Raw genomic sequence first — 48,484 nt, 5'->3', positions numbered from 1 at the left:
TTCTAAGAATAGATTTAATTCTATATATTAGTTCTTGCGTATCATAAGGTTTTGGCATAAAATCATCAGCGCCATAAGAAAAACATGCTATTTTATCTCCAATATAAGATCTTGCTGAAGATATTATGATAGGAATGCTATGTTTTTTACGAATCATCTTACAAACATCAATACCATCAATATCAGGTAAAGATAAATCTAAAATCAATAAGTCATATTTTTTTTCATTTAAAGCTTTAATCCCAAGTTCGGGTCTTAGAAAGTTTGTCACTTTTATATTATATTCATTTAAGTATTCGCCTAAGATTTCAGCTAGTTCAGCATCATCTTCGATCATTAAGATATTTATCAATTATTACTCCTAGTTTACAAATAGTATTATAATATTTATTTGTAAACATAAAGTAACAATTGTTAAACTAGTATTTCTCTATTACCTTTAATATTTGCTTCAGATAAAACTCCAGTTTGTTCTAACTGCTCTACAATGGTAGCTGCTCTGTTATATCCAATTCTAAGTTTTCTTTGAATGTAAGAAATAGATGTTTTTTTATCATTAATACAAACCATTTTTGCTGCTTCGTATAATTCATCTAATTCTCCTAACTCAGCACTTGTAGAAGTATTTGAAGAGTTTTGAGAATTTCTATCCTTGATAAAATTCATATCATATTCAACATCTCTTTGCTCTTTTAAGAAATCAACAACTTTTTCGATTTCATCTTCACTTGACCAAGGTGCGTGAATTCTAACTAATCCAGACATTCCAGGTGGTGTAAATAACATATCCCCACGACCAAGTAAAGACTCAGCTCCCATTGAATCTAAGATAATTTTAGAATCAATTTTCTGACCTACTTTATATGAAAGTCTACTTGGAAGATTCGCTTTAATAAGACCAGTAACTACATCAACAGATGGTCTTTGAGTTGCAACTATTAAGTGAATACCTGAAGCTCTTGCCATTTGAGCAAGTCTTGCAATTGAGTATTCAACATCTTTACCACTTGTCATCATTAAATCAGCTAGCTCATCAATTACAACAACAATATAAGGTAGTGTCTCAAAGCCTTCTTTTTTAGCTTTTTCATTATAGTTTTCAATATTTTTAGTTTTTGTTTGAGACATTAAAGTATAACGTCTCTCCATTTCACCAACCATATTTGCTAAGGCATTAACAGCATCCCCTGCTTTTGTAATAACAGGAGTAAGTAAATGTGGAATATCATTATACATTGAAAACTCAAGCATTTTTGGATCAATCATTACTAATTTTAAATTATCTGGCGAGTTTTTATATAATAGTGAAAGAATCATTGAGTTGATACCAACTGATTTACCTGAACCTGTAGTCCCTGCAATTAGTAAATGAGGAAGTTTTTTAAGGTCTGTAATAAATGCTTTTCCAACAATATCTTTTCCTAAAATCATTGTTAATGGAGATTTAGAATTTTGAAATAAATCACTTTCTAACATCTCTTTTAAATAAATAGTTTGAGTATCTTCATTTGGAACTTCAATACCAACAACATCTTTACCAGGAATTGGAGCTTGGATCCTGATAGTTTGAGCTTTTAAAGCCATTGCTAAATCATCTTGTAAATTTAAAATCTTAGATACTTTAACATTTGGAGCAGGTTTAAATTCAAAAGTAGTAACAACGGGACCTGTATAAGTTCTTACAACATCACCTTCAATTTTAAACATTGAAAGTTTATCTAATAAATCACAAATCTTTTGGTCAATCACAGACTCAGAAACCTTAGATTTTTTCTCTTTTGGTGTTGCTTGGAAAAAGTTTGTATGAGGAAGCTTGAAATCTTTTGGTTTTTCTGTAGCACCTAATTCAATTTCATCAAGAAGTTTTTTATTCTCTTCTAACTCTTCTACAATTATTCCATGTGCTTCATGTTGTGTACTTAAGATTTGTTCTTCAAGTTGATTATTCTCTTCTTTAGAAGTATTTTCTTTTATCTCATCAATAACTTCTAATATCTCAGGTTCATTTATAAAATCTGTTTCAACAGGAGCAACTGGAGTGATAATTGGATTATCTATAGTAATCTCAGCTGTATTACCACTTTCTTTTACTACAACACTCTCTTCTTTTCTTTTCTTTCTTTTACTACTTGTATTTTCTATTCTTTTAATATTAGAGCTTCTATCAAATTTAAACTTATTAACTAATTTTGTAACATCCATTTCTGAATTTTCAAATAAAACTAGAAAAGAGATTACAAAACCAACTAAAACAAAAATATAAAGCCCAGCATTACCAATAAAGGGGCTTAAACTCTCAACAAGTATATTCCCTATTTTTCCACTATATATACCGTTTTCGACAATAAGTGACTGAAATATCAAAGATACAAAAAGGATTAATAACACTACAATAATATTTAAAGTTAAATCTTTACCCTTAATATTTTCCTTGAAATTTATAATATATAAAGGATAAAGGAACATTAAAAGATATACATAAGATAATAAACCAAAGTACTCATTTGAGTTCTTTGCAAATATAAATCCTACTTTTCCAACTACATCTTTTGTACTAAAAAATGTAGCAAATTCAAAATAAACAATAATAAATAAAACAATTAATGATATGATTTTTTTAGCTATAACTTGGCCTTTATTTTAATAGTTTAGCAATTTTACTTTGTAATTTAAGCCATCTTCTATGCTCAATTAAAGGAAAACCTGCCCATGATTTTTTAGCTTCTGTAATACTTTTTGTAACTCCACCACGAGCTGCAATTGTAGTAAAAGGTGCAATTTCTAAATGACCTGCTGTTGCACTTTGCCCACCCATTATTACATAATGATTTAGAATTGTTGAACCAGAAAGCCCAACCTGTCCTGTTAAGATGCATCCCATTCCAAGTTTACAATTATGTCCAATATGTACAAGATTATCTATTCTTACTCCATTTGCAATTTCTGTTGATTTAAAAACAGCTCTATCAATTGCACAATTAGCTCCAATTTCAACATCATCACCAATTTCTACATTACCATTTTGATAAATTTTTATATATTTACCATCTTTTGTATTTGCAAAGCCAAAACCATCAGATCCAATTACAGTTCCTGCATGAATAATACAATCACTACCAATATTACAATCTCTATAAACTACAACATTTGGATGAATTACTGTGTTATTACCAATTTTTACATTATCTCCAATATAAGCACCTGACATAATAGTACAATCAGATCCAATACTTGAACCTTTTCCTATATACACATTTGGCATAACTTTTGTAAATCCACCAATAACAGGTTTTTCACCCTCAATTTCAATTACTTCTGGAGCAAATAATTTTGATAATTTTGCAAGATTTAAATATGGTTCATCACAAATAAGAGCAATAGTATCCTCTGGTACTTCATTTGCAAACTCTTCATTTATTAAAACAGCTGCAGCTTTTGTCTTTTTTAAATCATTAAGGTATTTTTTATTTTCTAAAAATGTAACTTCTGTTTGTGTTGAATCAAGTAAGGTACTTAACCCTGAAATTTCTTTTGTGTTATCACATTCAATATTAATTGATTGTGCAATCTCTTGTAGAGTCATTTTTTATCCTTTTTTTAAGGATAAGATAAGAAAAAGTTTTCTTATCTTTCCATTGCTACAATACCACTTCTTACTACTTCAAGTGGATTGAATTTTTGCATTACTTTAATAAAGTTCATTATTCTTGCACTTGAATCAGTAGCAGAAACAATAATAGCTTCATCAGTAACATTTTGTATTGAACCATGATAAGCACGTGCAATTACATCAATATCTGATAAATTGTTTTCAATAGAAAACTTCATTAAAACTGTATCTTTTTCAACTACATTTCTATGTTCATTTACTCTTAATACAGGAATTAATTTATTTAATTGTTTAACAATTTGATCAATTACTCTTTTATCTCCAGTTGTAACAATAGTCATTCTAGAGTATTTACTCTCTTCCATTGGAGCAACCGTTAATGAATCAATATTATATCCTCTGGCTGAAAATAATCCAACAATTCTTGATAAAACATTATGTTCATTCATAACAACAACAGAAATAACCTGTCTTGTAGTCTCAGTATCATAATAGTGATTAAAATTATTCATTATTCACCTCCTTCTAATAATGTCATTTCATTTAATGCATGGCCATTTGGAACCATTGGTAAAACTTCTTCATTTCTTGCAACAATTACTTCAATCATTGCTACTTTCTTTTGTTCAATTGCATCTTTTACTGCTGCATCAAATTCATCTTTAGTTGTAACTCTATAACCTACTCCACCAAATGATTCAACTAACATTTTAAAATCAGGTTGTGCAGATAAATCAGTTTCTGATAATCTGTTTTCATAGAACATTGTTTGCCATTGTCTAACCATTCCTAAATAGTTATTATTTAAAATAACATTTATTACAGGTAGTTTATACTCAGCACAAGTCATAAGCTCTTGGATATTCATTAAGATTGAACCATCACCTGTAACATTTATAGAAACTTTATCAGTTCCTTGCATTGCGCGAGCAACTCCTAATGCTGCTGGTAAACCAAACCCCATAGTTCCTAAACCACCAGATGTTATCCATTGTCTTGGATGTGAAAATGGATAAAATTGTGCAGACCACATTTGATGTTGTCCAACATCTGTAGAAATAACAGCTTTAGAACCTAATAGTTTTCCAAGTCTTTGAATTGGCCATTGAGGTTTAATAACTTCATTTGAATCGTTATATCTTAATGGCTCTTTTTCTCTATATTCAGTTAATAATTCAACCCAATTAGAAAAGTCATTAAAATCATAATCTTCTAATGATTCAAGCATACCTAATACAGTTTTCTTTAAATCTCCAACAATTGGATAATTTGCATCAACTAATTTACTAATACTTGTAGGGTCAATATCTACATGAATTACTTTAGCTTTTGAAGCAAATTCATCTAATCTTCCAGTTACCCTATCATCAAATCTAGCACCTAGTGAAATTAAAAGGTCCGTTTCATGGGCTGCCATATTAGCTGCAAACTCTCCATGCATACCTAGCATTCCGAAGAACAATGGATTTTCATCACCCATTGCTCCTCTTGCCATTAATGTCTCAACTGCTGGAATATTTAATTTTTTTGCTAAATCTCTTATCTCATAAGCACAATTTGATAAAATTGCTCCACCACCAATATATAGTAACGGTTTTTTAGCTTTACTAAGCTCAACCATTGCTCTTTTTAACTGTTTTTTATTGTAATTAACAGTTGGTTTATATGTAGGTAAATTTATCTCTTTTGGATAAACAAACTCAGCAATTTGAGCTGTAATATCTTTTGGAATATCAACATGAACAGGACCTGGTCTTCCAGTGCTTGCTATATGAAACGCTTCTTTAATAATTCTTGGTAAATCTTCTATACTATTAACTAAATAATTATGCTTTGTACATGGTCTAGAAATTCCTACTGCATCGATTTCTTGAAAACCATCAGTTCCAATAATATGTGTTGGAACTTGTCCAGAAATTACAACTAATGGAATTGAATCCATATATGCATCTGCTAAGCCTGTAACTGCATTTGTAAATCCAGGACCTGAAGTAACAATAGCTACTCCAATTTTACCTGTTGATCTTGCATAACCTTGAGCGGCAATAATAGATGCTTGCTCGTGTCTGTTTAAAATATGTTCAAAATTATTTTGCTTATAAATTTCATCGTAGACGTTCATAATAGCGCCTCCAGGATATCCAAATACTACTTCTACCCCTTCTTGATGTAATGATTCTACAACCATTTTTGCGCCATTCATTTTCATTGTCTTTCTCCGTTTTAAAATAAGCAGATATTCTACAAAAAAAAATATTAATTGTGGGTTAACACTTTAGGTTTAAATATTTCATTTTAGATTAGTTTTAGTTTAATTAACATATAATCATGATAACAACTATTTTAAGGAGTTAATTATGGATGTAAGTAACATAAATAATAATATTAATAACCTTAATCAATCCTCTCAATTACAGATTGACAAGTCTCTACAAAGTAACGAAGTACAAAAAGTCGATAATGAAAATGCGTCCTCTTTATCTATAAATGAATATAATCAAAAAAGAGATGAATTATCTTTAAATGTACAATCTTTAAATAACGGTATTGCAATTAGTAATATTGCAAATAATTCAATAGAAAAACAACAAGAGTTCTTAAATAATATTCAAAAAGAGCTAGAAAATGTTAGTAGTGATGAAAATAAACTTCAAGATAAAAATGACATTAAACAATCAATAAATGAAAACCTTAGAAGTTTTAATGAAGTAGCTTATGAGACTAAATATAAAAATGAAAACTTATTAAGTATAGATCAATATGATGATTTAAAAAGTATTATTATCGATACAGATAATACAAGTTTTTCAATTGAAAAAACAAATACACCAGACTTCGCAAATCAAATTTTTGAAACTATTAATAGTGCAGATTTAAATGATCCAGCACAATTAAGTCAAGCTATATCAAAAGTTGAAACTAGTTCAAATCAACTTCAAAATATTTCAGATACATTTACTGAGTTTGGAAATAAAGTTGAAGAAAGTGCTAGAGAGACTATTAAAGAGCAAGTTGATCTATATAATGATAATAAAGTAAATAAAGATAAAAATTTTGGAAAAGAGTCTGTAGATTTTTCAAAAAACAATATCTCTGCAAACCTTGGATACCTAGCAGCATCGCAAGCTAATATTGTTCAAGCACAAAGTGTAAGGTTATTATCTTAACCTTCACATTTTGTTTCTAAACAATGATTAATAGCAACACCTTCTCTTAACCCATCATCTAAAACTATTGATTCATTTTTTTTTAAAACTTCAAAAATGGCTTGATATATATAAATACCAACTTGTATAAATTCAACTCTACCTTTACCAACAAGTTTAGTGATTTCATTTTTATTACTATTATCAAAAATACTTAAACAATCTTTTAAATCATCTAAATTTACAATTGTTCCATTAACAACTTCTTTATCATAAGAAAAAAAGTCTTGACCTAGTTTAACTGCTGCAATAGTAGTTGGAGTTCCAGCAGTTGCAACAAAAGTATAATCATTAAGATTTAAATCTAAAGAGTCTAAGTATTTTTTAATTTCTAATTTTCTTGAATTTAAATCTTTTTGTAAATCATTATGTTTAAAAAACTTTTGTGTCATTGTAACTATTCCAAAATCAAAACTATGCGATTCATATTTCTCTTTGGTATTTACAATAATCTCAGTAGAACCTCCACCAATATCTAAAAGTATGAATTTAGAAGAGTCAATTTTTTCTCTTTTTAAAGCATATTTTATTGCAAGTAAAGTAAGTCTAGCTTCTTCAATTCCATCAATTATTGTAAACTTAACACCTGTATTTTCTTCAAAGTTTTTTAAAACTTCTTTATTATTACTAGCTTTACGCATTGCTGCTGTTGTAACTGCAACTGCAATACTAGGATCATAATTTATTTCTTTAATTGATTGCTTTAAAGCTTTAATAACTCTTTGTTGAGCTTCTGATGAGATAAGACCCGTATCAATTAAACCATCTGCCATTCCGACTACTTCATGGTAATCGCTTATTATCTTATTATTTAGACAGTCATATTTTAAGACTCTAAAAGAATTAGAGCCTAAATCAATACTTACAACTTCATTATTCATTTGTTAATAAGTCTTATAAATGAGGGATTTTAATTTTAGAGTTTAGTAAATATCCTATAACTATCATTAAACCTAATACAACATTTTCATGTATAAATCCAGTCAAATAAATAAGATATACAAGCCATAATAAAATAGCTCCTAAAGGTGTAGGAATACCCACGAAGTGCTTAGCTACTTCACCTTCTTCGGCATTTATATTAAACTGAATTAATCTTCTTAAACCAGAAATAACATAATAAATAAATGCAAATACAATTAAAGGTGTGTAAAGCATTAACTCTTTTGTATCAATTACTGCAAAATATATAAACATTGTTGGAACTATTACAAAAGATAAGAAATCGGCATAAGAATCTAATTGAATTCCAAATTCAGTAGAAAGTTCATATTTTCTAGCAATTTTTCCATCAATAATATCAAAACCTCCTGCAAGCCATGCAAATAGTGCAGCTGCAAAAAACTCTTGATGAGTTAAAAAATAAATTGCGAAAATTCCTGATGCAATATTGAAAAAAGTTACAATATTAGCTAAGTTAAAATGGTTATACTTATTGAATAAAAAAGACATTATTCTCCTTTGAATATATGGTATTGATTCCTACCATTGTGTTTTGATTTATAAAGACAATCATCTGCTCTTTTATAAAGTTTATTAGCAGATATATATGTATTTGGTCTATACATTATAGCACCTATTGAAATAGTAACAAAGTCTAAAACTTCACTTGTTTTATGCTCAATTTTTAAGTCAACAATTTTTTTATTTATCTCTTTTAAACATGATTCTAAAATATCAATGTCAATATCGAATAATACTACACCAAACTCTTCTCCACCTAATCTAAATACAAATTCATATTTATTATTGAAATATTCTTTTAAAACATTTGCAACTTTTTTAAGTGTTTCATCTCCTAAGTCATGTCCATAAGTATCATTATATTGTTTAAAGAAATCAATATCAAACATTATAAAAGCACATTCCCAATTATTTGCATTTGAAATAAAAGGCATATTATCAAATATTGTATCAAAATATTTTCTGTTATATAGTTTTGTCATTGAATCTGTGATTGAATCAATTTTATACTTAGTATTTAAAACTCTTAACTGATTGTCTTTTTTAACAACTTGATAAATAATATATGCAAGCATAGCAAAAGTTAGTATTAAAAGAAGAAGTATATTAAAAAATAGATAATCTTTCATCTTTTTATACTCTTCTACAAAAAGTTTTCTTTGTTTAAATGCAGTTTTTGTCTCATAATCTATTAAAAATTCTATTTTTTTAACAATATTTTTAAATATATGTAGTTTATTTACTTTAAAAGTCTCTTTTAGTGCTAAATCAACATTATTGATAACATTTCTTTCTTTTTCATTTTTGTAAGAATTATAATAATAATCCCATTCATCTAAAATGATTTTTTCTTCTTTTTTAAAATCGCAAATATATTTCATTGTTCTACAAGAAATTATTGATTTATAATTGTTTTTAATATTGTTTAGTTTTACAATAGGTACAAAGTTACCAAAGTAAAGATTATCAATTTGTGATTTTAGTTTATCAATTTGGGAATTAAATAAAAGGGATGTACCAATTAGTGCAAGAAGAGCAACAAATACTAAAAGTACAAGCTTAAATGTAACTGTCTTAAATAGCTTAAATTTCATTGTAAGATTTTATCTAAAAACTATTTAAATTAGGTTAATTAAGTTGTACTACATAAAGACTTGTTTATTAAATTACAGAAGTAATACTTTTAGCTTCAATTTGTATATCATTTAAAGACATAGTTTTTGTATTAACCATCCATGAACCTCCTAAGCATACTACATTTTTCAGATTTAAATAATCTTGAAAGTCTTTTTGACCAATTCCACCAGTTGGGCAAAACTGTACTTCTTCAAAAATATTAGCATAAGCTTGAAGCATTTTATAGCCTCCTGAATTTCCTGCATGAAAAAACTTTTGAAAGAAAATCCCATCTTCTATTAAGCTTATAATTTCACTTGGAGTTGAAGCTCCTGGTAAATAGTTCATATCTATTCTTTTTGCTTCTTGAATTAAAGAAGATGTAGCTCCTGGACTTACTGCAAAAGTACATCCAATGTTTTGCACTTGTAATAATTGTTCTTTTTTTATAATTGTTCCAGCTCCAACATTTGCCATTGGAAACTCTTTAACAATTGCTTCTATACATGACATTGCATTTGGTGTTCTTAGTGTAATTTCTAAATTTGTTAAACCCTCTTGTATTAATATTTCTGATATTTTTAAACTTTCATTTACATCATTAAATGTTAATACGGGAATTACTGGTGAATTTTTAAATTCATTAATCATTATTATCCTTATTACTTTTGTTGTTAATTTATTTAGTGTGACATAAAAACAGGAATAGTAGTGTTTTCCAATAAATATCTAGTAGCTCCACCAAACATTAGTTCTTTTAAGCCTTTATGTCCATAAGCTCCTGCAACTATCAAATCAAAATTACCTTCTTGTGCTGCATTTAATAAGGCTTGGCCAGGTATTCTTGTAGTTTTAATTATCTCATAACTAGCATTTATATTATGCTCTTTTAAATAAGAAATAAGATTTTCCATAACTCCTAAATCTTTTACATATTCTATAGATGAAATAATATGTACTTTTTTTGCTTGTTTTAATAACTGTATAGATGAAGTAAGAGATCGTGAAGCTTCAGTTGAATTATTCCAACCAATTATTATAGAATCAGTAGAGAATTTTCTTAATACTCTAGGAAACATTAAAACAGGTTTTCCACTTTTTAGTACTGCTGTTTCAAATGTTGCAGTAGTAAGTCCTGAGGGAGGAGCTGCTGCTATTACTAAATCACAAAACTTTGATTCTTGTTCTACTAAATTACTTCTTAATCCCTCTTTTATTTTTAAACTTACTTTTGAAATATCAACTTCTACTTCTTTGGAAACTCTTTCAAAAAGTTTAACAAAGGCTTCATTTTCTTCTTTATATTTTATATCAACTATTTTATCAATATCATTTTTAATATTATCAGGAATTGCAAAACTTCTATAAAAGCTATTACTCTCTTTTAGAATAGACTGTAAAACATCTAACTTAATATTAAATTTTTTTGCAATTAATAATGCACCATATATTCTTTCTTCAAGTTCTTCTCCTCCACCAATTGGAAAAAAAAGTTTTTTATAAGACATTTATAAATCCTTTATTATTATACAATTGCACCTTTATGCATAATCACTTTTGATGCTAATTCTTGACCTTTAAGAATAGAATCTTCAATATTATCACCATTTAATCTTGCTGATAAATAAGCACCATTAAAAGAATCACCTGCTGATGTAGAATCTACAATATTTTCCAAGGCTTTTATTTTTACTATCTTTATCTCATTTTGATAATAATACATAATATCTTCTTTTCCAGCTTTAAGTATTATCTCTTTTACGCCAGCTGTTTTAAGTTTTTCAATAATTTTATTTGAATCGCTCACACCCCATAAATCTTCTTCATCTTCAATAGAGGGAAGAACAATATCACAGTAATTAATAACTTCATTATATATATCTTTTGCTTTTTGAGTATTCGTATATAGTTTTGGTCTATAATTAGTATCAAAAACTATTTTTACTCCAGTTTCTCTGGCTTTTTGAATAGTTTCAAAAAAACTATTTCTTCCTTTTTCATTCATAATAGCTAAAGAGATTGCAGAGAAATAAATCATATCAAAAGAAGATATATCCTCTTTAATTTTTTCTAAAACAGGAGTTGTAAAAAGTTCTTTTGCTGCAGATTCACCTCTCCAATAAGAAAAACTTCTCTCACCATTATCTGTAGTAATTATATAAAGTCCTATAGTTTTATCATCTTTAAAATCTAAATAATTAGTATCTAAATTATGTTCTTTAAAACAAGAGGTCATTTTTTTAGACCATGAGTCTTTACCTAAAACACTTATATATTCAACACTATCTTTAGGTGAACTTCTTTTTAAATAAACAGCACAATTAAAAGTATCTCCTGCAAAAGTCTGTTTATATCCATCACCTTGCATATATAGTTCTGCCATACATTCGCCAACAACTGCTATTTTTGCCATTATTTGCCTTTATTGTTGATGTTCATGTATCATAAGTTGTTCAAAAGCTAATGCAATCCAAGAACTAACTAACATATCAAACCATTGTTCAACTCCACTACAAGCAACTACAATATTCCCATATACAAAAGATCCGTAAAATGGTAAATCCCCTTCTCTTAAAGAGGATGGGTGTTGTGTTTGTGTAACAATATTTGCTTGATTCTCACGCCAAGCTTGTTCGGCTTTACTTCTTGCAAAATCATCAAAAGGTTTTTCCCAAGTAGAGTTTTTAATAGATTCTTCATATAAAATTGCTTCATCAAACTTAGCTTCCCAAGGTTTTAACCTTGGGTCCATAATAACTATGTGAAGCTCTTTTCTATTAGTTTTATTAAATAACTCATTAATAGATGGTTTTACTAATTCAACAGCTTGTTTTGCAACATCTAGATGTTTCATTTTTTTACAGTCTTTGCAAATTCACCTGCAAGATGAGATACCATATCAGGAACATCAAGGTCACCTTTTCCTTGATCTACAGCACTTCCAAGTGTTGCTTTTGTACCAGTAGCAATACCACTAGTTACATTTAAAGCCTCAGTCATACTTACATAATAAGATAAATCTTTATGTGCATTTCCAATAGAAAAACCTAAAGATTTAGAGTTTCCATCTACGGCATTTGCCTTTACAAAATCCATCATCATTGAGTGTAGTGGACCAGCAGACATAATTCCATATAGATCTTCTCTTTTTATACCAGCTAAATCAGCCATTGCAAATGATTCTGACATAGCAGTTGCTAATGTCATTCCAAAGAAGTTATTGATAAGTTTTAAAGTATGTCCTGCACCTAATGCTCCAACATGAAAAACGTTTTCACCAATATCTTCTAAAACAGGTTTAACTCTATCAAAATCTGATTTTTCACCAGCACTCATAATATTTAGTAAGCCATCAAGTGCATGTTTTGGAGTTCTCCCTAAAGGAGCATCCATATAACTTGCACCTTTTTCTTTGATTTTATCTCCAAGCATTTTAGTTGATTCAGGAAGAGATGTACCTAAATCAATAACTAGTGAACCAGCTTTTAATCCTTCTAATAAACCATTTTCATTTAACATAATTGATTCAACTGATTTAGATGTATCAACACAAATAAATATAATATCTGATGCTTGTGCTACTTCACTAGCATTTGTTGCAACTGTTGCACCTCTTGATTCTGCTTTATTAATTCCATCGTTTCTTTTTCTACCTAAAACTGTTAATGTATAATTTAAATCTTGTAATCTATTTACTATTGCTGATCCCATTAATCCTAAACCAATGAAACCAATTTTTGGAAGTTTTGTATTTGACATATTTTTATCCTTTTTTATTTATATTTATTTATATTTTTATAATCTTCTTAAATACTAAGAAGTCTTTTCTTCAATTTCTTTTTCTATACTACGTAATTTTTTAAATTTTCTATAACTAGATACAAGCATAATAAGAGCTAATCCTAAAAATACTGCACTAATTGGTCTCTCAATAAAAATCATAAAATCATCTCGAGATAATAATAAAGAACGACGCATATTTTGTTCAGCCATTGGGCCTAAAATAAGAGCTAATAATATTGGAGAAATTGGAAATTTTGCCTTATCCATAAAATAAGCAATCACACCTACTATAAAAGCTAATCCAACATCAAAAAAACTAAATCTTATTGCATAAGCACCAGTAATACATAATAAAAATATTACAGGAGTTAATATATTTTGATTAATATTAATTAATTTTGAAAATATTCTTGCTCCACCTAAACCAATAATTAGTAATACAACTTGACATAAAATCATACCTGCAAAAATTGGATACACAATATCAATATGATCTCTAAATAATAAAGGTCCAGGTTGAAGCCCATGGATTGTTAAAGCACCCAATAAAACAGCAGTAACTGCATCACCTGGTACTCCTAAAGTTAACATAGGAATCATTGCACCACCAGTAGCACCATTATTTGCAGACTCAGGAGCTGCAATTCCCTCATGTGAACCTTTACCAAATTTTTCTGGTTCTTTAGATGTTCTTTTAGCTTCACCATATGCTACAAAAGCAGCAACATCACTACCAAGTCCAGGAACACTCCCTAGAAAAGAACCTAAACTACCTGATTTAAACATTGTAAAAAGAAGTGGTTTAATTTCACTTATTTTTGGTAAAATTTTGCCAACTTTTGATTTTACTTGAGGAACAATTTCCATATTCTCTACATTTCTAAATACTTGTGCAAAACCAAATAGACCAATTAATACAGGAATAAATGTAATACCACCTAATAAATCTTCATTTTCAAAAGAAAAACGAGGAACTCCTGATAGTGGATCAAAACCAATAGTTGTAAGAAGTAATCCAATTAAAACTACAATTGCACCTCTAAGTAATGATTCTCCAGAAATTGATATAATCATAGTAAGTCCAAAAACAGCTAATGCAAAAAACTCAGGTGGACCAAAACGTAGACCAAATGATGCAATTTCAGGTGCTAAAAATGCCATTATTAAAGCCCCAATAGTTCCACCAATAAATGAAGCAATAGTAGAAATACCTATAGCTTTACCACCTTCTCCTCTTTGAGAAAGTGGATATCCATCAAGTAATGTTGCTGCTGCTGGTGTTCCTGGTGTTCTAATTAAAATACCAGAAATAGAACCACCATAAATACCTCCACTAAATATTCCCATTAATAATAGTAAACCCTCAACAGGAGGTAAACTATATGTAAAAGGAATTAGTAAAGCACAACCCATAGTTGCAGTTAATCCTGGTAGACATCCAACTATAATTCCAGCTGTTACTCCAACTATAATAAATAATAAACTAGAAGGGTTAGAAAAAATTAGTATAAATGCATTCATTAAATAATCAAAGCTCACTATAACCTCCTACAAAATAAGATATCTTTTTTAAATAATTTATAAACCTTTTCAATATAACATCCCCTCTGGTAAAGGAATTTTTAGAAACATACTAAAAATACCGTACACAACGGAAGCAATTGCAAGACTAATAAAAAAAGTCACTAAATTATTTCTTTGACCTAAATATCTCATAGTTACAAATAAAAACATCACTGTTGAAATATAAAATCCTATAACCTGCATAAGGTATAAATATGAAACTGCAATTACTAAAGTAACTGAAGTACGAATAAAACCTTTTTTATTTATTGACTCTAAATTTTTTAAGGCATTTCCCTTTAGTGCTTGAACAATAAGAGCAATTGAGGCTATAAATAACAATGCAGATAATGCTTGAGGAAAGAAGTTAGGACCATAACGGTTAACTCCAATTCCTACATATTGTTCTGCATACGTATAGATGGCAATACTTAATAAACTTAAGAATATACCAACACCAATATCAATCGGTTTACTATACATTTTTTTTATTACTTCTTAAGTAGACCAACAGCATCTAATGTCGGTTTAAGAATATTTTCCATATCACCTAAAAACTTATCAAACCCTTTTGCATCTTCGTATACTAAGTTAAGACCAACTTTTTTTGTAAACTCAACAAACTCAGGATCATCAAACATTTTTTTGAATCCAGCAGCTAAAACTTCTGCACGATCAGCAGGTACATTTTTTGGTAATGCTAATCCACGCCAATCTAAAATTGGTGCACTTTTTGAATACCCCTCTTCTTCTAATGTAGGAACATTAGGGAATAATGGATGTCTTGTACTTGCATCTGTTGCAATAATTTTAACTTGACCAGCTTCTTTTAATTGTTTCATTTCATCAATTCCAGTAGCAGCTAAATCAATATGTCCACCTAATAATGCAGCACGCGTAGGAGCTCCACCATCAAAAGGAATAAAGTTAAACTCTACACCTTGTTTTAAACCTAAAGCAGCAGCAGATAAATGCCAAGCAACACCAGCACCTGTATGTCCAATTGTTACTTTTCCAGGATTTGCTTTAGCTTCTTTAATTACTTCTGCAATAGAAGTTAATTTCGAGCCATCTTTTACACTTAAAGCAGGTGTACTTTGATTTAATAATTGAAGTAATTTAAAATCCTTATAATTAAGACCTGATAAACCCATTAATTTATAAGTACTAAGACCAAAAGTTATCATACCTACAGAATAACCATCTGGTCTTGCACGTTTAGCAGCACTCATACCAACTACACCTTGACCACCAGTTTTATTAATAACGTTTACATTTACACCAATATGCTTTTTAGCATTTTTAACTAAAGCACGAGCAATAGTATCTGTACCACCACCAGCTGACCATGGCACAATTAATGTTATATCTTTTTCAGGGAACGCTGCAAATGCAGATGTTACAGATAAACTTACAGCTAACAACAAACTTTTTACTTTTTTCATTTTCTCTTCCTTAGTTAAATTTTATTTAAATCGTACATTTGAACCATTGAGAACTCAATTGTTCTTTTGTATCAATCAAAATTACGTAGCTCTTTTTTGGTATGACCAAATTAGATTTTCATCTTATAGTACTTTTTTTAAATATTGCTTAATTTTTATACATTTTATTCTAAATAAACATAAAATATAGATATATAATAAAAAGTTTTGATTTTATTTTACAAATTATTCAATTGTTTTTATAGTTTAGTTCTACCAAAATTACTTTTTGTATAATTATGGTATAATTTATAAAATATAAAGGAGCTAATAATTATGAATAAAACTGAGTCAGCCCAAAAAGGAAGGATTTCTGATTATTTAGTAACTCAACTAGAAGCAAAAATATTATCTAACAATATAAAAGATGGAGAAAAATTACCTTCTGAAAGAGAATTAATGAATCAATATGATGTAAGTAGAACAGTTGTTAGAGAAGCAATTGCTACTTTGTCAAGTAAGGGTTTGATTATAACAAAGCCAAGATTTAGACCAATTGCTAGAAAACCAAATATTGATTCAGCATTAGATTCTATTAATGGAATAGTAACTCATCTATTAAGTCAATCTGATGGTGTAAAAAATTTATTTGATACAAGATTAATGATTGAAGCTATGCTTGTAAGAGAAGCTGCTATAAATGCAAATAAAGATGATATTAAAGCATTACGAGAAGCTTTAAAAGCAAACTATCTAGCTATTAATGATTCTGATGAGTTTTATACTACAGATGTGTTGTTTCACTCTATATTATATTCTATTCCTAATAATCCAATCTTTCCCTCAGTACAAAAAGCCTTTGTAAACTGGTTATCAAACCATTGGAAAAAAATGGGAAGACTATCAAAAAGAAATGAACTAAATTATTACGCTCATAAAAAAATATTTGAAGCTATATTAAATAGAGATCCTGATGAAGCAGAAAAAGCATTAAGAGAACACCTTAATACTGGATGGAAAGATATTGAAAAAACATTTAAATAAAATTAATGAACTTTAATTAACACTTAGATATAATCGCGAATATATAGAAAATTAAAATAATAAAAAGGTTTAAAATTTGTTAAATATAAAAGATACTTTTATAGGAAATAATGCGAAAAGTGATATTTTATCAGGACTTGTTGTAGCAGTTGCACTTGTTCCTGAAGCTATTGCATTTTCATTTATCGCACAAGTTAGTCCAATTGTTGGATTATATGCTGCATTTATTCTAGGATTAATTACTGCTTTAATGGGTGGAAAACCTGGAATGATTTCAGGAGCAACTGGTGCTGTTGCTATTGTTTTAGTAGGAGTTAGTTTAGCTTCTAAAGAGATATTGATTGCTCAAGGTTTAAGTGGAGATGCACTGTCTTTTGGAATTGTTCAATATATTACTTTAACAGCTATTGTTGCAGGAATAATTCAAATCTCTATTGGTGCTTTTAAAATGGGTAAATTTATTCGTTTAGTTCCACAACCTGCACTTCATGGATTTGTAAATGGTTTAGCAGTTGTAATTGCAACTAGTCAGTTTAAGTTTTTAGATGGTGCGGGAATGATTATGTATGCAATAATACTTGGAACAATGGCAACTATGTATTTCTTACCAAAGTTTACAGCTGCAGTTCCTGCTGGTCTTGTTGCTATCATTGTATTTACACTTGGTGTTTATATAACAGGTGCAGATACTAAACTTGTAGGTGATTTAGCAAATTTAGCTGAGTTTAAAGGTTTATTACCAAGCTTTCACATTCCAGATGTTATTTTAGATTTTGAAGCTTTAAAATTAGTACTTCCTTATGCCGTAATTGTTGCGCTTGTTGGTGTTATTGAATCACTTTTAACACTTTCTGTTTTAGATGAAATTTCTGGAACAAGAGGAAGTGCAAATCAAGAGTGTATAGCTCAAGGAACTGGAAATATTACTTGTGGTTTATTTGGTGCAATGCCAGGTTGTGCGATGATTGGTCAATCTATTATCAACTATACATCAGGTGGTTTAGGAAGATTATCAGGAGTTGTAGCATCTATTGGTCTTATTTTATTAGTTGCAACACTTACAGATCTTTTAAATATTATTCCAGTTGCTATTTTAGTTGGAATTATGTTTATGGTTTCTATTGGGACTTTTGAATGGAGTTCATTTGCTAGAATTACTAAAATGCCTAAAAGTGATGCTTTTGTACTTCTTACAGTTACATGTATTACAATTGTTGCTGATTTAGCAATTGCTGTAATCTCTGGGGTAATTATATCTGCACTTGTATTTGCTTGGAAACATGCAAAAGTAACAGCAAGAACTCATAGAGAAGATGATGGAACAAAAATATATGACTTTGATGGACCATTATTCTTTGGAAGTGTAACAGCTTTTAATGACAATTTTGACATCAAACATGACCCTGAAAATATAGTATTAGATTTTAAAGATGCTAGAGTTATGGATATATCTGGTGTTGAAGCAGTTGATGCAATTACTAAAAAATATCTAGAAGCTGGAAAAACAGTAAAAATTAGACATTTAAGTGCTGAATGTAAATCTATTATGAAAAATGCTGGACAATTTTGTACTTATGAAGAAGACGATCCAAAATATAAAGTAGCTTATGACTACTAAAAAATAAAGGAAAAAAAATGAATATTGATACATTATTAATATATACAGTTGTTGCTTTTTTCTATATAACTAGTCCTGGTCCTGCTATAGTCTTAGCTATTATAAATGGAATGAGGACAAATATGAAAACTGTTATGATTACATCATTTGCAAATGTATTAGGTTTATTCATTTTATCAAGTGCTTCAATTTTAGGTTTAGGTGTTTTATTTAAAACATCTTCAAACTTATTCTTACTTGTAAAAATAGTGGGTGCTTTTTATTTAATATATTTAGGCTTTAAATTTCTTTTCAATAGAAGTAGTTTTAAAATAGATGATAATTGTCAAAAAGAAGAAAAGAAAAGTAAAAAGAGTTATTTTTTAGAATCTTTTTTTCTTGCTATTACAAATCCAAAACCTATATTATTTTTTACAGCAATCTTCCCTCAGTTTTTAGATATGCAAAATAATATCATACCTCAATTCTTTATTCTAACTGGAATATTTCTATTTATTTCATTCACTTCTCTTTGTCTTTATGCATATTTAGCAAAAAAATCTAAAAAATGGTTAAGTAATAAAAATAGATTAACTTGGTTCAGTAGAATCACTGGTGGAATGTTTATAGGATTAGGAGTAGGAATACTTCAACTAAAAAACTCAAACTAGTATAAATACATTTTATTTACTATTTTTTATTTTTCAGATAGAATAATTAATAAATATCTAGAATAGAGTGAATTATGGAAATAAATAATAATTTTGAAACCATTTCATCTTTAAACCAACAAATCGCTGTAAAAAAAGCAGAACTATCTAGTATTGACAAAAAAGAAGATGAGAAATCATTATTCGAGAAAAATGATAGTGTTAATATTGTTGGGAAAAACTATGATGAAGAAGACTATAAAAGAGTTTTAGACAAATATAAAGAGCTTGATGCTGAAGTTAAAACACACGAACAAGCTCATGCTGCAGGAGCACCTACTACTGCTCCTATTAATTACTCTTATCAAGTTGGACCAGATGGTAATTTATATGCAAATGGTGGTAGTGTTAGATTTGATACTAGTATTCCAGAAAATGAAGCTGCTGCAAGTGTTAAGTTAGATCAACTTCAAGATGCTGCTAGTGCGCCAGGTGAACTTAGTTTTGCAGATAGTCAAATTGCAAGAACTGCAAGTTTAAATAAATTATTACTACAAGGTATTGAAGAAGGAGCTAATTATGGAAATCAATAATAATTTAAATGCAATGCTTTCATCACAAATGCAAATTGCCGATAATGCTAGTAAAATAGCTAATGTTGCAAATGTAGTTGGTGATCCAGCACTTCAAGAAGTAAGTCAAGACTTAATTGATGCAATTACAGGACAAATCCCAGAAGTTATAGCTTACCAAGCAAATGCACAAGGTATACAAACACAAGATGCTGTAAGTGATATATTATTAAATATAAAGGCTTAAATAAATGAGTAAAATAAATGTAGTTTGTCCATCTTGTTTAAAAGTTAATTCTATTCCTAAAAAGGATTCTTATGCAAAAGCAAACTGTGGTTCTTGTAAGAACTCTTTATTAGATACAACTCCAATAGAACTTGATGAGTCAAACTTTGATCATGTAATTGTAAACTCTGATATTCCAGTTATTGTTGATTTTTGGGCACCTTGGTGTGGACCTTGTAAAATGATGGCTCCAATATTTTCAGAAGTTGCTCAAAAATATCCATTAAAAGCTTTATTTGTAAAAGTAAATACCCAAGAACATCAAAACTTAGGTGCAAAATTTAATATTAGATCAATACCAACACTAGTAGTTTATAAAGAGGGAATTGAGAAAAAAAGAGTAAGTGGAGCACTTGACCCACTTAGATTATCAAACTTAGTAAATGAGAATTTATAGAAACAATTAGTTTGTTTCTATAAACTTTTTTAACTCTTCTAATTGTGTTTCATTAAACACTTTAACATCATTTTCTTCTAAAAGTTTAGCTGTTAAGCCTTGTCCATCAACTAAAGTATTAGAGAATGTTCCATCATATATTTTAAGATTTCCACAAGAAGGAGATTTTGATTTTAAAAGTGCAACTTTAATATCATCATTCTTACATGTATCAAGAGCATTTTTAGCTCCGATTAGAAAAGGAATTGTTACATCTTCTTCATTGTTCGTTTCTACTTTAAATGGCTTATTAGCACTTACGATTTCAGCAGGTAGTCTAGGCGTTCCTAAACCTGCTGATACTTCTGGACAGAAAGAATAGATTTCATTATCACAAAGAATATCCATAAAGATTTCTTTTTGTGAAAAAGTAAATGATGCACCCATAGCTATTGATGAATTATTTCCATCATATCTTACATCTTCACCTAAAAGACAAGAAGAGACTAGAACTTTCATCTATAAATCTTCATCTTCTATAATTCTATTTAAATCTTCTTTTTTGAAGAATGTTGCAGGTTGGAAGTTTGAGAATGCTGCTTTCATTGATACAAATATTTGTGGATTATCTGCTTCTAGTTTCGCTAATAATTCTTTTGTTGTTGCTCTTGCATGTGGCATTTTAACATCAAATCTTAAACCAGGACATGCTTCATCACCAATTACATTAATTTCATTCTTATCTGCAAATGCTCTTAATTGTCTCTCTCTACAAAAAATTAAAGGACGAATTACTTCTAAACCATTTTCAGCTTTATAAATAGGTGGCATTGTACGCATTGTTCCATTATAAAAGAAGTTCATAAAAAATGATTCCATTGCATCATCTAAATGATGCCCAAGTGCAACTTTATTATATCCTTGCTCTAGTGCAGCTGTATATAAGTACCCTCTTCTCATTCTTGAAAAAAATGAACAAAATGAAGAGTTCTTTCTAATCTTTTCCCCAGCTAATTCAAAAATTTGTGTATCAATAATCTCATGCTCTATTCCATGCTCTTTACAGTGATCTGCTAGAAACTGAACTTGTTCACCCATTCCATATGTAACAGTAACGGCTTTAAAATCAAAATTATAACGTGCTACTTTTTTCATTCTATTTAAAGTATGTAATAAAGTTAAAGAATCTTTTCCACCAGAAAAGCCTATAAGTACTTTATCACCCTCTTTTATTAACTCATATTCTGCATTAGTCTTACCTACTAATGAAGATATTTTTTTACTTAATTCAATCAATATATAAATCCTATATGAAATTTTTGCAATTATATCTAAATGTTTATCAAATATCTATTTCTAATATTTTGCTATAGTTCAAAACTAAAATGATGTGATACAATTTGCATATCTTCACTTAAATAAAATTTATGAGCATCATATCTTTGAACTAAAGAATCTAATTCAATAGACCTACAATCTTGCTGTTTTGCATAGATTTTAAGAAAATCCAATAAAGCTTTTCCAGCATCAGTAGATTTCACACTTTTATCAGTAACAAAGTCATCAATATATAAATGTTTTCCTAAAGATAATTTTTGTAAAATTGAAAATCCTGCAACACAAATCACTTGTTCATCTTGTAAAACATATGCTAATTTATACCCATTTTTAATTTGTTCTGAAATTATTTTAGATAAATCTTTTTCACTCAAATCTTCTCTAACTTGGTGCATAATCTTATAACAATATTTTAATTCATCTTCTGTTGCGATTTTTATTTTCAAGAAATAGGCCTTTAAATAATATTTTTTAACTAACTTTATTATAATAACAAACCTTTTTTTAATATAGTCATAAAAAAGTGAAAAATAATGATTTTTTTACCAATCTTTTATCTAAATACTATATAATTCGAAATCGAAAAATTTATTATAATAAGAGTTAAAAATGACAAAAGAAGAAGAACAAGAATTCAGAGACAAAGTTATGGAAACAATAATACCTTTAGTAACTAATATGACTGAAGATCAAATAAAACAAATCATGGTATCAGTAGAAAAAGACAACCCTGAATTACCAATAGGTTTTGCAGATATGTTATTTCAGCAAATTATGGTTTATAAATATAATAAAGTAAATAATATCTAATGTATATTAGATTTAGCTCTTAAAATTATACATATAACAAATATGTACAATTATTAATATCCTTTTATAGTTAATATTAGCTATTTCATTTGGATATATCCATATAAAACAAAGTTAAAAATAATCAAAGGTTTTAAAAATTAGAATTACAATATCCCCAAAAGAATTAAAAGTTTTACAAGAATTATGTAAAGAACATGGACAAGCAGAATTATATAAAAAGTTACATATTGAAGAAGAAAAATATAACAAAAGTATAACACATAAAAAAACTAATGCTACAAAAAAAGCTACAAAAACAAGACAAGAAATTGCAAAAAGAAAAATAGAAGCTTCTGTAAATATGATGAGAATGTTTAATCAAAAAATAACAATTTATTCTGTTGCAAAAGAAGCTCAAGTAAGTTATAATACTGCATTAAAATATAAAGATTATATTACACAGAATCAAAATAATTAGGAAGAAAAATGAGAGAATTTATTAACTATGACAAATCAATAGAGATATTAAATACTATTAAATTAAATAAAGCAACAACACAAAAACTTTTTATTATTGATGCTATTGGAAAAGTAATAGCAAATGACGTAATTGCAGATCACAATAGTCCAGAATTTCCAACTTCAGGAATGGATGGATATGCAATAAGATTTGAAGATATAAATAATGAATCAATTACTATTATAGATAAAAATCCAGCTGGAAGTGTTGTTGAATCAAGTGTAAGTTCTGGTGTTTGTATTAAAACGTTTACAGGCTCTTTAATGCCAAAAGGAAGTGATACTTTAGTTCCAATTGAAAACGTTGAAGTAATTGGAGATTCTATTAAAATTACTAAAACAGTTCCTTTGGGATTTGCAACAAGAGCTATTGGTGAAAACTACGCAAAAAATGAAGTACTTATTAAAAAAGGTACTGTTATAGGTTTTGCAGAAGTTGGAGTATTAGCATCATTAAATATTGCTCAAATAAATGTAATAGTAAATCCTACAGTGGCAATTGCAAGTACAGGAAGTGAGATACTTGATTTAGGTGAAGTTCAAACAAATGAAGCACAAATTAGAAGTTCAAATCATTTAACAATTGAAGCTTTATGCAAAAAGAATGGTGCAAATACACTTCAAATGGGAATAGTTGAAGATGATATTGAATCGATTACAAATCTACTTGAAACTGCTTTACAAAAAGCCGATATTGTTGTAACTACTGGTGGTGTTTCTGTTGGTGATTATGATTTTGTTCAAGATGTAATTAAAGATAAATTAAATGCTAAAGTACTATTTCATGGTGTTACTATAAAACCTGGGATGCATATATTAGTTGCTATTAAAGATGGTAAAACAATAATAGCACTTCCTGGTTTTGCATACTCTTCAACTGTATGTGCGATTCTTTACGTATTACCATTAATTTATAGATTTAGAGAAGCAAATGAATCTCTACCAATTGTAAAAGCAAGAATTAGTGAAGATTTTCCAAGAAAAATGCCAAAAACTGTATTTACTGCATGTAATGTTGAATATATAAACAACGAATATACAATAAACTTTGATGGAAAGAAAAAAGGAACAAGTGCAATTTTAACAAATATGCTTGAAAATCCTGCAATTTTAATTCAAAAAGAAGATAGTGAAGATATTAAAGCTGGAGATTTGGTAGATATATTACTTTTAAATCAATTAAAGTAATATATCTTTATTAAGTATTTTTCTAAAAGGTATTACAAGCGCTTAAAGAGCCTGTTGTAAAACCTTTATTAAACCATTTCATTCTATTTTTTGAAGACCCATGAGTAAAAGAATCAGGGACAACATAACCTTGTCCTTTCTTTTGTAAAGTATCATCTCCAATTGCACTTGCTGCTCTTAAAGCTTCATTTATATCACCCTCTTCTAAAGAGTTAAAATTCTTTTTACTATAATGAGCCCAAATTCCAGAATAACAATCTGCTTGTAATTCTACTTTTACCTGTAAAGCATTTGCAGCTATTTGACTAACACCTTGTTTTGCTTTATGTACTTTATTAATAGTTCCAGTAATATTTTGTACATGATGTCCAATTTCATGAGCTATTACATATGCTTGAGCAAAATCACCAGGAGCATCATGTCTTTTTGCTAATTCATCAAAGAAAGATAAGTCTAAATATACTTTTTGATCACTTGGACAATAGAATGGTCCTGTTTGTGAAGATGCAAAGCCACAGCCACTTTTTACAGAGTTTCTAAATAAAACCAATTTAGGCTCTTTATAAATAGCTCCATGTTTTTTAAATACTTCACTCCATATATCCTCAGTTTGTGCTAAGACAGCACTTACAAACTGCGCATTTTTATCATCTTTTACACTATTTACAACTTTAGATGAAGTAGCACTTGATGTTTGAGTAAGATTTAAAAGTGCAAGAGGGTTATAACCCATAAAATATGCTACTACACCTATAACTAATACTATTCTACCTATTTTTGTTCCTATTAACATTTTTATAATAGGAAGAAGCATCATCATTGAACCTTTTTGGTTTGAACCAAAATTCATTCCAGATTCACTTCTTTTATCTTCAACATTTGAACTACGTCTATTATCTTCCCATTTCATTTTATACCTTAAATTTATTTTTCTTTTGTAAAAGTCATTTTAGAAAAATCTTTTTTTGAAGTTGTTGAAGTTTTATTAGACTTTCTATATAACCAAGGCTTTATTAAATAATATGACATTAAAGCTAGCATTATAAAAGAAGCTATTTGTGAAAATAAAGAAGAGTGTTCCATATCATTTGTAAAGTTAATTATATTTATATCTCCAAATAAAAAATCATAAATAAACGCAAAAACAAAAGATAAAATAGCAATTGTAGAAACATAAACTATTAATGAGCTTTTACCAAGTGTTTTATAAACAACACTCATAGTAATAGCACTTGTAGCTGGTCCAGCTGTTAAAAATATAAAAGCTGCCCCTCCACTCATACCTTGAAGAATAAAAGCTGCTGCAATTGGTAGTGATGCTGTTGCACAAACATATAAAGGCATTGCAAATAGTAAAATTACAAAATATGTAAGAATTTGATTTTCAAAAAGCATAGAAGCATACTCTTTAGGAGTAAAGGTAGTAAATATTGCCCCTAAAAGTAAGCCAATAAATAAAGGTTTAACCATATCAATAAACAAAGTTACATATGCATAAGAAAATGCATTTTTAAAAGAAAACTTCTTTTTTGTATTTACAGAATTTGAAGGAGTTGAACATGAAGAATTACTACAGCAAGATTCAACAACTGTAGTATCTTTTATCTCTGCTGGATTTTCTTTTTCTACAAAATTTTGAACTAATCCTACTATTATTGCAATAATAACAGAAGAAACAACTCTAAAAATTGTAAAAATTAATCCAAAAAAAGAAAATGTTGCAAGAATAGAATCAACACCTGTAATTGGAGTTGAGATTAAAAAGCTTTGAACTGCACCTTTACTTGCACCCTCTTTTCTTAAGCTTTGAGCAAGTGGAATAACAGAACATGAGCATACAGGTAAAGGAATACCAAATAATGTAGCTTTTAAAACTGAAGAGATAGAACCTTTTCCTAAATGTTTTATAACAAAATCATCAGGAACTAATTGCTTTAATATTCCAGCAATTAATAATCCTATTAAAATATAAATTGCCATTGCATCTAATAATATTAGAAAATTATTTGCAAAATCTACAGCTAGTTCCATATTTTAATCAATATTGATATTTTTAGTATTAATTTGCTTTTTAGGCTTAACACCAAGCTCTATAAACTCTTCAGATCTTTTAATAAGATTTCCATTACCAGTTGATAATTTTGAAAATGCACTATCATAAGCTTTTTGAGTTTTATTTATATTATGTCCTATATCTTCAATATCTTTTATAAAACCATAAAATTTATCATATAAATCTGCAGCTTTTTTAGAAATAATTTCTGCATTTTCATTTTGGTGTTCATTTCTCCAGATATTTTCAATTGTTCTTAATGTAACAAATAAAGTTGAAGGAGAAACAATCATAATATTATGTTCAAAAGCCATTTTAAATAAGTTCTTATCTTTAGTTGAAGCTAGTAAAAAAGCGCCTTCTATTGGTACAAACATTAAAACAAAATCTAATGTCTTAACACCTTCAATATCTTCATATTTTTTAGAACTTAAGCCTTTTATATGACTTGTAATTGATTTAAGAATCTCTTTTGCTGCAATATCTTTTTTATTTTTATCATCAGTTTGAGTATAAGAAAGATAAGAGTTTAAAGAAACTTTTGAATCAATAATAATATCTTTTTGAGATGGAAGATGTACTATTACATCTGGTCTTAATGTTTTTCCATCTTTATCAACATAAGAACCTTGTGTATCATACTCTTTACCTTCTCTAAGACCTGTTTGATCTAGAATTGAAGATAAAATCATTTCTCCCCAATCCCCTTGTATCTTGTTTTCACCTTTTAATGCTTTTGTTAAATTAACAGCATCAGATGAAATCTTGTTATTTAAATCTTTTAAAGTTTTAATCTCTGTTAATAAAGATGATCTTTGTTTTGTCTCTTCACTATAAATATCATTTGCTCTTTTTCCAAAAGATTCTAATTGATCTTTAAATGAAGTTAAAACTTGAGTTAAATTTAGATTTGATTTCTTTTGATTTTCATCAAAAAGTTTATTTGCTAAGTTTTCAAATTCTATTTTCATTTGAACTTTTGATTCTTCTAATAAAGCAATTCTTTCATTAAGATTTTCTTCTTTAGTTTTTGACATTTTTTCTTGACTAGATAGTTTTAGTTCATAATTAGCAGTAATATTATCTAAAGTTTCATCAGTATGTTTTTCTAGCATTGAGAGTTTATCTTCTAAGCTTTCTTTTATTAACTTTTTTTCTTCTTCAAGCTTTCTATTTGAAGTATTTAGTGTATTTATTTGCCCTTCGTAAGAACTATGATTTAATTCAATTTTTTCATTTAAAGCTTTTAATTTTAATAATGCTTCATCTTGAAGATTATTTAATTTGTTCTCATATTTTTGTCTTGAAAACTGTAATATAATTAATATACCAGACAATATACCAATTACTGAAACAATTAAAGTTAGATAACTAACTTCAATTAAGCCATTACTCATCATGATTGAACTCCTCTTTAAGTGCTTGTGTTGAATTGTTATTATTTACATCATAACCTAATTCTTTAAATCTTTCAGTTAAAGGAGGATGAGAATAATAAAAGAAAATGTATATAGGATGTGATAAAGGAAAAGATTTATTTTCATTTGCAAGTTTTAATAAAGCATTTACTAAATCATCTTTTGAAGATAAATTTGAACCAAACTCATCAGCAGCATATTCATTATGTCTTGAAATTAGTGAAATTAAAGGCATTAAGAAAAATGATAATATTGGTGAAAAAATTAAAAACACAACTATAATTGAAGATGCTTCTTGATTTAATGATAAGCCTAAAAATAACTCTTCTGGTAAATTACCAAAAATAGCAAAGAACACAAACATTACAAGTCCCATAATACCAATATTTTTTATAATATCACCATTTTTGAAATGTCCTAGTTCATGACCTAATACAGCTAATAATTCATTATGTGAAAGTTTTTCAACTAAAGTATCAAATAGTACAACTCTTTTTGTACTACCTAATCCTCCAAAATATGCATTTAACCTATTATCACGCTTACTTGCATCTACAGAAAAAACTCCTGAGCTTTTAAATCCAACTTCATCTAAAAGTTTTTCTATTTTTACTTCAAGTTCTTTATCTTTTAATTTTTCAAACTTATCAAACATTTTATCTCTAATTACAGGATAAAGCATATTTATTAGAATAATAATTGCAAAAATAAAAACAAACCCCCAAATCCACCATGCAGGGAAAGTCTCAATTATAAATGAAATTCCTGCAATAACAATAGAACCTAAAACTAAAAATAAAACAGCTGATTTAATTGTATCTTTTATATACAAAGAAAGCGTCATATTAGAGAAACCATACTTTTTATCTAATTTAAATGTTGAGTATAATTCAAAAGGTAATGTTAGAATCCAGTTTACAATGATAAATAAATTAACAAATAAAATCGCTTTTAACCAAAAAGATTCAACAGTAACAACAGAATCTAATGCTGATAGACCAACACTTATCCACATCATAAAAATTAAGAAATCATAAAAAGTAGATAAAATAGCCATTTTTTCTTTTTCAATTGAATAATCAGCTGCAATTTTATATTTCAACTCTTCTAAAATAATAGGTTTTAAGTTTTTTGCTTTTTGTACAAAATTAACTTGCATAAACGATGTGTAAATATTAAATAAAAAGTATAAACAATATGCAATAACAAACATTTCTAACACTAAATAATCCTTTTGTAATATATATATTTTAATTAATATATTACTATATTTTTACTTGGAATTTATTAAAAATTATGACTTTAATTATTTGGCATTTCTTCTTTTGATAGCTCAACCCTATTTCGGCCATTTCTTTTTGCTTCATAAAGAGCTAAGTCTGCTTTATGCAAAATAGCTTCTAAATCTACATCTTGAGGACGAAGCATTGCAATACCAATACTTACAGTAAATTTTATTTTATGATTTTTAGGGCTTATATATTCTAAATTTGACATTTCTTGTCGAATATTTTCAGCAGCATGTAAGGCACCACGTTCTGAAGTATTTGGCAATACAGCAGCAAATTCTTCTCCACCAAGTCTACCAAATATATCACTATTTCTAAGTGTAGTATTACACTTACTTGCCATCATTCTAATAATTTCATCACCAATAGCATGACCATAAGAATCATTTATTAATTTAAATTTATCAATATCAATCATTAAAACAGCTAATTTCTTTTTTTCTCGTCTATTATAAGAGATTATTGGTCCACATGATTCAAAAAAGCTTCTTCTATTTTTTACACCAGAAAGAGAGTCAGTTGTAGCTAAAATATTTAATTTAACATTTATCTTGTTTAGTTCTTTTGTTCTTTTATCAACAGCAGCTTCTAGAACATTTTGATACTCTTTTAATCTTCTTTCTTGTGCATTTAATTTGATAGCTTCTAAGATTATTAATTCAAAATCTACTTTTTTTAATTGTTTTGGAATAATTTTATATAAGCTTGAATGATTAATAATATTTTGAATATTCCCTAACGTTAAAATATCTTTAAATATTATATTTTTAGTATTTGGAGAGTTTTTTGATAACTCAACTAAAAAGTCATCACAAGTCATACTTGAATTATTTTTCCCATTGATAGTAATTAAAATTTCATTTCCTGCAATAATATTATTAAAACATCCAATTAATGCTTGCTCTGCATTAATATAACTTTCTATAAGATAATCACTATCTACTATTCTTGAAATTTTATTGTATAAAGTGTCAAGAATTTCAACATCATTATTAATACATGCTATTACATATTTACTCATTTAATACTCTCCGAAGAAAGATATTATCCAATATTAATTTAAAATAAATTTATGAATTCTAGATTAATTAAAACTCTCTTAAAAAATTAAACATTTTATTTATTATTTTTTTATCCCTTGTAAATAATACAACTTCATAATTATCTTTAAATGACTCTTTTGTCCAATTAATACTACCAAGTACTGCTATTTCTTTATCAAATATAGCAATTTTTGTATGTAGTTTTTTATCTGCGATTTTTACATCTATTCCATTATTTTTAAAATACTTGTAAATTTTATCATCTTTTTTAATTTTTGACCTATCTAATACAATTTTAATGCTAACACCATTTTTTGAAGAAGAAACTAGTTCTTTTGCAAATTTCTTATAAGAAAAATTATACATTCCTATTGAAATACTTTTTTTTGCATTTTTTATCAAATTAAAAATATTATCTTTTGTTTTATCAGCTTCATCTGGCAAGAAATAGACCTGATTTAAACTTGTAAAAGTATCTATTTTATTCTCTTTAGAATAAAGATTAAAAGATAGTAATACAACTAGTAGGGATATTTTAAATAAATACATTCATTAATTCCTTTGGGATTCTATGAGGTTTAAAACTTTTTAAAAAAGCAAGTTTAAATTTACCTTTAAATAAAACTTCACCATCTTTTAAAACTTCTTGATAAATAGTTATCGATGCAGCTTTTTTTTCTATAAGTTCACAAGTAACATCTAATTCATCTCCAAAAACAGCAGACTTAACATAATCAGCTTCTACATGCTTAACTACAAAAAACTCATCTTCATTATGTGGTGACATACCTTTTTTAAAAAACAAATCAGACCTTGCTCTTTCACAAAATTTTAAATAGTTTGCATAATAAACAACTCCACCAACATCAGTATCTTCATAATAAACACGTACTTTCATATTTAGCCTTATATATAAAATAATCATATTCTAATATAAGTTTATTAAAGAAAGCAATAAAACTTCTAAATATAATATTTAGAAGTTTTAAATCATTTTAAATAAACAATGTTATTAGAAATCTTTTGTGCTATTTCTAAATCATGTGTTACTAAAAGTAGTGAGAGTTTTTCTTTTTTTACAATATCAACTAAAAGATATATTACTTCTTGTTGACTTATTGAGTCAAGTCTAGAAGTTGCTTCATCTGCAAAAATAAAAGCTGGTTTTAAAAGTAAGACTTTTATTATCGCCATTCTTTGAAGTTCACCACCTGAAACTTCATGGGGTTTTCTTTTTAGTAATCCTTTTTCTAAATTTACTTTTTTTAAGTATTCATAAACTTTTTTCATACTTAAATGATGAAGTTTTACTAAATCTTTAAAGCCCTCTTCTAAAATTTGGTTTGGTAAAAAAGCACTTGGTGGTTGTTGATATATTTTTTGAAATTTTAATATATCAAAACTTTTTGATTTTATAATCTCTCCACTTGTAGGAGTTTTTACTCCAAGAAGAATATCTCCTAAAGTACTTTTCCCACTTCCACTTACTCCAACAACTGACGTAATTTCACCTTTTCTTAGTTTGAAATTTAAATTCTTAAAGAGACTATTTTTACCATACTCTTTATTAAGGTTTTTTACTTCAATTAGCTCTTCATTCATACTATCTGGTTTTTTAACATCCCATAAAGAGCTTTGACTTTGAAAAAGTCTTTTTGTATATTCATTTATAGGATTTAAAAAAAGTTCTTCACTTTTCCCATATTCAATTAATTCTCCATCAACTATTATTCCAAGATTTCCTTTTATATTCTTTGCAATATCTATATCGTGAGTGATTACAAAAAGTAGTCTATTCTCTTCAACTTCTTTATTTAATCTTTTTGATACTTGCTTACAAAGTTCTTTATCAAGACCTTTTGTTGGCTCATCAGCTAAAAGTACTTGAGAATTAAAAGCATGAGTAATTGCTATAGTTGTTCTTTGACACATACCTCCTGATATTTCAAAAGGATAGGAGTTAGAAAACTCTTTTAATGATACATCCTCTAAATCTTTTAATGCTTTTTCTTTTGCATTTTCTTTGTTTTTATGAATAAACTGATGTACTTCACTAACCTGCTCTACTATTTTCATAGTAGGGTCTAAAGCGCCAAGGTTCTTGTGGTAAAAGTGCTATATCTTTTCCCCACAAAGCTCTTCTTTCTTCAAGTGAAAGCTTTAGTAAATCTATTTCATCTAAAAGTATTTCTCCTTTAATTTCTAAATCTTTAGATAAACTTCCCATAATAGCATCAATAATTAAAGATTTTCCAGAGCCTGATTCCCCTAAAAGAACTAATGGAGTTCCCCTTTGGAATCTAAGATTTATGTTTTTAACTAAAATAGCATTTTTAGAAGAAACTGATAAATTTCTAATTTCTAATTTCTTATACATTAGTAATCCTTTTTTGCTATTAGTTGTAAAGATAAAACTAATAAAAATATAAATATAGATGGTAAAACAACTAAAAATGGTTCTTCTTCAAAATAAGGCATTAATTCAACAATCATACTACCAAGTTCTGCAGTTGGAGGTTGAAGTCCTACTCCAATAGCACTTAGAGTTGAGATTGCAATAATTGCTGTACTCATAGCAAAAGCACAAAGAGTTAACATAACTGGATATAAGCTTGGTAAAATTTGTTTTTTAAGAATATAAAATGATGAAAAGCCTAAAAGCCTCGTTGATTCAATATAAGGCTCAACTAAAATAGATTTTGTTTTAGCTCTACTTACCCTAAAAAATTCTACCCATAAAGATAAAGATAGGCCTAAATATAAATATAAAAAATTTCCAGGAGCAAAAGCAACAAAAAGTAAAACTAAAAGTAATCCTGGTAGTGCTAATATAATATCTGAAAAAAGAACTAATATTTTTTCTATTATTCCTCTTTTATATGCTGCTAAAACCCCTAATAAAATCCCAGGAATTGCAGATGTTAACATAGTAAGAAAAGCTAAAGAAAAAGATAATTGTATTGCATAAGCAATTCTTGTTAGCATATCTCTTCCAAAATGATCAGTTCCCAATAGATTTGCATTAGTAATTCCTGAAAAACTTTTCATTAAATCTTGTTCATGAGGCTCATATCCACTAAAAAAAGGAACTAACACTGAAAATAAACATAAAAGAACAAGTAAGATAATTCCAATAAACTTTGAGTCAAAATACTTAATCATGTTTAACTCCTAATCTAGGGTCTAAATATTTTGATAAGATGTCCGTAAAAAGATTTATTAAAATAAAAAATATTCCCATTAATAAAACTGTACCTTGAATCATTGGTACATCCCTTGATAAAACGGCATGAACTAAAGCATGTCCAATACCTGGAAAAGCAAATAATGATTCAACTACAACCACACCTTCTATTAAATAAATAGATTGAAGTCCTAAAAAAGCCAAGATAGGAATAAAGGCATTTTTTAAAGCATGTCGTTTTACTAAAACGTAATTTGATAATCCTTTATATTTTCCATATGTAAAATAAGTTGATTTTGTAACTTCACTCATTGATTCTCTAATTAACCTATTTGAAACAGCACTAAGAGCTAAAGCAAGAGTTAATCCTGGCAAAATAAAGTATGTCCAATCATCAAAACCAGCAGGTGGTAGTATATTTAACTGTATACTAAATATGATTATTAAAATAATTGCTAAGACAAAAGGTGGAATTGCTTTAAAAACTATAGAGAAAAAAAGACTTAGTTTATCAATAAATCCATTATTTTTACTTCCTGAATATATACCCAAAGGAAAAGAAATAATCAAACTTAAAATAAAAGCAAAAAGTGCAAGGTATAAAGAGTATCCAAATTGAGTTTGAAGTTCATCTATAATCTTTTGACCTGTAACTAAAGAATATCCTAAATCAAATTGTAGAAGTTGAAATAGTGAATCAAAATATTGTTCATATAAAGGTCTATTTAATCCAAGTTCTTGTGCAACATTTTGAGCAATCTCATTTGTAACAACATCAGGTCCGTATCTTCCAGCAGCAATTTTTAAAGCCTTATCTCCAGGAAGTGCATGTATTAAAATAAAACAAATAGTATTTATAAATACTGCAAGTGTAAAAACTTGCAGTACTTTTGAAAATAAAACTTTTAGCATTTAATTATTTAGTCCATTTAATTTGTGCTAAAAAGAAATTTATTTCTAAAGGGTCAACTTTAACATTATTAACTCTTTTATTTGAAACAACAGTTTTCTCAGTCCAAGCTAATGGAATAGAGGGTAATTCATTTTGTAAAAGTTCAGTAACTTTGTATTGTAACTGTCTATTATCAGATGACTTTAACTCATCTAAATATTTAAACATCGTTTCATTTTTCCAGTTCATTGCACCCCAGTTTGCTCCACCTTTACCATAATCTTGAAGTAAAGTTCCTAATGGGTTTGGTACTAAAACAAAGTTTCTAGAAATTAATCCTAAATGTAAAGTATTATTCTTATGTTTTCTAATAATTTCTGTATAACTACCTATTAATAGTTTTAAATCAACACCAATCTTTTTTAACTGAGCTTGAATAGCTGTTGCAATTACAGGAAGTTCTGGTCTATCATTATAAGTATCTAAAGTAATTTCAAACTTTTTCCCATCTTTATACCTAAACCCATCGCTTTGTTTCTTCCAACCAGCATTATCTAATAATTTATTTGCTTTTTTTATATCATAAGATAAAGGTTTTAACTCTTTATTATACCAAAGGCTCATAGAAACTGGAAACATCTGTGTTGCTGCTAAATCCTCATTTTTTAAGATAACTTTTGCAATAGCTTTTCTATTTATTGCTAAACTTATTGCTTCTCTTAATTCTGCTGTATTAAAAAACTCTGAACCAGAATTAACCTTCAGCATTCTTGCTCTTGGTATTGCTTTAAACTCTACATTCAAATTTGGATTTTTCTTTAAAGATTTTATTGAAGTTGGAAGTATATTATATGCAATATCAGCCTCTTGACTTTTAATCATTAAAGCTCTAGTTTCGCCCTTTCCTACAGCTAAATATGAAGCTTCTTTTATATTCGCTTTACCATTCCACCAATTTTCATTTCTAATAAGTTTAACTTTTAAAGGTAGTGTTATTTTATTAACTTCATATGCACCACTTGCAATCATATTTATAACCTTTGCATTTTCATCAAAAGATTTTTTTGCTAGAATCACTGTACTATAGTGTGCAAAATAAGCAGGTAAAGAATTAAATTTAGAAGTTAAAGTTACTTCAATTGTCTTTCCTTTTGCTTTTATACTTTTTAAAGGAAGATAACTTAAAATACTTTTTTTAAGTACTGCATTTGTATTTAAGTTATACTCTACAATACTTGCATTTAAAGAACTTCCATCATGAAACTTTACACCATCTCTTAGATTAAATGTCCAAACTAAACCATCATTAGAAACAGACCAAGTAGTAGCTAAGGCAGGTATTAATTCACCTATTTCATTTACACCTACTAAGTTTTCTGCAACTTGCATTGATTGAAAAATTTTACCTGATTGTGTAGGTTCAAGTCCTGTTACTTCCCAAGGAGCAATAACTTTTAATTCCTTTGCATTTGCAAATAAGAACAACATGCTAATTAACATAAATTTATAGAATATATTTTTATTCATAAAATCCCTTTTTAATATTTAATTTTATGCAACCTAGTTGCAATAATGGAATTATAAATAAAATGACTTAAATGCAACTTAGTTGCAATATTTGCCTTCTGATATATTTAATTAATGATAATAAAATAATATAGTAAGTATATTTGATATAGTTATAACTGTAGTTTGTTATGAAGTCTATGAAAAGCTAAAAGTATCTAGGTAAGTTGTATTTAGAACTAATTTAATAAAGAAGAGCTTATCTCATAGTTGAGTAAAGCTCTTCTGCTTTTTGAATATCTTCTCGTGATGGTTTTCTTCGACATGATATATAACAGTCATTTTTATTCGCATCTTTATAAGGATAAACAGTTGCAAAAACCCAATAAAATCCACCCTGTTTTGTAGCATTTTTCACATATCCTTGCCATACATTTCCAGATTTTACAGTCTTCCATAAATCTTCAAAAGCAGCTTTTGGCATATCTTTGTGTCTAACCATATTATGAGGTTGATTAATCAATTCTTCTAAACTATATCCCGCAACATTACAGAATTCTTCATTTGCAAATTTTATTATACCCTTAGAATCTGTTTCACTAACTAAAAATGCATTTTCTTTTAATACTGTTTCACTACTCATTTTAAATCCTGACTTTTACAATTAATTTCTCTAATTCTATTTAATAGTTCAAAAACTATTTCAATATTTTTTTCAATATTTTCAGTTACTGCAAAAATATGTTCATTATCATAATCTTGCGCGTATAAATCTACAGTATCTTGTACCATAGAATGAACTCTTCTGTGTGCAATTAATAATTCTTGCCACTCATTACTTTTTGCAAATTCACTATCTTTATTAGCATCAATCCATTTCCCTAAATTACATTCATGATGATTTTTAACGGTAAAGGTATGTTTTGATTTACACTGTGCAAAGTTTGTATTTTTAAAGACAATATGGTCTGATTTTAATTTATTTACATCAAAAATCAAATCTGTATCACAGATTAATGCTTTTGCTTTTTTATCAAAAGATGTTTTATTCACAACACTTTGTAACTGAACAGCTAAAGATGTTGTAACTCCTGCCATATTATTAATATTTGAAGCTAATGATGCATTTTGTTGTGTTGCTTGATCTAGAGAATTTACCGTATCATTTATTTGAGCCATAGCAAGTTGTTGTTCTTTTGAAGCTGTTGCAACATCCTCAATTAGTTGAATAGTTACTTCAATATTTTCATTTAATTCATTATAACCACTAATCATTTTAGTAGTAATCTCTTTACCATCTTTTGCTTTTGAAGTTGCACTTTCTACTAAATCTTTTATCTCTTTTGCAGCTTCTGCAGATCTACTTGCAAGATTTCTAACCTCTTGAGCAACAACAGCAAAACCTTTTCCAGCCTCACCAGCAGTTGCTGCTTCAACGGCTGCATTTAATGATAGAATATTTGTTTGGAATGCAATTTGATCAATAACAGAAATTGATTCATGAATAGCATTTACTTCAACACTTAACTGCTCCATTGATTCTGATGTTTTATAAGCTAAAGTTTTTCCTATTTCATTTGATTTAGTTACATTTTGTGCATATAAAGCCATCTTAGTTGCACTTTGACTACTTCTATCAATAGTTGCAGAGATTTCTTCAATTGCTGCGGCAGTCTCTTCTAAAGATGCTGCTTGTGCATTTGAAGAATCACTTAATCTTTTTGATGCATTTGATAATTCACTAGCACTATTTGTAAGCTTGTTATTTGATTCATCAATTAAACACATCAATTCATTACTTGTTGCTTGTGTAACTTTTGTTCCACTTAATAAAGATGCAATTAATCCTGTTAGCCCTTCAATATGTGGAATAGGATGATCATATTTTGCATTAGCAAGAGCTACTAATACATCTGATAATTGTGTTAAATTTGTTTGCATTCTTGTAATCATATTGTTTATTTCACCAACTAAAGAATCAACTTCAGCAGAGTGCGCTTTGTTTTTAATTCTGTCGTTTAATAATCCCGCATTAACTTTTCCAATAATTATTCTAGACTCTTCAATAACAATTCTATCTTCTTCTTGACCACTTGCAATTGAGTCTAAGTACTCATTAAAACTTTGAACAACATCACCAATTTCATCTTTTGATTTTATCTCTATTCTAGTTGAATCTAATGTAGTGTTATTTTTAATAATATCTATTGCATTTTTAAGATTTAAAATTGGTGCAATTATATTTTTTTTCATATTTATTAAAGAAACAATCATTGCTAATAGTAAAGATACAATTAAAATAAGTAATGCTACCCAGATTATTATAGAAGCATTATTTATAGCAACTTCAACTTTTTTTATATCACGAGAAGTAACAGCTATTCCTAATTTTTTACCATTAAAGTCTTTTATATCAATATATGAATAAAAATATTTATCATCCATTAAGTATTTATTGTCCATTAATTCTTTAAAATTAATATTTTTTAAATCATTTAAAACTTCTTTATTGATAAACTTTTGTGAAATAATATAATTACCTAATTTATATTTATCATCAACTTTGGCAACAGCTAAGGAACTGTCCATAAGTAAAAAGAAAGCATCTCCTATTTTATCGAAAGATTTAGCAACTGAATTAACACCTTGCATAAATTCTAAGGAACCTAAATGATTACTATTTTCATCTACAATAGGAACAACAGATCTTATACTAAGTCCTGCTTTACCCACTTCAAATGTATTAACAGAGTTTACTGTTTTATTTACTTTTACAACACTTGATCTAAAAGAGCTTAAATCGTCACCAAATTTTTTATCTTTCCAAGACCGTAAAAATGATTTATTATCTTTTGTATGAATATGTACTTTTATATTTTTAAAAGGTGTATGAGTTTTCATATCTTTTGATAAAGAGGAGAGTGCTTTTATTGCTAAGGCTCTGTTATTTAAAGATAAAGAGTTTTTTATCATACCATCATTAGAGATTGATATAGCATTTGATATACCAACTTCTAATTTTGATTTAAGTTTTTGATCAGCTAAATAATTCAATTCGATATTTAAATCATTATAAACTTCATTTTTCAAATTATTCTTATAGTTATTTAAAATAAAATAACCAATAATTAACATACTTACTGTTACGATAATTGTAACAATTGCAAACTTTTTTGCAAGACTAAAACTCTTCATTATTGAGACCTTGTAACTATTTTTAACTTATTATATATTAATAAATATTATAATTTAATAATAGCAAAAAGATTAAATAATTTTTATAGTTATCCCATTGGATACATTATTTTGTTTTGTATCTGTTCAATTTTTTTCATTAACTCTTTATCAATACTAAATTTAAAAGCTTCTAAAGATTCATCAAGTTGAGATAATTCTCTTGCACCTATAATAGTAGATGCTACAAAGTCAAAATGTTTAGAATATGCAACTGCTAATGTAACAGGTGATATTCCATACTCTTTAGCTAATTGTGTATATTCATTTGAAGCTTCAATTGTTTTAGCATTTACAAACCTAGCAGCTTGTGCTTGAACTCTAGGATTTGAATTATTTATATAAGCTGCAAATCTTGAATCTTCTGGATAGAAATTGTTGTTATATTTACCTGATAAAACACCTCCTGCTATTGGAGAATATGGAAGTAAAGAAATATTCTCTTTTCTACATACAGTTGCAAGTTCATCTAAAAATCTTGGGTTTAATAAAGAGAAATTATTTTGAATTGATTGAAATCTTGAAAGATTTTTATTTTTAGATGTTTCATTTGCTTTTGTAAGTCCATAAGCAGTATCATTTGAAGTTCCAATATATCGTACTTTACCCTCTTTTACTAACTCATCAAATGCTCTTAATGATTCTTCAATTGGTACAATTGGGTCTGGCCAATGCATTTGATAAAGATCTAAATAATCTGTATCAAGTCTTTTTAAACTACCCTCAACTGCTTTTTTAATATGAAAAGAATCAATAGCTGTAAGACCATGTCTTTGAGGTGGAACAAACCAACCAGCAGCTGCTCCACTTACTTTTGAAGCTAATATAATAGAATCTCTTTCTTTTGTTTTTAACCACTCTCCTACAATCTCTTCAGTATCACCTGCTGTAGATTTTTTAGGTGGAACTGGATATAACTCTGCTGTATCATAAAAATTTATTCCATTGTCATATGCTTTATCTAAAATCTTGAAAGCTTCTTTTTTTGATGTACTAGAACCAAAAGTCATTGTTCCCATACAAATAGAAGAAACTCTAAGTCCACTATTTCCTATATATCTAAAATCCATAATATTTCCTTCATATTTTTAATAAAGAATTATTATAACTATAAAAAAAGTTTATATCAATAAATTTTTTATGAAATATTACGATTTTTCTTTATAATTACTGTCAGCATTCTGCCAGATTCATCTGTTAAAGTTTCATCATAACTTAAATATAGGAGAGATTATGTATACAAATATTGTTAAATCGACAATGAAAATAGCTGTTACTACAGTATTAGGATTAGGCTTAGTAGGTGGAACAAATCTATTAGCAGACGATTATCCAACTAAAAAACCAGTTAACATGGTTGTAGGATTTGGTATTGGAGGAAGTGCAGATAGAATGACACGTTCTATGACAACATTTTTATCTGATGAATTAGATACAAGAGTAAAAGTTGTTAATAAAAAAGGTGCAGGTACACAAATCGCTGCTAATTATGTATTAAGAAAACCTGCTGATGGTTATACTGTATTTGCATCAACTTTTGCTCCATACTTAGCAAATACTATCCTTTCAGGTAATGCAAAATATCAAATGACTGATTTTGATTTTTTAAATATACAATGGTTTGATTTTGAACTATTTGCTTTAAATAAAAATTCAAAATATAACAATATGTTAGAAGTTATTGAAGCAATTAAAAATAAACCAAAGACTGTTAAAGCGGCCGTTGTTCAAGGTTCCGGTGGACATTTAATGTTAAAACTTTTATTAGAAAAATTTGACATTCCTCAAGAAAATCTTAATTTAGTGACATATAGTAGTGGTGGAAAAGCAAGAACTGCAGTTGCAGGTGGTCAAGTTGATTTAATTGCTATTTCAGCACAAGGAAGTGAAAGTATAAGAGAGTTCATTAAGCCAATTGCAATTGTAAAAGATGAAAAAATGAAACAATGGGATGCTCCAACTTTAAATGAAGCTATTTCTTCATCTGGAATTAAACTACCAGTATTTAGTGGATCTATGAGAGGTTTTGCAGTTCCAGTTACATTTAAAGAAAAATATCCAGAGAGATATACAAAATTAGTTGATGGAATTAAAAGAACATTAGCGAATAAAGGTGTACAAAAATTTCTTAAAAAGAATGATATAGGTTATACTTGGAGTGGTCCTGAGCAATCTAATAAACTTATTCAAGAATCATTTGAAATCTTTAAGTCATACTCTTACTTACTTAAAAAATAAGGATAAGCCATGGCTTTATCAACAGAAAAAATAGCTAATAGCATAGTCATACTATGCTTAGCTACTTTTGTATTATGGTATGCAATAGATACACATAATGCTTCAAGTAGTCTTGAAAATATAATTTTAATTCTTCCTATTGCAGCAATAGTACTTTGTTTATGTATTTATGAGTTTTTTACTCAAAAAGATATAAGCAAAGAAGAGACTAAGGATAGTATCTCTTCAGTGATACCTGTAATGATTCTATTTACATTATATGTATTAACATTAGAGTTATTAGGATTTGACGTAGGAACAGTTTTATTTTTAGGATTGTTTTTATTTTTTCATGGTGAAAAAAGATTACCATGGATATTAGGTTATAGTTTAGTTTATGGTTTTATAATTGCATATTTCTTTTCACAGATGCTTCCATATCCTATGCCTATGATGATATTACCAACAGATTATTAGGAGGGATTATGGATTTAATTGATATAGCTTCTGCTTCAGAAGCCTTTAGTTTACTATTTTCGCAACCTGAATATTGGTTAGTTGTAATACCTGGTATTATGATTGGACTATTTTTTGGTGCAACTCCAGGATTACAAACATCAATGGCTATGGCAATTTTCTTGCCAATAACTTTATATATGGACTTTTTGCAGGCAATGTTGTTTTTAACGGCAATATTTACAGGTGGTGGTTTTGGAGCAGGAGTTCCTGCAATTTTAATGAATATACCAGGAACCTCTTCTGCTATTGCAACAGCTTTTGATGGTTATCCAATGGCAAGAAACGGAAAACACAATGAAGCTTTAGGTTTAGCTTTAGGTTCTTCTACTTTTGGAGTACTTCTTGGATATATTTTATTATTCTTTTTAATAAAACCCATGTCTGGATTTGTGTTAAAACTTGGACCTTCTGAAATGTTTATGGTAATTCTTTGGGGACTTACATTAATTGCAAGTTTAACTGGAAAGCATATGATTAAAGGTTTAATTGCTGGTCTTTTTGGACTTTTAATTGGAACAATAGGATTTAGTGAAGTTGGGGTTATGAGAGGAACAATGGATATTGAACTTTTAGCTGACGGTGTTCCTGTAATTCCAGCAATGATGGGAATGTTTGCTGCATCTGAGCTTTTTAAACTTGTGAATTCTGAATTTTTAGTTGAAGATGAAAGTCAAAGAAAAGTTAGAATTTCATATATTCTAAAAGGATTTAAACAAGCTTTCAAGTATCCAGTAATTTTGATTAGAGGAAGTTTTATTGGTGTTTTAATTGGTGCTGTTCCAGGAGTTGGTTCTTCTGTATCTAATTTACTTTCATATATTGAAACAAAAAGAAGAGATAAAGACCCAGATAGCTTTGGAAAAGGAAATCCAAAAGGTGTAGTTGCTTCAGAAGCTGCGAATAGTACATCTGAAGCTGGTTCAATGGCAACATTATTAGCACTTGGAATTCCAGGTGGTGGAGCAACAGCAGTTATGCTTGCAGCCTTTGCTATGCATAACATTACAGGTGGTCCTCAGTTTATTAGAGAAGAGATGGACATAGTTTATGCAATTATTTTTGCTAACTTTGGACAGGTATTTTTACTTATAATCTTAGGATTATTACTTATTCCTGTTTTAGCTTCTATTATAAAAGTAAAGATGAATTATCTTGTTCCTTCTGTTTTAGTACTTGCAACTGCAGGAGCATTTGGATTAACGGGTAATATGGCAGGTCCTATTAGTGTATTAGTGTTTGCTCTTATAGGATGGTTATTTAGAAGATATAACTTCTCAGTTCCAGCAACTGTTATTGGCATGTTACTTGGTAGTATGGGAGAAAGTAATTTAGTTCAGTCTTTACAAATTTCTGGCGGAGATATATCATATATAGTTGAAAGACCAATTACCTTAGTAATTTTAGCTTTATTAGTTATATCTTTATTTGGTTCTACTATCATCGAAAAGTTTACTAAAAATAAACTTTCTACTAAATAATTAAACTTACAAACTAAATAAAAAAAGAGGCTAAAAGTCTCTTTTTTTTTCACAAAACTTTCAAATAGGAATAATATATATGTTAAAAGAAAAATTAAAAGATTATTTAGGTTTTGCTGTAGCAGGTAATTTTGCAGGGCATTTGGGAGAAGCTGGCGAAGCAGATGAGTTTTCAGTAATAAAAACAAAAGATAAAAACGAACCAAAAGGATTATTCCCTTTTTATATAAAAGATCATGACTCTTTTTTGAAAACATATCCCATTTGTACTAACACTATTTATACTCATCAAAGAGAAAATGATAAAATCCAAGCAGAACCAGAGCTTGCATTGATTTGTGACTTTGTTTATAAAAATGAAAAATTAATAGATATAACTCCTAAATATTTTTCTGCTTTTAATGACTGCTCTTTAAGGGTACAAAATGGTGATAAATTAAGTACTAAGAAAAATTGGGGAATAAAAACAAAAGGTATATCAGAAGATATTATTGAAATTGATAACTTTACAGAAGATGGAATTTTAAGTAAATATCATATTTCCTCTTTTATAAAAAGAGATGGAAAGCTTCATAATTATGGAACTATTTCTGCTGTTAAGTCCTATTCATACTTTTTTACTCAATTAAAAAATTGGATTATAGATAAATTTAATACTCAAGAGGATTGTGGTCCACTTGAAGAGATTACACAATTTATGAAAAAAGCAAATGAAGCAAAAGGAATACTAATAGCATCAGGTGCAACTGCTTATAGTGAGTTTGGAAAGAAGAACTATTTAAAAAATGATGATGAACTTTTTATATATGTATACAATGCCCGTAAATACAGTCATCAAGATATTATTAATAATATAGATTCAACTATAAAACTCGATGAATGTTCAAAACTTCATCAAGTGATTAAATCTTAAGATTATATATTAATTTAGTGGAAAAATAATAGAGACAACTAATCCATTATTGTTTATAGCTTGTACTTTTGCATTGTGTAAAGATGCAATTTGTTTTACAATATTTAATCCTAAACCATTTCCACTTTTTTTAGAATCAACTCTATAAAATCTATCAAAAATAGTATTTAAATCTTTTTTTTCAATGCCTTTACCTTCATCTTTTATATTTAACCAAATAGTATTATTATGTTTTTTCAAAAAGAGTGTTATTGTACCTATTGGATTTCCTAAATCATCAAGTGCATAATGTAGAGCATTATTAACAATATTATTCAGCATACTTTTTAACATAATTTCATCAGCTTCTATGAATATATTTTCATCAATATTTTCAAAGGCAAATTCAAACCCTTTTGAATATACTTTTGATGAAATTTTTAAAGCATAATCCTTACAAAAATTATTAAGGTTTATTCTTTTTAAATATGTTTTATCTATTGTATTTGGATTAGTTTTTGCATAAAGTAGTAGTTGTTCAGTTATATGGGACATTGTATTAACTACTTTATTTAATTCAGCATAATCCCAATTATTGTTTTCTTTATACTCTTCTAATTGGACTTTTAATTCAGCTAAAGGTGTTCTTAATTGATGAGAAACATCTGAGTTAAATTGTTCAATATATTTAATCGTATCTCTACTTCTTGTTAATAAAATATTAATACTATTAACAACATCTTCAATCTCTTTTGGAGACTCAAAATATATTGGTTTTAAATCTTTAGTATCTCTATTTTGAATTATCTCTTTTAATTTATATAAGGGAAGTAAACCATTTTTAACAGCAAAAAAAGATATTAGTAAAGTAAAAATAATCACTGAAAAAACAACTATAAAAAGAATAGTTAAAATTTCATTTATAGTTTCTTCTCTTCCTTCTAGTGTTTCTGCTATTGTAATTGTTGCAAAATGTGTTTTTCCTGCACTTGCAAGTGAGGTATTAAAAGATACTGCTCTTAATCTTGCACCTGCATATGTTGTATTATAAAAAAGTTTATCTTTATTTTTTAATAAATCATCTCTTAGTAAGTTTTTATATCCAGTAAGGACTTTTTTATCTTTATTTACAATAGAATAAAATACTAAGCCATCATTATTGGAAGCTAATAGGTCAATAGCAAAATAAGGAAGGTCAACAATTAATCTTCCATTTTTAATATTTATACTATCTTCCATACTTTTTGCTGTAGCATTTAATGTATTATCAAAGTGTTTATTTACTTTATCTTGTACTACAAAATAAATAATCAACACTAGTAAAATTGCCCCAATAGTTAAAGGTAAGCTTAAAGATACTATAAGTCTTGATTTAATTGATTGTATATTATTCATTTACTACTCAAAATATAACCTAAACCTCTTGCTGTTTTAAGATTTATTGAATCTCCTAGTTTTTTTCGTATTCGTGATACATAAGTTTCTACTGATGATGGTTCAATAGAATCTGTAAAAGTACTAATATGTTCAACAATATTTTCTTTACTTAAAACAGTATCTACATTTAATAATAAATTTTCAAATATCGCTAATTCTCTTTTACTTAACTCAACATATTCATTACTTTTTATAAGTGTTCTATTTTGAGTATCGTAAACTAAGTCATTATAAGTTATCTTATTATGTACTTGATATTTTGTTCTTCTAAGAAGTGCTTGAACTCTAGCAATTACTTCATTTAGTTCAAATGGTTTACATAAATAATCATCAGCCCCACAGTCTAAACCAAATATTCTTTGATCAAGTTCATCTCTAGCAGAAATTATAAGTATTGGTATAACCCTATGAAGATTTCTTAGTTTCTTAATAATATCAATACCATCAATACCAGGCAAACCTAAGTCTAAAATAAGTAAATCATAAAATGATGTTTCTATAGCGTACAGACCTTCTTCTCCATTTAAAAAAAGGTCTACACAATATCCATTGTTTTCAAGTTTTTTTAGAACTGCATTTGCTAGTTTTTCATTATCTTCTACTAATAATATTTTCATAGTATCATTCTAACATAATTAATGAGACATAAAAACTGGTATGCTAGAGTTTTCTAATAAATATCTTGTAGCTCCACCAAACATAAGTTCTTTTAAACCTTTATGCCCATAAGCACCTGCAACTATCATATCAAAGTTTCCATCTAATGCAGAATTCAATAATGCTTGACCTGGAATTCTTGTTGTTTTAACAATCTCATAACTTGCTTCAATTTGGTGTAGTTTTAAATAAGAAAGTAAATTTTCAATTGTTTCATTGTTTTTTGTATATTCAATTGAAGAAACAATATGCACTTTTTGAGCCTGTTTTAGTATTTCTATAGATGATGTAATAGCACGTGATACTTCAGGAGAGTTATTCCATCCTATAATAATTGAATCAAAAGAAAATTTTCTTAAAATTCGAGGAAACATTAATACAGATTTTCCACTTTTAAGAACTGCTGTTTCAAATGTTGCTGTTGTAATACCAGAAGGAGGAGCAGCAGCTATAACTAAATCACAAAATTTTGATTCTTGTTCAACAAGAGTACTTCTAACACCCTCTTTTATTTTTAAATCAACAAGTGAATCATTTATATTAATTTCTTGAGAAACTTTTTTAAAAAGTTTCTCAAATTCTTTATTTTCATCTTTATATTTACTTTCAACTATTTCATCAATTTCTTTTATTATTTCATTTGGAATAGCATATGTTTTATAAAGACTAGAATCAGATTTATGTCCACATTTTAGTACATCTAATTTAACATCAAATTTTTTAGCAATTAATAATGCCCCATATAATCTCTCTTCTAATTCATCTCCACCACCAATTGGGAAAAACAACTTCTTATAATTCATCTATATTCCTTTAAAAGATTTTTATAAATTATAAGATAGATATCTGGCAGAATACTGACAAGCAAGAAATAATATATCTTTAAAACTATTCCATAATACAAATTTCTTTTTTTGTCATATGAGCAAGAGTTTCTCTAGCAACTAAATAAACAATAACTGAAGTTATTAGCATGAAAATATATGATAATAAGCTATAGAACCAATATGAAGTTAATTCAAACATTAAAATTGTTGCAAGTGTTATTGAAGCCATTGGAAAGGTAAAAGCCCACCATGATATAAAAAATTTTATATTTATGTAGTTTTTATACATTGTAAATACAAGTATTGTAAAAAATAAACCTAAACTATATAAAATATGTGCAAAAAAATCTAACTCTCCCGCTAACTTTATATATGAAAGAAAAGCAATGGCAGGTGGTGCAATTAAAATAAAAAGTGTTGGCATAAATTTTGGTGCAAATTGTTTATGAAAGATAATTCTATTTAAGATAATAGAAAAAAGTATAATCCAAAAGAAAATACCAATTGAGAAATAAAAATATAATACAGAGTCATCAATAAAACCTTTACCAGCAATTGGAACAATTAAATTACCAACGATTGGTATAAACCAAGCAGGATTAGAGTGTTGAATTTCAAAGCTATTATTTATCCAAAACTTCATTGTATAAAAAGTAAAAAATATATGTAAAGAAGCACCAAGAATAAAAAATATTTGGGATAAATCATCTAAAGTATGTCTATAAAAAATTGATAATAATAGTGTTGAAATAGAAATAGCTGCAAAAAAATTAACTCTTATTGGATGAGTCATCTCTTTTTTCACTTCTTCTTTATATTTTAGTAGTTTTAAAAGATAAGTAAAAAGAATTATAAAAAATACAATTGTAGAAAATATTCCTAATAAAACTCCCACAATTGAAGGAAAATATAAAACTTCGCTCAACTTTTTAAATACTAAGGATAAACCACTTAATCCCATAATAATTGCAAACATCATTACAGGAAAAAACTGTAATCTATTTGATGGTATTGATTTAATACTTTCATTTATTTTCATTTATTACATCCTATTTATAATTAATTTATTATAATTAGAAAAAAGGTTGAAAATGGCAAAAAAGAAACCAGCGTTAGTAGATTTAAAAAAGATGAACTTATCTTTCGAAGAAAAAGGTCAAATAATAAAACTAATAAACTTTAAAACTCAAACACTTTCAATTGATACTGAAATCTATGAAAATGAAACTTTTATTGCTAAAAGAAGTATGGTATATGCACATTTACCTAAAAAATTAAAGGTAATATTAAACAAATTTTTCTAACTATTT

The 48,484-nt window shown here is 27.8% G+C and carries 52 protein-coding genes; 14 read left to right on the top strand and 38 right to left on the bottom strand.

Annotated features, from left to right (window positions below; genetic code table 11):
- The 5 genes from GBG18_RS08175 to GBG18_RS08155 form a co-directional block, all read right to left on the bottom strand.
- A partial coding sequence (locus tag GBG18_RS08175; protein ID WP_152190079.1) for a response regulator transcription factor occupies positions 1-352 on the bottom strand: 352 nt, incomplete at its 3' end.
- Positions 353-414: 62 nt separating this feature from the next.
- Positions 415-2,625 carry a DNA translocase FtsK gene (locus tag GBG18_RS08170; RefSeq protein WP_152190077.1) on the bottom strand — a complete coding sequence of 737 codons (2,211 nt, stop codon included), beginning with the start codon at positions 2,623-2,625 and terminating at the stop codon, positions 415-417.
- A gap of 10 nt (positions 2,626-2,635) precedes the next feature.
- Positions 2,636-3,583: a UDP-3-O-(3-hydroxymyristoyl)glucosamine N-acyltransferase gene (gene lpxD, locus GBG18_RS08165; RefSeq protein WP_152190075.1), complete on the bottom strand. Its 948-nt coding sequence runs from the start codon at positions 3,581-3,583 to the stop codon at positions 2,636-2,638.
- A 41-nt stretch (positions 3,584-3,624) separates the two neighbouring features.
- On the bottom strand, positions 3,625-4,122 hold the full coding sequence (gene ilvN / locus GBG18_RS08160) for an acetolactate synthase small subunit (protein ID WP_152190074.1): 498 nt from the start codon (positions 4,120-4,122) through the stop codon (positions 3,625-3,627).
- Positions 4,122-5,819, bottom strand: coding sequence for an acetolactate synthase large subunit (locus GBG18_RS08155; protein WP_152190072.1), 1,698 nt, complete (start codon positions 5,817-5,819; stop codon positions 4,122-4,124). The genes ilvN and GBG18_RS08155 overlap by 1 nt, the downstream gene beginning before the upstream one ends.
- Positions 5,820-5,967: 148 nt before the next feature.
- Here GBG18_RS08155 and GBG18_RS08150 point away from each other — a divergent pair, with 148 nt between their 5' ends.
- Positions 5,968-6,777 carry a V-type ATP synthase subunit I domain-containing protein gene (locus GBG18_RS08150; protein ID WP_152190071.1) on the top strand — a complete coding sequence of 270 codons (810 nt, stop codon included), beginning with the start codon at positions 5,968-5,970 and terminating at the stop codon, positions 6,775-6,777.
- Here the strand turns inward: GBG18_RS08150 and GBG18_RS08145 are convergent.
- The 11 genes from GBG18_RS08145 to GBG18_RS08095 form a co-directional block, all read right to left on the bottom strand.
- Positions 6,774-7,697, bottom strand: a complete 924-nt coding sequence (locus GBG18_RS08145) for a Ppx/GppA phosphatase family protein (protein WP_152190069.1) — start codon at positions 7,695-7,697, stop codon at positions 6,774-6,776. The genes GBG18_RS08150 and GBG18_RS08145 overlap by 4 nt on opposite strands.
- Positions 7,698-7,710: 13 nt before the next feature.
- Positions 7,711-8,268 (bottom strand): CDP-alcohol phosphatidyltransferase family protein, encoded by a 558-nt coding sequence (locus GBG18_RS08140; protein WP_152190067.1) that lies wholly within the window; start codon positions 8,266-8,268, stop codon positions 7,711-7,713.
- Positions 8,268-9,374 carry a GGDEF domain-containing protein gene (locus GBG18_RS08135; RefSeq protein ID WP_152190065.1) on the bottom strand — a complete coding sequence of 369 codons (1,107 nt, stop codon included), beginning with the start codon at positions 9,372-9,374 and terminating at the stop codon, positions 8,268-8,270. Before GBG18_RS08135 ends, GBG18_RS08140 begins: the two co-directional genes overlap by 1 nt.
- 67 nt (positions 9,375-9,441) lie before the next feature.
- Entirely contained in the window at positions 9,442-10,047 is a 606-nt protein-coding gene (gene eda, locus GBG18_RS08130; RefSeq protein WP_152190064.1) for a bifunctional 4-hydroxy-2-oxoglutarate aldolase/2-dehydro-3-deoxy-phosphogluconate aldolase, read from the bottom strand.
- A 32-nt stretch (positions 10,048-10,079) separates the two neighbouring features.
- Entirely contained in the window at positions 10,080-10,904 is an 825-nt protein-coding gene (locus GBG18_RS08125) for a universal stress protein (RefSeq protein ID WP_152190062.1), read from the bottom strand.
- 17 nt (positions 10,905-10,921) lie between these two features.
- The gene (locus GBG18_RS08120) at positions 10,922-11,809 is read right to left on the bottom strand and encodes a sugar kinase (RefSeq protein WP_152190060.1); all 888 of its coding nucleotides are present in this window, start codon (positions 11,807-11,809) and stop codon (positions 10,922-10,924) included.
- 9 nt (positions 11,810-11,818) lie between these two features.
- Positions 11,819-12,250 (bottom strand): hypothetical protein, encoded by a 432-nt coding sequence (locus tag GBG18_RS08115; protein WP_152190058.1) that lies wholly within the window; start codon positions 12,248-12,250, stop codon positions 11,819-11,821.
- Positions 12,247-13,155 carry an NAD(P)-dependent oxidoreductase gene (locus GBG18_RS08110; RefSeq protein WP_152190057.1) on the bottom strand — a complete coding sequence of 303 codons (909 nt, stop codon included), beginning with the start codon at positions 13,153-13,155 and terminating at the stop codon, positions 12,247-12,249. Before GBG18_RS08110 ends, GBG18_RS08115 begins: the two co-directional genes overlap by 4 nt.
- Before the next feature lie 54 nt (positions 13,156-13,209).
- Positions 13,210-14,718: a tripartite tricarboxylate transporter permease gene (locus tag GBG18_RS08105; protein ID WP_152190055.1), complete on the bottom strand. Its 1,509-nt coding sequence runs from the start codon at positions 14,716-14,718 to the stop codon at positions 13,210-13,212.
- Positions 14,719-14,769: 51 nt separating this feature from the next.
- Positions 14,770-15,225: a tripartite tricarboxylate transporter TctB family protein gene (locus GBG18_RS08100; protein WP_152190053.1), complete on the bottom strand. Its 456-nt coding sequence runs from the start codon at positions 15,223-15,225 to the stop codon at positions 14,770-14,772.
- A gap of 8 nt (positions 15,226-15,233) precedes the next feature.
- Complete coding sequence (locus tag GBG18_RS08095) at positions 15,234-16,187, bottom strand: Bug family tripartite tricarboxylate transporter substrate binding protein (RefSeq protein WP_152190052.1); 954 nt, start codon at positions 16,185-16,187, stop codon at positions 15,234-15,236.
- A 315-nt stretch (positions 16,188-16,502) separates the two neighbouring features.
- Here GBG18_RS08095 and GBG18_RS08090 point away from each other — a divergent pair, with 315 nt between their 5' ends.
- The 6 genes from GBG18_RS08090 to trxC all read left to right on the top strand — a co-directional run bounded on the left by GBG18_RS08090 (position 16,503) and on the right by trxC (position 20,712).
- Positions 16,503-17,210 (top strand): FCD domain-containing protein, encoded by a 708-nt coding sequence (locus GBG18_RS08090; RefSeq protein ID WP_152190051.1) that lies wholly within the window; start codon positions 16,503-16,505, stop codon positions 17,208-17,210.
- Positions 17,211-17,286: 76 nt separating this feature from the next.
- The gene (locus tag GBG18_RS08085; protein WP_152190050.1) at positions 17,287-18,828 is read left to right on the top strand and encodes a SulP family inorganic anion transporter; all 1,542 of its coding nucleotides are present in this window, start codon (positions 17,287-17,289) and stop codon (positions 18,826-18,828) included.
- Between the two features lie 17 nt (positions 18,829-18,845).
- The gene (locus GBG18_RS08080) at positions 18,846-19,478 is read left to right on the top strand and encodes a LysE family translocator (protein WP_152190049.1); all 633 of its coding nucleotides are present in this window, start codon (positions 18,846-18,848) and stop codon (positions 19,476-19,478) included.
- 74 nt (positions 19,479-19,552) lie between these two features.
- A complete protein-coding gene (locus GBG18_RS08075; protein WP_152190048.1) occupies positions 19,553-20,050 on the top strand; it encodes a putative metalloprotease CJM1_0395 family protein in 498 nt (165 codons plus the stop codon).
- Positions 20,037-20,276 (top strand): hypothetical protein, encoded by a 240-nt coding sequence (locus GBG18_RS08070; RefSeq protein WP_152190047.1) that lies wholly within the window; start codon positions 20,037-20,039, stop codon positions 20,274-20,276. The genes GBG18_RS08075 and GBG18_RS08070 overlap by 14 nt, the downstream gene beginning before the upstream one ends.
- Before the next feature lie 4 nt (positions 20,277-20,280).
- Complete coding sequence (trxC, locus tag GBG18_RS08065) at positions 20,281-20,712, top strand: thioredoxin TrxC (protein ID WP_193311099.1); 432 nt, start codon at positions 20,281-20,283, stop codon at positions 20,710-20,712.
- Positions 20,713-20,718: 6 nt separating this feature from the next.
- Here trxC and GBG18_RS08060 read toward each other — a convergent pair whose 3' ends face one another.
- The 3 genes from GBG18_RS08060 to GBG18_RS08050 form a co-directional block, all read right to left on the bottom strand.
- Entirely contained in the window at positions 20,719-21,210 is a 492-nt protein-coding gene (locus tag GBG18_RS08060) for a 2-thiouracil desulfurase family protein (protein WP_152190046.1), read from the bottom strand.
- Entirely contained in the window at positions 21,211-21,987 is a 777-nt protein-coding gene (locus GBG18_RS08055; protein WP_152190044.1) for a tRNA 2-thiocytidine biosynthesis TtcA family protein, read from the bottom strand.
- Positions 21,988-22,058: 71 nt separating this feature from the next.
- Positions 22,059-22,475, bottom strand: a complete 417-nt coding sequence (locus tag GBG18_RS08050; protein WP_152190042.1) for a GNAT family N-acetyltransferase — start codon at positions 22,473-22,475, stop codon at positions 22,059-22,061.
- A gap of 163 nt (positions 22,476-22,638) precedes the next feature.
- On the opposite strand from GBG18_RS08050, the gene GBG18_RS08045 reads away from it, so the two are divergent.
- Together GBG18_RS08045 and GBG18_RS08040 are read left to right on the top strand one after the other, a co-directional pair.
- Entirely contained in the window at positions 22,639-22,839 is a 201-nt protein-coding gene (locus GBG18_RS08045) for a hypothetical protein (RefSeq protein ID WP_152190040.1), read from the top strand.
- Between the two features lie 468 nt (positions 22,840-23,307).
- A complete protein-coding gene (locus GBG18_RS08040; protein ID WP_152190038.1) occupies positions 23,308-24,528 on the top strand; it encodes a molybdopterin molybdotransferase MoeA in 1,221 nt (406 codons plus the stop codon).
- Between the two features lie 22 nt (positions 24,529-24,550).
- Here GBG18_RS08040 and ypfJ read toward each other — a convergent pair whose 3' ends face one another.
- The 15 genes from ypfJ to GBG18_RS07965 all read right to left on the bottom strand — a co-directional run bounded on the left by ypfJ (position 24,551) and on the right by GBG18_RS07965 (position 40,217).
- On the bottom strand, positions 24,551-25,438 hold the full coding sequence (gene ypfJ / locus GBG18_RS08035; RefSeq protein WP_152190037.1) for a KPN_02809 family neutral zinc metallopeptidase: 888 nt from the start codon (positions 25,436-25,438) through the stop codon (positions 24,551-24,553).
- A 14-nt stretch (positions 25,439-25,452) separates the two neighbouring features.
- Positions 25,453-26,559 carry an SO_0444 family Cu/Zn efflux transporter gene (locus tag GBG18_RS08030; RefSeq protein ID WP_152190035.1) on the bottom strand — a complete coding sequence of 369 codons (1,107 nt, stop codon included), beginning with the start codon at positions 26,557-26,559 and terminating at the stop codon, positions 25,453-25,455.
- Positions 26,560-26,562: 3 nt separating this feature from the next.
- Positions 26,563-27,981, bottom strand: a complete 1,419-nt coding sequence (locus GBG18_RS08025; protein WP_152190033.1) for a DNA recombination protein RmuC — start codon at positions 27,979-27,981, stop codon at positions 26,563-26,565.
- Complete coding sequence (locus GBG18_RS08020) at positions 27,971-29,221, bottom strand: M48 family metallopeptidase (RefSeq protein ID WP_152190031.1); 1,251 nt, start codon at positions 29,219-29,221, stop codon at positions 27,971-27,973. The genes GBG18_RS08025 and GBG18_RS08020 overlap by 11 nt, the downstream gene beginning before the upstream one ends.
- Before the next feature lie 80 nt (positions 29,222-29,301).
- A complete protein-coding gene (locus GBG18_RS08015; protein WP_152190029.1) occupies positions 29,302-30,309 on the bottom strand; it encodes a GGDEF domain-containing protein in 1,008 nt (335 codons plus the stop codon).
- A gap of 67 nt (positions 30,310-30,376) precedes the next feature.
- Positions 30,377-30,880: a phospholipase D-like domain-containing protein gene (locus GBG18_RS08010; RefSeq protein ID WP_152190027.1), complete on the bottom strand. Its 504-nt coding sequence runs from the start codon at positions 30,878-30,880 to the stop codon at positions 30,377-30,379.
- The gene (locus tag GBG18_RS08005; protein ID WP_152190026.1) at positions 30,867-31,229 is read right to left on the bottom strand and encodes a YbgC/FadM family acyl-CoA thioesterase; all 363 of its coding nucleotides are present in this window, start codon (positions 31,227-31,229) and stop codon (positions 30,867-30,869) included. Before GBG18_RS08005 ends, GBG18_RS08010 begins: the two co-directional genes overlap by 14 nt.
- Before the next feature lie 92 nt (positions 31,230-31,321).
- Positions 31,322-32,407, bottom strand: coding sequence for an ATP-binding cassette domain-containing protein (locus GBG18_RS15665; protein ID WP_152190024.1), 1,086 nt, complete (start codon positions 32,405-32,407; stop codon positions 31,322-31,324).
- Positions 32,385-32,708, bottom strand: a complete 324-nt coding sequence (locus GBG18_RS15660; protein ID WP_152190022.1) for an ATP-binding cassette domain-containing protein — start codon at positions 32,706-32,708, stop codon at positions 32,385-32,387. Before GBG18_RS15660 ends, GBG18_RS15665 begins: the two co-directional genes overlap by 23 nt.
- A complete protein-coding gene (locus tag GBG18_RS07990; protein WP_152190021.1) occupies positions 32,708-33,493 on the bottom strand; it encodes an ABC transporter permease in 786 nt (261 codons plus the stop codon). Before GBG18_RS07990 ends, GBG18_RS15660 begins: the two co-directional genes overlap by 1 nt.
- Complete coding sequence (locus tag GBG18_RS07985) at positions 33,486-34,427, bottom strand: ABC transporter permease (RefSeq protein WP_152190019.1); 942 nt, start codon at positions 34,425-34,427, stop codon at positions 33,486-33,488. Before GBG18_RS07985 ends, GBG18_RS07990 begins: the two co-directional genes overlap by 8 nt.
- A 4-nt stretch (positions 34,428-34,431) precedes the next feature.
- A complete protein-coding gene (locus GBG18_RS07980; RefSeq protein ID WP_152190018.1) occupies positions 34,432-35,934 on the bottom strand; it encodes an ABC transporter substrate-binding protein in 1,503 nt (500 codons plus the stop codon).
- A 238-nt stretch (positions 35,935-36,172) separates the two neighbouring features.
- A complete protein-coding gene (locus GBG18_RS07975) occupies positions 36,173-36,556 on the bottom strand; it encodes a PAS domain-containing protein (protein ID WP_152190016.1) in 384 nt (127 codons plus the stop codon).
- Positions 36,553-39,108 (bottom strand): methyl-accepting chemotaxis protein, encoded by a 2,556-nt coding sequence (locus GBG18_RS07970; protein WP_152190015.1) that lies wholly within the window; start codon positions 39,106-39,108, stop codon positions 36,553-36,555. Before GBG18_RS07970 ends, GBG18_RS07975 begins: the two co-directional genes overlap by 4 nt.
- 89 nt (positions 39,109-39,197) lie before the next feature.
- Positions 39,198-40,217: an aldo/keto reductase gene (locus GBG18_RS07965; RefSeq protein ID WP_152190013.1), complete on the bottom strand. Its 1,020-nt coding sequence runs from the start codon at positions 40,215-40,217 to the stop codon at positions 39,198-39,200.
- A 163-nt stretch (positions 40,218-40,380) separates the two neighbouring features.
- On the opposite strand from GBG18_RS07965, the gene GBG18_RS07960 reads away from it, so the two are divergent.
- The 4 genes from GBG18_RS07960 (at position 40,381) to GBG18_RS07945 (ending at position 44,274) form a co-directional block, all read left to right on the top strand.
- Positions 40,381-41,385, top strand: coding sequence for a Bug family tripartite tricarboxylate transporter substrate binding protein (locus GBG18_RS07960; RefSeq protein ID WP_152190011.1), 1,005 nt, complete (start codon positions 40,381-40,383; stop codon positions 41,383-41,385).
- Positions 41,386-41,394: 9 nt separating this feature from the next.
- On the top strand, positions 41,395-41,841 hold the full coding sequence (locus tag GBG18_RS07955; RefSeq protein ID WP_152190009.1) for a tripartite tricarboxylate transporter TctB family protein: 447 nt from the start codon (positions 41,395-41,397) through the stop codon (positions 41,839-41,841).
- Positions 41,842-41,849: 8 nt separating this feature from the next.
- Positions 41,850-43,361, top strand: coding sequence for a tripartite tricarboxylate transporter permease (locus GBG18_RS07950; RefSeq protein ID WP_152190007.1), 1,512 nt, complete (start codon positions 41,850-41,852; stop codon positions 43,359-43,361).
- A 79-nt stretch (positions 43,362-43,440) separates the two neighbouring features.
- Positions 43,441-44,274 carry a DUF5718 family protein gene (locus tag GBG18_RS07945; RefSeq protein WP_152190005.1) on the top strand — a complete coding sequence of 278 codons (834 nt, stop codon included), beginning with the start codon at positions 43,441-43,443 and terminating at the stop codon, positions 44,272-44,274.
- A 9-nt stretch (positions 44,275-44,283) separates the two neighbouring features.
- Here GBG18_RS07945 and GBG18_RS07940 read toward each other — a convergent pair whose 3' ends face one another.
- The 4 genes from GBG18_RS07940 to GBG18_RS07925 all read right to left on the bottom strand — a co-directional run bounded on the left by GBG18_RS07940 (position 44,284) and on the right by GBG18_RS07925 (position 48,213).
- The gene (locus tag GBG18_RS07940; protein ID WP_152190003.1) at positions 44,284-45,648 is read right to left on the bottom strand and encodes a sensor histidine kinase; all 1,365 of its coding nucleotides are present in this window, start codon (positions 45,646-45,648) and stop codon (positions 44,284-44,286) included.
- Positions 45,645-46,307 carry a response regulator transcription factor gene (locus tag GBG18_RS07935; protein ID WP_152190001.1) on the bottom strand — a complete coding sequence of 221 codons (663 nt, stop codon included), beginning with the start codon at positions 46,305-46,307 and terminating at the stop codon, positions 45,645-45,647. The genes GBG18_RS07940 and GBG18_RS07935 overlap by 4 nt, the downstream gene beginning before the upstream one ends.
- 18 nt (positions 46,308-46,325) lie before the next feature.
- Complete coding sequence (locus GBG18_RS07930; protein WP_152190000.1) at positions 46,326-47,150, bottom strand: universal stress protein; 825 nt, start codon at positions 47,148-47,150, stop codon at positions 46,326-46,328.
- Between the two features lie 85 nt (positions 47,151-47,235).
- Positions 47,236-48,213, bottom strand: coding sequence for an SLAC1 anion channel family protein (locus tag GBG18_RS07925; RefSeq protein WP_152189998.1), 978 nt, complete (start codon positions 48,211-48,213; stop codon positions 47,236-47,238).
- A 52-nt stretch (positions 48,214-48,265) separates the two neighbouring features.
- On the opposite strand from GBG18_RS07925, the gene GBG18_RS07920 reads away from it, so the two are divergent.
- A complete protein-coding gene (locus tag GBG18_RS07920) occupies positions 48,266-48,478 on the top strand; it encodes a malate dehydrogenase (RefSeq protein WP_152189996.1) in 213 nt (70 codons plus the stop codon).
- The last annotated feature ends 6 nt before the right edge of the window (positions 48,479-48,484 follow it).

Origin of the sequence: Poseidonibacter ostreae (genome assembly GCF_009208075.1) — a bacterium.
GTDB lineage: Bacteria > Campylobacterota > Campylobacteria > Campylobacterales > Arcobacteraceae > Poseidonibacter > Poseidonibacter ostreae.
This window is presented reverse-complemented; position numbering and strand designations above follow the sequence as displayed.

Excerpts from the sequence above, each read along its gene's own strand:
- ilvN (WP_152190074.1), bottom strand. The coding sequence starts at position 4,122 with ATGAATAATTTTAATCACTATTATGATACTGAGACTACAAGACAGGTT.
- GBG18_RS07925 (WP_152189998.1), bottom strand. The coding sequence starts at position 48,213 with ATGAAAATAAATGAAAGTATTAAATCAATACCATCAAATAGATTACAG.
- GBG18_RS08010 (WP_152190027.1), bottom strand. The coding sequence starts at position 30,880 with ATGTATTTATTTAAAATATCCCTACTAGTTGTATTACTATCTTTTAAT.
- GBG18_RS07930 (WP_152190000.1), bottom strand. The coding sequence starts at position 47,150 with ATGAATTATAAGAAGTTGTTTTTCCCAATTGGTGGTGGAGATGAATTA.
- GBG18_RS08115 (WP_152190058.1), bottom strand. The coding sequence starts at position 12,250 with ATGAAACATCTAGATGTTGCAAAACAAGCTGTTGAATTAGTAAAACCA.
- GBG18_RS07990 (WP_152190021.1), bottom strand. The coding sequence starts at position 33,493 with ATGATTAAGTATTTTGACTCAAAGTTTATTGGAATTATCTTACTTGTT.
- GBG18_RS08005 (WP_152190026.1), bottom strand. The coding sequence starts at position 31,229 with ATGAAAGTACGTGTTTATTATGAAGATACTGATGTTGGTGGAGTTGTT.
- GBG18_RS07945 (WP_152190005.1), top strand. The coding sequence starts at position 43,441 with ATGTTAAAAGAAAAATTAAAAGATTATTTAGGTTTTGCTGTAGCAGGT.
- GBG18_RS07985 (WP_152190019.1), bottom strand. The coding sequence starts at position 34,427 with ATGCTAAAAGTTTTATTTTCAAAAGTACTGCAAGTTTTTACACTTGCA.
- GBG18_RS15660 (WP_152190022.1), bottom strand. The coding sequence starts at position 32,708 with ATGTATAAGAAATTAGAAATTAGAAATTTATCAGTTTCTTCTAAAAAT.
- lpxD (WP_152190075.1), bottom strand. The coding sequence starts at position 3,583 with ATGACTCTACAAGAGATTGCACAATCAATTAATATTGAATGTGATAAC.
- GBG18_RS07935 (WP_152190001.1), bottom strand. The coding sequence starts at position 46,307 with ATGAAAATATTATTAGTAGAAGATAATGAAAAACTAGCAAATGCAGTT.
- GBG18_RS08150 (WP_152190071.1), top strand. The coding sequence starts at position 5,968 with ATGGATGTAAGTAACATAAATAATAATATTAATAACCTTAATCAATCC.
- GBG18_RS08145 (WP_152190069.1), bottom strand. The coding sequence starts at position 7,697 with ATGAATAATGAAGTTGTAAGTATTGATTTAGGCTCTAATTCTTTTAGA.
- GBG18_RS07940 (WP_152190003.1), bottom strand. The coding sequence starts at position 45,648 with ATGAATAATATACAATCAATTAAATCAAGACTTATAGTATCTTTAAGC.
- GBG18_RS07955 (WP_152190009.1), top strand. The coding sequence starts at position 41,395 with ATGGCTTTATCAACAGAAAAAATAGCTAATAGCATAGTCATACTATGC.
- GBG18_RS08045 (WP_152190040.1), top strand. The coding sequence starts at position 22,639 with ATGACAAAAGAAGAAGAACAAGAATTCAGAGACAAAGTTATGGAAACA.
- GBG18_RS15665 (WP_152190024.1), bottom strand. The coding sequence starts at position 32,407 with ATGAAAATAGTAGAGCAGGTTAGTGAAGTACATCAGTTTATTCATAAA.
- GBG18_RS07965 (WP_152190013.1), bottom strand. The coding sequence starts at position 40,217 with ATGGATTTTAGATATATAGGAAATAGTGGACTTAGAGTTTCTTCTATT.
- GBG18_RS08040 (WP_152190038.1), top strand. The coding sequence starts at position 23,308 with ATGAGAGAATTTATTAACTATGACAAATCAATAGAGATATTAAATACT.
- GBG18_RS08100 (WP_152190053.1), bottom strand. The coding sequence starts at position 15,225 with ATGTATAGTAAACCGATTGATATTGGTGTTGGTATATTCTTAAGTTTA.
- GBG18_RS08025 (WP_152190033.1), bottom strand. The coding sequence starts at position 27,981 with ATGATGAGTAATGGCTTAATTGAAGTTAGTTATCTAACTTTAATTGTT.
- GBG18_RS07975 (WP_152190016.1), bottom strand. The coding sequence starts at position 36,556 with ATGAGTAGTGAAACAGTATTAAAAGAAAATGCATTTTTAGTTAGTGAA.
- GBG18_RS08140 (WP_152190067.1), bottom strand. The coding sequence starts at position 8,268 with ATGTCTTTTTTATTCAATAAGTATAACCATTTTAACTTAGCTAATATT.
- GBG18_RS07920 (WP_152189996.1), top strand. The coding sequence starts at position 48,266 with ATGGCAAAAAAGAAACCAGCGTTAGTAGATTTAAAAAAGATGAACTTA.
- GBG18_RS07980 (WP_152190018.1), bottom strand. The coding sequence starts at position 35,934 with ATGAATAAAAATATATTCTATAAATTTATGTTAATTAGCATGTTGTTC.
- trxC (WP_193311099.1), top strand. The coding sequence starts at position 20,281 with ATGAGTAAAATAAATGTAGTTTGTCCATCTTGTTTAAAAGTTAATTCT.
- ypfJ (WP_152190037.1), bottom strand. The coding sequence starts at position 25,438 with ATGAAATGGGAAGATAATAGACGTAGTTCAAATGTTGAAGATAAAAGA.
- GBG18_RS07970 (WP_152190015.1), bottom strand. The coding sequence starts at position 39,108 with ATGAAGAGTTTTAGTCTTGCAAAAAAGTTTGCAATTGTTACAATTATC.
- GBG18_RS08155 (WP_152190072.1), bottom strand. The coding sequence starts at position 5,819 with ATGAAAATGAATGGCGCAAAAATGGTTGTAGAATCATTACATCAAGAA.
- GBG18_RS07950 (WP_152190007.1), top strand. The coding sequence starts at position 41,850 with ATGGATTTAATTGATATAGCTTCTGCTTCAGAAGCCTTTAGTTTACTA.
- GBG18_RS08080 (WP_152190049.1), top strand. The coding sequence starts at position 18,846 with ATGAATATTGATACATTATTAATATATACAGTTGTTGCTTTTTTCTAT.
- GBG18_RS08075 (WP_152190048.1), top strand. The coding sequence starts at position 19,553 with ATGGAAATAAATAATAATTTTGAAACCATTTCATCTTTAAACCAACAA.
- GBG18_RS08030 (WP_152190035.1), bottom strand. The coding sequence starts at position 26,559 with ATGGAACTAGCTGTAGATTTTGCAAATAATTTTCTAATATTATTAGAT.
- GBG18_RS08070 (WP_152190047.1), top strand. The coding sequence starts at position 20,037 with ATGGAAATCAATAATAATTTAAATGCAATGCTTTCATCACAAATGCAA.
- GBG18_RS07960 (WP_152190011.1), top strand. The coding sequence starts at position 40,381 with ATGTATACAAATATTGTTAAATCGACAATGAAAATAGCTGTTACTACA.
- GBG18_RS08090 (WP_152190051.1), top strand. The coding sequence starts at position 16,503 with ATGAATAAAACTGAGTCAGCCCAAAAAGGAAGGATTTCTGATTATTTA.
- GBG18_RS08015 (WP_152190029.1), bottom strand. The coding sequence starts at position 30,309 with ATGAGTAAATATGTAATAGCATGTATTAATAATGATGTTGAAATTCTT.
- GBG18_RS08120 (WP_152190060.1), bottom strand. The coding sequence starts at position 11,809 with ATGGCAAAAATAGCAGTTGTTGGCGAATGTATGGCAGAACTATATATG.
- GBG18_RS08060 (WP_152190046.1), bottom strand. The coding sequence starts at position 21,210 with ATGAAAGTTCTAGTCTCTTCTTGTCTTTTAGGTGAAGATGTAAGATAT.
- GBG18_RS08135 (WP_152190065.1), bottom strand. The coding sequence starts at position 9,374 with ATGAAATTTAAGCTATTTAAGACAGTTACATTTAAGCTTGTACTTTTA.
- GBG18_RS08095 (WP_152190052.1), bottom strand. The coding sequence starts at position 16,187 with ATGAAAAAAGTAAAAAGTTTGTTGTTAGCTGTAAGTTTATCTGTAACA.
- eda (WP_152190064.1), bottom strand. The coding sequence starts at position 10,047 with ATGATTAATGAATTTAAAAATTCACCAGTAATTCCCGTATTAACATTT.
- GBG18_RS08110 (WP_152190057.1), bottom strand. The coding sequence starts at position 13,155 with ATGTCAAATACAAAACTTCCAAAAATTGGTTTCATTGGTTTAGGATTA.
- GBG18_RS08125 (WP_152190062.1), bottom strand. The coding sequence starts at position 10,904 with ATGTCTTATAAAAAACTTTTTTTTCCAATTGGTGGAGGAGAAGAACTT.